The following is a 55,455-nucleotide window of genomic DNA, read 5'->3' as shown; positions in this document are numbered from 1 at the left end:
CAGGCTGGGAAAAACGGCGGTGCGGCCAAGCACCAGGCGGTCTTCACCCGGGCTGTCAATCCGCCGCACGTTGCGTTCGGCGCGCAGGCCCGGGGCGATGGTCAGCTTGCCCAGCGTCTGCTGCACGCTGGCATAGGCCGTCAGCGTGATACTGCGCCCGGCAAAGCGATCGTTGGCAAGGGGTGCCGGTGCGCCGTCGCTTGCCTCGCTGCTCAGGGAATAGGCCTGCGATGTGCTGTCGCGGTGCCAACTGGTGCCCAGCGAAAGCAACTGGTGCGCGCCGATCGGGTGCTTCCAGTCCACCTGCCCGTCGATCGTGGTGGTGGGAGTGCGCAAGACCGTGGCAAAGCCACCGCCGTTGCTGAACCGGGCCACGGTTTCATCCCGCACCATGGGGTTGGTATAGAGCTGCGCCGTGGCGGTCAGCGTTTCCCCCTCGCGCGTGCCGCGATGATCGACATCGAGTTCGCCGGTCAGGAAACTGGCCACGCTGCTCAACCGCCGGGTTTCGGCAAAGCTGTTGAAATCGGGGGTGAGGCCCTGATAGCTGGCGCGGGTGTGGGTGATATCGTGGCCGCCTCCACCGCCCAGGCCCAGCGACACGGTGGTCTTGGCGTCGATCTCATAGGTCGCCTTGCCGCTTAGCCGGCCGTCCGTGCCACCGCTATCGCTCTGTCCCGATCGCGTATAGGCCGTGGCCGCACCGCCACCATCGGACTCGACGTGGCGGCTGGCGGCATCGTGTGCGCGCACCATCGTGCCAATATTGCCGCCTGCTTTCAGTTCATAGCTCCACCGCCCGCGTCGGTAATGCAGCGTGGTATCGATCAGGCCATGGCCATAGCTGGAGGTTTCCACGCTGGCATTGCCCGACCAGCCCGCGTGCCGTGCCTGGCGCAGTACAAGATTGATCACGCCGCCCGTGCCTTCGGCGGAAAACTGCGCCGAAGGATTGGTGATCACTTCGATCCGCGCGATATCGCTGCCGTGCAGCGTGCGCAGATATTGCTGCGCATTGCCGGCGTAGGGATGCCCATCGACATAGATCCTGGCGTTCCCGGCGCCCAGCAACAGGATCTGGTCATCAGGGGTTACCGTCACGGCGGGCAGCCCGCGCAGCAATTGCAGCGTATCCTTCTGCGCCGATTGCGGGGTTTGCTGCACCTGGTAGGTGCGCCGGTCGATATGCAGGGTGGCGGGCGTGCGCGCGGCGGTCACCTCGATCACGTCGGCCGCTGGCGGCACCGGCACTGGCGTCGTGGCCGATACTGCCGGAACGGCCGGTTCGATCGTCGGTGGCAATGCGGCGATCATGCGGTCTCCGGCGGGCTGAGGCACCCAGCATAGGGGCCGCGCGCCAGTCATGAACAGCAAAAAACACAGCGAGGATCAAAGCCCTAGCACCACTTTGGCGCTAACCGCGATCTGATAGAGAATCTGCGTCATGTCTTTGAGGATCTGGCGCGATTTGGTGTCGATGCGCGGCAGCACGAGCAGATCATCGCCACTGCGCACCGCGCGGCTTTGCGCGGCCACTTCCTCGAAACTGCCATCGGCATGGGCCACCACGATCCGGCGGGCGGCGCTTTTCTGGGTAAAGCCGCCGGCCCGCTCGACATAGCTGGTGGCGTCGAGCCCGGCCTGCCAGGCCACGGCATTGGGGAACAGCACTTCCCCGCTCACCAGCACCAGCCCATCGCGCGTCGGCACGCGCAGCAGATCGCCGTTTTCCAGCAGCAGGTCATCGCGCGCGGGGCCTTGCCCGATCACCACCTGGCCCAGGGGCTGCACCTTCCGCGCGCGGTCGATCCATTGCAGGATCAGGTCAGCCTCGTTGTGGCGCAACTGGCTTTCATCATTGGTGCCCGATCGCGCGGTCAGCGCGGCCTGCTCCAGGCTGTGCAGGCTGGCGTCGAGCATGGTTTTCTGGCGGTCCTTCACGCTTTGCCGGAACAGTTGGATGCTGGTGGCATCCGATCGCTCGGAAAAGCGGATCTGGCGCAACAAGTCGCCCAGGCGCGCGCCATAGGGCAGCACATATTCCTGCCGGCTTTCATGCTCTCCCTCGATCCGCACGGTGATCGTGCCGTTTTTCTGGTCCGAGGTGAATTCGATGGTATCGCCATTGCCCACTGGCAAAGCGCCGGCCTCGCCCAGCGGGCGATAGTCGACATTGCGGATCGGCCCGGTGGCGCGGGTAATGCGCATGTGGGTGGCAACCGGCTGCGGCCCGGCGAGCAGGGCGACATCTGCCGTGGTGGGATGGGCATTGCGCGGAAATTCAAAGACATTGGCATTGTTGGCGAGGCCTAGCACCGTCACCGTCTGTTGGCGCGGGCCGACAAAGATCACGTCGCCATCGGCCAGCGGCAAGGGCGGCATCACCCCGCGAAACAGGAACTGGTAGAGGTTCACGTGCGCGCGCACCTGCTCCCCGCGCTTGACCTCCACATCGATGAACGTGCCGCGATCGGGATCGATGCCGCCGGCGGCATCGAGATAGTGCAGCAAGCCGTCCATGCTGGTGCCGTCATAGAGCCCCGGTCGCCGCACAAAGCCGCCGACGAACACGCGCACCGGTTGCGCCTCTGCCAGCGAGGCATAGACATAGACATTGCTGCGAAACGTGCCAGCCGCCGCCCCGGTGATCACGCGTTGCAGATCCTGGTTGCGCACCCCGGCCAGATGGATCGGGCCGATGTTGGGCAGGAAGACGTTGCCCTGCGGGTCCACCGTCTGGACCTGGGCATATTGGAATGCGCCCCACAGCCGCAGCACCACCTGATCGCCCGGGGTGATCACGTAATCCGGGTTGAAATGCGCTGCGCCCGCGCGGGCAAACGCGCCGGTGAACAGCTGCGCACCGAACACCGGGCTGATCGCGTTGGCAACATACTGCCCGGAAGCGGCCGCATTGCCCGGCGCCACGGAAGGAGCCGCGCCATCCACCGGCACCGGCTGCGCAGGATTGGGGCTGGCGGTCGGCACGGCCAGCGGCATGGCGGGCAGGCTGGTGCCGCTGCCGCCAGTATTGCCCATGGCATTGGCGATGGCAGCCAGCGTGGCCGGATCGGCGCTTTGCAGCATCTGGCCCATCACGCCAGGCGGCAATCCCTGCGCCGGTGCTGGCAAAGGCGCGGCCAGCGCGGCGAAGGCGAGCGAAAGGCCCAGCGCCAGCCGACCAGGGCTGGGCATGGGGCGGCAGGTGCGGCGCATGGGTAGGCGCTCCTTTTTGGCAAACCGAAGGGTGGGAAAGATCAGTCGACGTGGTCGCGCACCACCGACACCAGCAGCAGTGCAATGGCCGCAGCAAGAAACGCGGCGAGCGTGAAGACGAGAGCGTTGTACAGCCGGCGCGGGCGCGCGGGATATTCGGGCAGGGTTGGCGCCTGGACCACCGAGATCTGCTTCATCGCCTGCATCGCGGTGATTCGCCCCTTTTCCAGCGCGGCCAGCGTCGTCTGGTAGAGCGACTGGCTGAACTGCGCTTCCTGCTGCAACTGGCGGAACGCATCAGCGCGGCGGTTGAGCGCGCCCGGCTCGGGCGCGGCGGCGCGGGCGCGTTCGCGTGCCAGTTCGGCATCGATCGCGGCGATCTGCTGGCGCACGGCCACCACGTCGGGATGGGCCGAAACCAGGTAGGCTTCCAGCGTGCCCAACTGTGTTTGCAAGGCGCTTTTGCGGGATTCAAGTTGCGCGATCGTGCCGGCCACGGCGTCGAGCGTGCCATCGGGCGACACCATGCCTTCCCGGCTCTGGAAATCGAGCACGGCCTGGCGGGCCTGCTGGTTGCGCTTGCCCATCTGCGCTGCCTCGCTGGCCAGGAAATCCACCTGGGTCTGGGCCAGGCGGTGATCGTTGGCATTCATGAAAGCGGCGCCTTCGTGCAGCATGGCCGCCACGATTGCCTGCGCCGTGGCCGGGTCATAGGCGCTGGCCTCCACATGAAGCACGCCGGCATTGTCGTCATAATCGACGCGGACGCGCGCTTTCATGTAATCGCGAAAGCGCGCCATCGGCGCGTTGGCGGCGCTCAGGCGCGAAAGCCAGTCGTGGCGATGATCAGCATAGTGCGCGCGCAAGTGCAGCCGCGTGTCGAGCCGGGCGAGCATGTCTTGCGAAAGCAGGTGGTTGCGCAGCAGCATCTGGTCATTGCGATTGCCGCCGCCCGCGCCAGCCAGGCCCGACAGCAGGCCACCCAGCCCGCCCGGATCGATCGCGCCCATGTCGGCCCGCTGCACGACCACGTCGGTTTCGGAAACATAGAGGTCAGAGGCGATCAGGCACCAATAGGCGCTGGCGACAAGACTGGCAGCGCCGGCTAGGCCCAGCACCAGATGGCGAATCTGCGCCGCGCGCCAGCGCGGGCGTCGGGCGGGCGGCAGCGTGGTGGCGCCAGGGGCTTCGCGCGGGCCCGACAGCGGCAGGGCTGGCGCTTCTCCCGGCCCGGCGTCCTGCTCGGGCAGATCGGCCGGGGGGCGCCGCCGGCGCGCGATCGGCGCGGCAGGGGCCGGGGGGGCAGGCGGATAGGCAAGGTCGGTGCTCATGCGGGCAGGGTGTCCTTGTAGGCCGCGATGGCGTCTCCCAGCCGGTCGAACCAGGTCAGCCTGCCCTGGTGGAGCAGCATGCCGGCAGTACAGAACCGCTTGAGCGTGCCGGGATCGTGGCTGACCATGATCACGCTGGCCTGGTTGGCGCGGCGGCGGAACTCCTCGGCCGCGCGGGCGCGAAAGCTGGCATCGCCGGCAGAGGTCGCCTCATCGGAAATGTAGACGTCGAAATCGAACGCGAGCGAAATGGCAAAGCGCAGGCGCGCCGCCATGCCGGTGGAATAAGTGCGGATCGGCTGGTCGAAGCGGTCGCCCAGTGCGGCAAATTCGGCAATGCGCGCCAGGCGTTCGGGAATGTCATCCTCGTGCCCGTGGATGCGGCAGACAAAGCGCGCGTTCTGGCGCCCGGTCAGCGTGCCTTGCAACCCGCCGCCAAAGCCGAGCGGCCACGATACGCGGCAATGCCGCTCCACCGCGCCGCGCGTCGGCTTGTCCACCCCCGCCAGAATGCGCAGCAGCGTGGATTTGCCCGCGCCATTGGCGCCCAGGATACCCACGCTAACGCGTGGCGGGATCACGAAATTGACGTTGTCGAGCACCCAGGGACCGGCGCCATGGGCGGTCATGTAGCGCTTGGACAGGCCGCGCCCCACGATCATCGCGCACCCACCTTGTGCGCCAGGCGCAGTTGCAGCGCGAGGCCGAGCAGCAGCAGGCCCAGCACCCAGGCAAAGAGATAGCCGGCATCGGTTTCGGGCACGGCCTGATAGCTGTCTGACAAGGCCATGCGCACCAGTTCCACGCCATGGGCCAGGGGATTGAGCATCAGCAGTGCGCGCCAATCGGCCGGCAGCGAGCCAAGTGGAAACATTACCCCCGAAATCATGTAGAGCGGCCGCAGCACAATGTGCAGCACCTGTCGCGTTTCGCGCATCAAGGTGGTGCAGGCCGAAACCACCATGCCAAACGCCACGCCCAGCAGCCACATCGCTGCGCAGGCCCCCATCATCGCCAATGGAAACTGCGGGGCAAAAGGGTGGCCCCATAGCGCCAGGAGCGCGATCAGCAGCAGGGTGATCACCAGCCAGCTTGCTCCTTCCAGAAGGCCGCGCGCCACCAGCGTATCCACCGGCTTGACCTGGCGATAGGCAAACAGGGCGGAATTGTCGGCCGGGGCGCCGGCCACGTGGTCGGCGGTCTTGCGGAACAGGAAGAAGGTCTGGATGCCGACCATGATCCACACCGGTGTGTCGAGGTTGCCCACGCTGTGCACCCGCACGGCGGAATAGAGCACGAGCAGGTAGGCGACGTGGAACACCGGCTCGAACAGCACCCAGGCCCAGGAAATGCGTGTGGCGAACAGTCGGGTGAGTGCCTCACGCAGCATCAGCGCGCGCCAAACCGACCAGGTGACCGCCAGCGAGGAGCGCGCAGGAGCAGCCGGGCCGGCAAGATCAGGAGAAGGCGGCAAGACGGGGAAGGGCATCGCCGTTACGCCGACGCCGCCTGGGCCGGACGATCCCAGGCAAACAGCGCCTGAGGGTTCCGAGGGGGCGGAGGCACCGCTGCCGCGCTTTCGGGCGCCGGGCCAGCGGCGAGCGTGGCGCAGTCTGCCATGCGCACCACGCCGACGGGCAGCGGGGCGCCTGCGCCTTCCACCACGAACAGCGCGGTGACGTTGGCTTGCCTCATCACGGCCAGCGCGTCTGCGGCGCGGGCATCGGCGCGCACCGTGCGCGGGGCATGGGTCATCACGTCTTCGGCGCAGGAAGTCAGCAGGCCATGGACATGGCGGCGCAGATCGCCATCGCTGATCGCCCCTACCAGGCAGCCGGCGCGATCGACCACGCCGGCGATGCCCAGGCTCTTTTCGGTCATTTCCAGCAGCACGTCGCGCATCGGCATGGCCATGGGCACTAGGGGCACGGCATCGCCGCGATGCATGATGTCGGCCACCGTGGCCAGGCTGGTGCCGATGGCGCCGCCTGGATGAAGCTGGCGCAGCTGTGCATGCGTCGTGCCCCGCGCCGCCATGGTGGCAATCGCCAGCGCATCGCCCAGCGCCAGCATCAGCGTGGACGAGGTAGTGGGCGCGACATGGGCCGGGCACGCCTCGCGCGCCGGGGGTAGGACCAGGCCGATATCCGCGCTGCGCAGCAGGATCGAATCCGCCTGCGCACTGATGCCGATCACCGGGCAACCCAGCTGCGCGGCGTGGGCCAGGATCGGGCTGAGTTCGGGCGTGTTGCCCGAATTGGACAGCACCAGCAGCAGATCGTCAGGCGTGAGCATGCCCAGGTCACCATGCGCTGCCTCTGCCGGGTGGACGAAGAAGGCCGGCGTGCCGGTGGCGGCGAGCGTCGCCGCCAGCTTGCGCCCGACATGCCCCGATTTGCCCATGCCACTCACCACCACCCGTGACTTGGTGGCCAGGAGCAGGTTCACCGCATCAGCAAACCGGGCATCGAGCGTGCGCGCCAGGCGATCGAGCGCGTCGGCTTCCGTCTGGATCACCCGGCGCCCGCGCGCCAGCAGGTCTACCGCCGGCATCGCGCCCGGTGCGGGTTGTGCAACGATCTGGCCCTCTGGCTTCATGAAATCACCGTCCCCCTTGCGCCGGTCCCGAATGCCTGCCCCACGTGCGGGCGTCAGCGCGATCCGTGCCGCCGCCCATCGGGATGGCCCTTAGTAATCCCTACTGGATCGCCATGCGGCGCCTGTTCCCACGGAAATGAAGCGATAACCGCGTCGCCGCTGGCCCTGGCGGCGGCTTTGGGCCATGCCTACCCGTGCGTTTCGTGATAGAAACAGCCTCTCAATTTTCGAGGGAGTTTGCCCCGCTCATGCAGCTGCGCCACTTGCGCTATTTCGTGGCCCTGGCGCGTCAGCGCCATTTTGCCCGCGCTGCGGCGGAATGCGGCGTGTCGCAGCCCACGCTGTCGGCCGGGCTGGTGGCGTTGGAGCAGGATCTGGGCAAGCGCCTGGTAGAGCGCGACCGGCGTTTCATCGACCTGACGGCGCAGGGCCAGGCCATGCTGCCCTGGGCCGAACAGATCCTCGGCGCGATGGGCAGCATGGCCCAGGCCGTGGCGGCCACCGCCGCACCATTGGCGGGGCGGTTCCGCCTTGCCGCCATTCCCGCCGCGCTGCCGCTCGTCGGCCGCTTTGGCGATGCGCTGCTGGGCCGTTATCCCGGGCTGCACCTCGCCGTCCACCAGGCCACCAGCCGGGTGATCGAACAGGACCTCCAGGCGTTGTCGTGCGATGCCGGGTTGACCTATCTCGATCACGAGCCACCCGCCAACGTCATCGCCGTGCCGCTGGCGCAGGAACGCTATCTCTTTGTAACCCATGGCGATGCCGCGCGCGAAAGCGGCGCGGCGATGGATTGGGCAGAGGCGGCTGCCATGCCGCTATGCCTGCTGCACCAGGGCATGCAGTATCGCCGCATCCTCGACGCGCAGTTTGCCGCACGCGGCCTGGCCCTGGCGCCGCGCGCCGTAGCAGACAGCTATGTCGCGCTGCTGTCGCTGGTGCAGTCGGGCCGCTTTGCCACGATCATCCCCGATAGCTATGCCGCGCTGCTGACCGGGCTGGATTGGGCGGCGATCCAGCCGATGGAGGGCGTCGAAACCGCGCGGCGGCTGGGGCTGGTGGTGCTTGATCGCCAGCCGATGGGGCCATTGGCGCTGGCTGCGCTCGACGTGGCGCGCGCTCTGGCGGCGTGATAGAGAAATTCTATCAAACTTTGCGCAATTCGATTTGACCACGCGCGCCAACGGGGCGACATTTCGCGCCATGACCGAACCTGCCGAACTGGACCGGATCCTTGCCGCGCACGCCGGGCGCGAGGGATCCCTGCTGCCGATCCTGCATGATGTGCAGGCCGTCTTTGGCCATGTGAGCGAAGCGGCCGAGCGGGCGATCGCCCACGCGCTCAATCTCAGCCGCGCCGAAGTGCACGGTGTGGTCAGTTTCTATCACGATTTCCGCACCGCGCCCGAACCGCGCCCGGTGGTCAAGCTGTGCCGCGCGGAAAGCTGCCAGGCACGCGGCGTGGAAGCACTGGCCGCGCGCCTTCGCGCCGATGGGCTGGTGAAGGTGGAAACGGTCTATTGCCTGGGGCTGTGCAGCGTGGGGCCGAACGCGATGGTGGGCGACACGCTCCACGCCCGGCTTACGCCTGAAAAGCTCGATGTTCTGGTGGGAGGCCTGGCATGAAGGACGTGGGCATGAGCACGACCGTGCGCATTTCCGACGACGCACTGGCCCTCGCCTGTGGCGCCGATGCCGTGGCTGCTGCCTTTGAAGCGGCGGGCTGCACGGTGGAGCGGGTATCGAGCTGGGGCATGCACTGGCTCGAACCCCTGGCCGAGATCGACGGCGCCGGGTTCGGGCCGCTTGATGTGGCTGATGTGCCTGCCGTGCTGGCCGGCACCAGCGACAAGGGCATCGGCCCGATCGCCGATCACCCCTTCATCGCCAGCCAGCAGCGCTTTACCTTCGCGCGCGCCGGCAAGACCCGGCCATTGAGCCTTGAGGATTACGCGGCGCATGGCGGCTGGGCGGGCCTTGCCCGTTCGCGCGAAATGGGGCCGGAAGCGACGATTGCGGAAGTCATGGCCTCGGGCCTGCGCGGCCGGGGCGGGGCGGGCTTTCCCGCCGCGATCAAGTGGACCACTGTGGCCAAGGCGCCGGCCACGCCCAAATACATCGTCTGCAACGCCGACGAGGGTGACAGCGGCACCTTTGCCGATCGCATGGTGATGGAAGGCGATCCCTTCATGCTGATCGAAGGCATGGCGATTGCCGCCCATGCCGTCGGCGCGGCCAAGGGCTATGTCTATATCCGCAGCGAATATCCTCATGCCATCGCCAAGATGCAGGCCGCGGCCCAGGCTGCGCGTCCGCACATCGCCCCGTTCGAGGTGGAAGTGCGCGTGGGCGCGGGCGCCTATGTCTGTGGCGAGGAAACCTCGCTGCTCAACAGCCTGGAGGGCAAGCGCGGCGAAGTGCGGGCCAAGCCGCCACTGCCCGCGCTCGAAGGGCTGTTTGGCCAGCCCACCGTGGTCAACAACGTGCTGACTCTGGCGGCGGTGCCGTGGATTATGGCGAACGGCGGCGCGGCCTATGCCGATGTCGGCTTTGGCCGGTCCAAGGGTACGATGCCGATCCAGATCGCCGGCAACGTGAAGTATGGCGGGCTGTACGAGGTCGGCTTTGGCATCACGCTGGGCGAACTGGTCGAGGTGGTCGGTGGCGGCACTGCCTCGGGCCGGCCAGTGCGCGCGGTGCAAGTGGGCGGGCCATTGGGCGCCTATCACCCGCCGGCCGATTTCCACCTGCCGTTCGATTATGAAAGCTTTGCCGCTGCCGATGGCCTGATCGGCCACGCCGGGCTGACCGTGTTTGACGATAGCGTGGACATGAGCGCGCAGGCGCGCTTTGCCATGCAGTTCTGCGCCGCTGAATCCTGCGGCAAGTGCACGCCCTGCCGCCTGGGCTCCACGCGCGGCGTCGAAGTGATCGACCGCATCCGCGCCCGCCAGGGCCGCAGTGCCGATGCGGTGGAGAGCCTGCCGCAAATCCACAACGCGAAAAAGCGCGCGCGCGGCCTGGCCGACGAGATCGCCCTGCTCGAAGACCTGTGCGAAACGATGAAGTTCGGTTCGCTCTGCGCGCTGGGCGGGTTTACGCCCTATCCCGTGCTCTCGGCCCTGCGCCGGTTCCCCGAGGATTTCGGTGCGGTGTCTGCTGACGCGGAGGCAGCGGAGTGATGGCGCCTTGCCGCCAGGGGGCTTCGTCAAGCTCAGCCCGAACGGGTTTCAAGGGTGTGAAAGCCCAAATCCCGTTCGCCCTGAGCCTGTCGAAGGGCGCTGACGACAGCGCAGGGGTGCGCCCATGATCCTGGGCGCCGTCCTTGCCGGGGGCCAATCCACCCGCTTTGGCAGTGACAAGGCTGTGGCCGAACTGGCAGGGCAAAGCCTCCTCGCTCATGCCGTGAATACCCTGCAGCAGCAGTGCGACACGGTCGTGGTTGTGGGGCGGGACGATGCGCCGGCGCCCTGTCTGCCCGATCGCCCGCGTGCCGGCATGGGGCCGCTGGGTGGCATCGCCGCCGCGCTCCACCATGCCGCTGGCCACGGGTTTGATACGGTGCTCACGGTCCCGGTCGACAGTTTTGGCCTTGCCGCCGATACGGCCGCCCAGCTTTCCCCCGCGCCGGCTTATTGCGAAAGCCAGCCAGTGGTCGGGCTGTGGCCGGCCACCGCCGCGCCCGCGCTCGATGCCTTGCTGGCCAGCCCGGCCAAGCACAGCTTGCGCGCCTTTGCCCAAGCGATAGGCGCGCGCCCGGTTGCGCTCACCACTATTCCCCACAATATCAACACCCCGGCGGATCTCGCCGCCGTGCAGGAGCTTCCCCATGGGCTATGAACGCCAGGCCGATTTCGGCACCCCCGAGGTTCGTTCCGACAGCCAGGTGACGCTGGAAATCGATGGTCGCGCCGTAACCGTGCCGGCCGGCACCACCGTCATGCGCGCGGCGGCCGTATCGGGTGGGTCGATCCCCAAGCTGTGCGCCACCGACAACCTCAAGCAATTCGGCTCGTGCCGCCTGTGCCTGGTTGAAATCGACGGCATGCGCGGCACGCCGGCGTCGTGCACCACGCCGGTGGCCGATGGCATGAAGGTCCACACCCAAAGCGAAAAGCTGGCCAGGCTGCGGCGCGGGGTGATGGAGCTTTATATCTCCGACCACCCGCTCGATTGCCTGACCTGCAGCGCCAACAACGATTGCGAGTTGCAGGACCAGGCCGCTGCCGTGGGCCTGCGCGATGTGCGCTATGGCTACGAAGGGGCCAATCACCTGGAGGCGCAGACCGACGCCAGCAATCCCTATTTCGATTTTGACGCGACCAAGTGCATTGTCTGCTCGCGCTGCGTGCGCGCCTGCGATGAAGTGCAGGGCACCCTGGCGCTGACGGTGGAAAGCCGTGGCTTCGACTCGCAGATTTCGGCGGGCGTGAAGTCTGACGATTTCCTCTCGTCGGAATGCGTATCGTGCGGCGCCTGCGTGCAGGCCTGCCCGACGTCGGCGCTGATGGAAAAGGCCGTGACCGAAATCGGCAAGCCCGAGCGTGCCGTCGTCACTACCTGCGCCTATTGCGGCGTGGGCTGCACGTTCCGCGCCGAAATGCGCGGCGAACAGCTGGTGCGCATGGTGCCGTGGAAAGACGGCAAGGCCAACCGTGGCCATTCCTGCGTCAAGGGCCGCTTTGCCTGGGGTTATGCCCAGCACCAGGACCGCATCCTGAAACCCATGGTGCGTGACAGCATCGATCAGCCGTGGCGCGAGGTGAGCTGGGACGAGGCGCTGGGCTTTGCCGCCAGCCGCTTCAAGGCGATCGCCGCCAGCCATGGCAACAATGCGCTGGGCGGCATCGTATCGAGCCGCTGCACCAACGAGGAAGGCTTCCTGGTGCAGAAGCTGGTGCGCGCCGGCTTTGGCACCAACAACGTCGATACCTGCGCCCGCGTCTGCCATTCGCCCACCGGCTATGGCCTCAAGACCACGTTCGGCACGTCTGCCGGCACGCAGGATTTTGATTCGGTCGAAGACAGCGACGTGATCCTGGTGATCGGCGCCAATCCCACCGATGGCCATCCGGTGTTTGGCAGCCGGATGAAGCGCCGCCTGCGCCAGGGCGCCAGGCTGATCGTGATCGATCCGCGCCGCACCGATCTGGTGCGCAGCCCGCATGTGGAGGCAGACTATCACCTGCCGCTGCGCCCCGGCACCAATGTCGCGGTGCTCTCCGCGCTGGCGCACGTGATCGTGACCGAAGGCCTAGTCAATGAGGCGTTCGTGCGCGAACGCTGCGATTGGGACGAGTTCCAGCACTGGGCCGAATTCGTGGCGCAAGAGCGCAACAGCCCCGAATTCCTCGAACCCGTCACCGGCGTTCCCGCCGATCTCGTGCGCGGGGCGGCGCGGCTCTATGCCACGGGCGGCAACGGTGCGATCTATTATGGCCTGGGCGTGACCGAACACAGCCAGGGTTCCTCCACCGTGATGGCGATTGCCAACCTCGCCATGGCGACCGGCAACATCGGCCGGCGCGGCGTGGGGGTTAACCCCTTGCGCGGGCAGAACAACGTGCAGGGCGCCTGCGACATGGGCAGCTTCCCGCATGAGCTTTCGGGCTATCGCCATGTGTCTGATGCCGCCACGCGCGCGCTGTTCGAGGCGGAATGGGGTGTCAGGATCGATCCCGAACCGGGCCTGCGCATTCCCAACATGCTCGATGCGGCGACCGACGGCCTGTTCAAGGGCCTCTATATCCAGGGCGAAGACATTCTTCAGTCAGACCCGGATACCAAGCACGTTGCGGCGGGCCTGGCGGCGATGGACTGCGTCATCGTGCATGACCTGTTCCTCAACGAAACCGCCAACTATGCCCACGTCTTCCTGCCGGGCTCCTCGTTTCTGGAAAAGGATGGCACGTTCACCAATGCCGAACGCCGCATCCAGCCGGTGCGCAAGGTGATGGAGCCGCTCAACGGTTATCAGGACTGGGAAGTGACGCAGGAACTGGCGCGCGCCATGGGCCTCGATTGGAACTACACCCATCCCAGCGAGATCATGGACGAGATCGCGCGGCTCACCCCCAGCTTTGCCGGGGTAAACTATGCCCGCCTCGATGCCGAAGGCTCGTTGCAGTGGCCGGTCAACGATACCGCGCCCGATGGTTCGCCGATCATGCACGTCGATGGCTTCGTGCGCGGCAAGGGCAAGTTCGTGGTGACCGACTATGTGCCCACTGACGAGCGCACCGGGCCGCGTTTCCCGCTGCTGCTGACGACGGGGCGCATCCTCTCGCAATACAATGTCGGCGCGCAGACCCGGCGCACCGAAAACAGCGTGTGGCACGCCGAAGACGTGCTGGAAATTCACCCGACCGACGCGGAAAACCGCGGCATCAACAGCGGCGACTGGGTGCGCCTGGCCAGCCGGTCGGGCGAAACCACGCTGCGCGCCACGGTGACCGATCGGGTGGCGCCCGGCGTGGTCTATACCACGTTCCACCATCCCGCCACGCAGGCCAACGTGGTGACCACCGACTATTCCGACTGGGCCACTAATTGCCCGGAATACAAGGTGACCGCAGTGCAGATCACCCCGTCCAACGGGCCGAGCGAATGGCAGGAAGACTATGCCGCGCAGACCCGGCAGGCGCGGCGCATCGCCGGCAGCGCGATGGAGCCGGCCGAATGAGCGGGCAGACCGAAGCCAAGCTGGTCTATATGGCCAACCAGATCGCCCGCAACCTGGTGCACGAGCCGCACCCGGCGGCGGCTCTGGCCGATCACCTGCACGCGTTCTGGACGCCGGCGATGCTACGCCAAATCTTTGCCCACCTTGCCGCCCATGGCGAGGACGGGCTCGATCCGATCGCGCGCACGGCCCTGGCCGAACTGGCCGCCGGCCACGCCCCGCCACCGCAAACCAAGGCGACCGACCCCGCGCACCATGGCGCCGATGCCGGCTGACCTGCCGCCCGGCGCGGCCGACCACGCCTTTGTCGAACATTTCGCCGATGGCCGCCCGCCCGTGCCGCGCGCCCGCGCGCTGGCGCAGGAAGCGCCCGTGGCGATCGAGATCAATGGCCTGGGCTATGCCGTGATGATGGCCACGCCCACCGATCTTGAAGACTATGCGCTGGGCTTTTGCCTGTCGGAACAGTTGATCGCCGATCCTTCCGGGTTCGTGGCGGCGCAAGCAGCCGAGATCGAGGGGCGGGGCTGGATCTTGCGGATCACGCTGGCCATGGCCGATGCTGCCCCCTTGATGGAGCGGGCGCGGCTGCGCCTGTCCGAAGGTTCGTGCGGCCTGTGCGGGATCGAAAGCCTGGAGCAGGTCTTGCGCCCCTTGCCGCAGGTGGGCGCCGCACTGACCGTCAGCGATGCGGCAATCTTTCGCGCCACCGCAGCCATGGGCGATCACCAGACGCTGGGCCGTGCCACCCGCGCCGCCCATGCCGCCGCATTCTGCACGGGCGATGGCACGATCCAGGCGCTGCGCGAGGACGTGGGGCGCCACAATGCCTTCGACAAGCTGGTCGGCGCCCTGGCGCGGACGGGAATCGACCCGGCCAGCGGCTTTGTCGTCCTGACGGCGCGGTGCAGCTATGAACTGGTGCAGAAGGCCGTGATCGCCGGCGTGCCGCTACTCGTCACCGTGTCCGCAGCCTCGACCTTGGCGGCAGAGCGCGCGCAGGCGCACGGGCTGCGGCTGGTCAGCCTGGCGCGGGACGACAGTTTCCTGGAAAGTTGAGCGACCCGGCCCGGGAAAGTTGGCCTGCCCGCCGGGAATGGGCGGCTCAGCGCGCGTCAGCCAGCGTGGACAGCGCCTCGCGCAGCGCTTCGAGGCTGACCGGCTTGGGCAGCATCGGCGCTTCGGGCGCGCCGGCATCGGGATCGAACGAGGCATGCCCCGACAGATAAAAGAACGGCGTGCCTTCCTCGCGCAGGCGCAGCGCTACTGGCACCGAGGTGGTGTCGCTGCCCAGTGAAAAATCGAGCAGGGCGGCATCGACCGGGCCTTCGTCCAGCGCGGAGAGCGCCTGGTCCACCGTGGCCACTGCCGTTACCTTGTCATGGCCGAGGTCTGCCAGGTTTTCCTCCAGCAGCATTGCGAGCAGGGGCTCGTCCTCGACAACCAGAATTCTCATCATTGCAATCCTTGGTGGCGTTTGTTGGTGCCGGGCGCGAAGGCGCGGCACAACGCCAATTCCACAAAACCCTACCCCATCTGCGGCATACGCGAAACTGCCGATGATACGAATAGCGTTGCATCCAGGGGGTCTATCCCCTGATTGCAACGCTTTGGCCCGTTTTTCGCCCGGATCATGCCCTTGGGAACCAGCGCGATGCGCCAGGGATTATGGCTTGGCCATGGCCCCGCGCGCGATTCGTTTTCCTTACGAGACCTTCGGTCAGGATGTCCGCTGGCAGCGCCAGCTGTTGATCGGCGGCGTGGTTGCGCTGCTCCATGTCGGCCTGATTCTGGCGCTGGTGCACGGCCTGGCTGGGGGCATTGGCGCGCTGCGCCTGCCCGATCCGGCATTCGTGCTCTACGCTCCGCCCGAACCCACACCCACGCCCACCCCGCCGCCCAGCAGCAGCATGCGGCAAAGCCATGCCGCTTCGGGGGCTGCCGGGGCGATGGGGCGCAAGGCGCGGCCCAAAGAAATCATTGCCCCACCGCCCCGCATCGTTATCCCGGCCTTGCCGGCCGCCCCGGTGGCGGGGACTGGCGACGCGGCACGGTCCGGCGCCGGCCCCACTGGCACGGGCAACGGCGGCGCCGTCGCGGGCTCGGGAACGGGTAGCGGCGCTGCCGGCAATGGTGATGGCGGTGGCGCGGCACAGCGCGTGGCCAAGATCGCCGGAGACATCACCGCCGCGCGCGATTATCCCGCCGCCGGCCGCGCCGATCGTGCCGGCCGCCAGGTGGTGATCGTGCTGCGGGTGGATACGCAGGGCAATCCGGTGGGGTGCCGCGTGCAACAGGCCAGCGGCAACGACGAAGCTGATGCCATCACCTGCCGCCTGGCTATGCAGCGCTTCCGCTTCCGCCCGGCGCGCGATGCGCAAGGCCAGGCGATAGAAGCCGAATATGGCTGGCGCCAACGCTGGTGGGCGCCCTAACATGTGTTAGCGTGGCGCGGAAACCTTGTTGTTTTTGCAGCGCCGCACCTGTGAGTCGCCTTTTTTCAGCGACAAAATCAGCACGTAACGTGACGATGACGTTGCGGCGCAATGCAACTTTATCCCGGTTCCATCGTTGGTTCATCGAACAGACATATTCGGGGCGAGCCAGCCAGATGACACGTGACCTTTCCACTTCCTTGCGGCGCGCCACCCCTGTTGCAGGGGCCGTGCTTGATTTCTTCGGTACCGATGCAGCTTCCCGTGCACCCGCCCGCCGCGTGGCGCTGATTGGGGGCTTCGCGCCGCGCAAGTGCGGCATTGCCACGTTTACCACTGACGTGTTCGAGCAGCTGGGGCTGCATCACCCCGAGCTGTCGGTCGACCTGCATGTCATCGACAGCCCGACCGAGCCGCTGCCCTATCCCGATGCGCGCAGCGTGATCCGGGCCGATCAGCCCGAAGACTATCGCATTGCCGCGCGGCGCATCAACGAGGACGCCGTCGATGCGGTGTGGCTTCAGCATGAATATGGCATCTTTGGCGGCGAAGCTGGCGCCATGGTGCTCGAACTGCTCGATCGCGTGGCCGCGCCTCTGATCGTGACGCTGCACACCGTGCTGGCCAGCCCTTCTGCCGAGCAGCGCGCGGTGCTCGATCATATCCTCGATCGCGCCAGCGGCGTCATGGTCATGAGCGAACATGGCCGCGATGTTCTGGCCGCGGTCTATGGCGTCGATCCCAAGCGGGTTACCGTGATTGCCCACGGCGCACCCGATCGCCCGTTCGGGCGCCATGCCCAGTTCAAGGCCCGCGCTGGCCTTGAAGGTAAGAACGTGATCATGACCTTTGGCCTTTTGGGCCAAGGCAAGGGCCTGGAAACCGCGATCGAGGCCTTGCCGGCGATCGTCGCGGCACACCCCAACACGGTGTATCGCATTGTCGGCGCGACGCATCCCAACCTGGTTGCCGCAGAAGGCGAAGCCTATCGCGACAGCCTGATGGACCTGGCGCGCCAGCTGGGCGTGGCCGATCACGTGCTGTGGGAAAATCGCTTCCTCGAAACCGGCGAACTGCTTGACCAGCTTGAAGCCTGCGACATCTACCTCACGCCTTATCCCAACCTGCAGCAGTCCACCTCGGGCACGCTGAGCTATGCCGTGGCGCTGGGCAAGGCGGTGGTTTCCACGCCTTATCTTCACGCGCGTGAACTTCTCGCCGATGGCGTAGGCGCGCTGGTGCCGCCGCGCTCGGCGCAGGCGCTGGCGGATGCCGTCAACGCGTTGCTGGGTGATCCTGCGGCGCTCGATGCCATGCAGCGCCGCGCCTATGCGCGTGGCCGCGAAACGATCTGGCCGCGCTTTGCCGAAAGCTGCGCCCAGCTGGTCAACACCGTGGCCGCCACCGCGCCGCAGCTGCCGCCGTTGACCGCCACGCCGGGCACCAGCGGGGTCTGGGCGATGTGTGACAGCACCGGCATGTTGCAGCATGCAATCGGCGTGGTGCCCGATCGCCGCCATGGCTACTGCCTGGATGACAATGTCCGCGCGCTGATGCTGATGGGTGTGGCCGATAGCATTCCCCTGGCCGAGCGCCAGCGCTGGGCCACGGTCTTCGCCTCGTTCGTCCAGCACGCCTGGAATCCCGAGGCAGGCCGCTTCCGCAACTTCATGGCGTTCGACCGTTCCTGGTGCGAAGACGTCGGCTCGGAAGACAGCAATGGCCGCGCGCTGTGGGCCTTGGGCCATGCCGTGGCCCACGCGCCGGACGCAGGCCTGCGCGCATGGGCGCGGCAGTGGTATGACATCGTGCTCGATCCGCTGGGCAGCGTCGAATACCCGCGCAGTATTGCCTTTGCCGTTCTCGGCGCGGCGCAGGTTCTGGCGGTGGAGCCCGATCACCGTCCCAGCCGGGAGTTGGTCGAACGCGGCGGCGCGGTGCTTCATGCCTTGCTGGCCGAAGGGCGGCGCCCCGATTGGGCGTGGTTCGAAGCCATGCTGGGCTATGACAATCCGCGCCTGCCCGAAGCGCTGATTCGTGCAGGCCATCTCATGAACCGGGCAGACTGGCTGGAAAGCGGGCTGGAAGCCTTGCGGTTCATCGTGGCGCAACAGACCACTGCCACAGGTCAGTTTCGTGCGATTGGTTCGGAAACCTTCACCCCGCCTCATGCCGTATCTTATGAAGCCAAGCCATTCGACCAGCAGCCGCTGGAAGCCTGGGCCGCGGTGGAAGCATGCGCGGCAGCCTGGCAGGCCGAAGCCAGCCGGGACGAGCACGGTGCCCGCGGCGCGTCGCAAGCGCTGTGGCGCAGCCATGCCCAGGCCGCCTATCGCTGGTTCCTGGGCGCAAACGACCGTGCCCAGCCGCTCGGCGATCTGGCTAGCGGGCGGTGTCGCGATGGCATTACCCCGCGCGGCATCAATGCCAATTGCGGCGCCGAATCAATCCTGGCATTCCAGCTGGCACATTATGCGCTTGCCGAGTTGGAACGGGCCAGCGGCCCGCGCGTTGGCAGCGAAACCGCAGCCCTTGGCCAATCGTTTGGCCCATCCAGCAAGGTAAGGAGTGTCCTTGGCGACCGAGCCTACAAATCCCAGTCTCACGCCAGCTGACACGGTGGCGGCCAACCCTGTGGGAACGCGCCCCGATGGGGTGGGCAATGGCCTGCGCATTCTTGAGCAACGGCTTCATGCCGATCCGTCACGCGTCGTGCTGCGGCCCTTTCATCTGGGCTGGCAGGGCGGCGCGGGCGGCGGCTCGCGTGCGGCGCGCCTGGTAGAGGATGTCCTCTCGCTGGGCGAGGCCGAGGCGGCCGAGGAATATGCCCGCGTCCTCCACGATTTCGAGGAACGCCACTGGCAGACGGAGCAGCTGTTCGAGGAACGCTATGCCGAAGTGCGCCAGGCGCTCGACCTTGACGATGATGCCATTCCGCCCGTACGCCGGCGCCTGATCGGCGCCTATTTCTGCCACGAATATACTTATGCTGCGGCAGCCTTGATGAATCCGTCGATCGTGCCCCATCCCGATCAATCGGGCATGCTCGATGGTGCGGTGCGCTTTGTCATGAGCCTGCGGGCGGTGGGCGAAGGGCATATCAGCTCGATCGTGTTCCGTGAGGGCGTGGCCAATGCCGACGGCACGTTCCAGCTGTGGCCGCAAAGCGCGTTTGCCACGGCCATGCTGCCCGACGCCAGCACTCCGCCCGCCGGTGACCAGATCGTGGCCTTGCATCGCCATGCCGAAAGCACCCTGTCGAACAGCGTGATCTTCCCCGTGACCGAGCAGCAGCGCGGCGGGCTGGAAGACCTGCGGCTGGTGCGGTTCGATCACGGCGGCGGCGATTACGAATGGATCGGCACCTATACCGCCTATTCGGGCAGCTCGATCCGCTCGGAGCTGCTGCGCACGCGCGATTTTCGCCGCTTCGGGCTTGAGCCGATCCAGGGCCGCGCCGGGCGCAACAAGGGCATGGCGCTGTTTCCCCAGGCGATCGACGGGCGCTATGCCATGGTCGGGCGCCAGGATGGCAAGAACCTGTTCCTGCTCCGCTCAGACCGGCTGGATTGCTGGGACGATGATGGCGTCTTGCTGATGGAGCCGAAATTCCCGTGGGAATTCGTGCAGATCGGCAATTGCGGCAGCCCGATCCTCACCGATCAGGGCTGGCTTCTGCTTACCCATGGCGTAGGCGCCATGCGCAAGTATGCGCTGGGCTGCGCGTTGCTCGATCGCGATGACCCTTCGCGCGTGATCGCGCGCAGCAAGGTGCCGCTGCTCACCGCCATTGATGCCGATCGCTATGGCTACGTGCCCAACGTGGTCTATACCTGCGGCGCGCTGATGGTGGAGGATAACCTGCTGGTGCCCTACGGTATTTCCGATAGCGCGGTGGGTTTCGCCACGATCGGCGTGGATGATATCCTCGATCTGATGGAATGACCGTGCTTGCCAGTGCCGCGTTCTTGGCCGCAAGAGGGACGGCATGATCGCGCAAACCATCCAGCTGTCGCTCGCCCCGGTCTTCGTGCTGGTGGCGATCGGCAATATCATGAACATCCTCACCACGCGGCTGGGACGCATCGTCGATCGGTCACGCCACTTGCAGCAGCTGCATGCCGAAACCACCGGCGTGGCGCACGATGCCGTGGTGGTGGAAATGCGCTATGTCGATCGGCGCATCCAGCTGATCGGCCGCGCGCTCCTGCTGCTGGTGCTCTCGGGCCTGGGCATCGGGGTGACGGTGGGCTCGCTGTTCTTCAACCAGATCACCGGCATCGCGCATCTGGGCGATGTCACGGCGACCACGTTCTTCATCGCCATTGCGCTGTTGATGGTGGCGCTGATCTATCTGCTGCTGGAAACGCGGCTGGTCGCCAGCACCCTGCGCCTGCCGCCCGAGTTTCTCGAACTGGAACGCAAGGACCTGTGAACAATCGCTGCCGAACGCACGAGGTTCGGCAGCGATATGGCCCGGTATCAGGCCAGCAGCTTTTCGCCCTTTTCGCGGATCATCCCCTCGATCATGCCACGGGCAAAGCCAAGCCCGGCGGGAATGTCCACGTCAAACAGCACCTGGGTATCTTCCAGCGTCACCTGGCTGGGGATGGTAAAGCCCATGGCCGATACCGTCATGGTCAGGTGATCGGCATCGTTCCACTGCGTTTCGACCTGGGCCATGCCGCCGATCAATTCGCTGGCCTTGCCCGAGGCATCGCCCAGGCGGGCCTGCATGCGCGCGCGGACCTCGTCCTTGCCAAGGGAATGGGGCAGGGCAATTTGCATCATGTCTTCTCCACTGGCGGAACAAGGCGCACGGGGAGCGCGCCGTTGTCGGCCAAAGCATCGCCTTCCAGCGCATCGCCATAGCGATAGTCAAGATAGCGGCCGCGCACGGCCAGGGCATCGATGTCTCCGGCGGCAAGCTGGCGGGTGATCTGGTCGATCTCGCCACTGATGCGGGCCAGGCCATCGGCCAATTGCTGATCAGCATTGCGGCCGCCGCGCTCTTCCTGGCGCAGATGGGTCGGGATGCGCCGCCAGCTTTCGACCATGCCGGGCAGATGCTCCCCCACCAGGCTGCGCACTTCGGCCACGGCCGGCTGGCTGGCATCGATCCCTTCCAACTGCGCGCCCAGCCCATCGAGCTGTGCGCCGATCTGATCCACCAGCCGCACCGCCGGGGCGGGCAGGGCCGGTGCCTGCGCTTCCAGCCACAATTGCGTGCGGCCCACCATGGTGCGCACGTCACCGCGGTTGATCGTGGCAAGGTCCGGCACCTTGAGCCGGGGATAGGTGGCAAAGAAACCCACCACGCCGATCACCGCCAGCACCGTCAGCAACAGCCCTACCAGGCCGATCCCGTCGATCACCAGGCCCAGCGCCATCGCCGCGACCAGCACCACGCCCACCGCCATCGCGATGCGCGCGGCCTTCTTGGCCACATGCTGCCGCTTGAGTTCGGCCGAGCGCAAGCCGATCGACCGCCGCCGCCCGCCGGCGCGCTGATGCGCCAGGCTGGCGCGCGCGGCGCGCAGGATTTGGTCGGATTGCGATGCAGTCATGGTTTGGCCTGTCTTGAGGAAGTGTCGGTTCTGGGTTTCCACCACCCCCCGACCCCCTCCTCTGAAGAGGAGGGGGAGAAGAGTGGTAAAAGCCCCTCCTCTGACGAAGACGGGGAGAAAGGACGCAAAAGCCCCCTCCTCTTCAGAGGAGGGGGTTGGGGGTGGTGGAAACCTGAAGCTGCCATCACCCCTCCAGGCTCAACAGCGAGGGTGCGCTGGCCTGGGGGGTGTTCTTGGCCGCGCCTTCGGCCCGCGCGATATAGCCCTTGGACTTTTCCACTTCGCCCGAAAGTGTGTCCACCGTCTGCTTCATGGCGTCGAGCGCCTTGAGCTTGAAGGTGTCGATCGTGTCCATCGTGTCATAGATGTTCTGGAACGCGCGCTGCAGGGTTTCCAGGGGGATCGTGCTGGACGCCGCCATTTCGTGGATACGCCCGGTCTGCTCGCGCAGCAGCTTGCCGGTGGAATCGATGATATTGGCCGTGGTGGTGTTGAGCGCGGTGATCTGCTCCAGCACCAGGCGCTGATTGGTCATCGCCTGCGCCACGGTCACGGCGGTGCGCAGCGCGGCCACCGTGGTGGTGCTGGCGCGGTCCACGCCCTTGACCAGTTCGACATTGTTCTTCTTGACCAGGTCCAGCGCCAGATAGCCCTGCACGGTCACCGCCATCTGCGTCAGCAGATCCTGCAGACGCTGGCGGGTATAGAACAGCGCGCTTTCGCGGATCGCCTTGGCCTTGGCCGGGTCGGTATGATCGAGATCGGCGGCGGCATCTTCCAGCTTGGTATCGAGCAGGCGGGCGATGGTGATCATCTGCTCCAGCTGGCCCATCCCCTCCCACAGCTTCTGCCGCTCCACATCGATCGCGGCATTGTCCATCAACAGCTCGTCCTTGCCGGCGGCCAGCCGTTCCAGGATCGCCTTGATATGGCCTTGCGCGGAAACATAGCCGTCGAAATACTTCTTCATGCTGTTGCCAAAGGGGATGATGCCCAGGATCTTGCGCCCCGAAGACAGGTTGCCCTTGCGCGCCGGGTCCAGCTCTTCGATCGTTCGGCGCAGCTGCGCCAGGTCGGCACCGACCCCCGAATCCTTGTCCATCGCGCGGATCGGGCGATCGAGGAAGCGGTTGGACATGCCCGCCGCCTGGGCGATTTCCTTGCGGCCCATCGCCGTCAACTGGTCCACCCGCTTGCCGAATTCGGGGCTGGCCGCGTCCTGGGCCAGCAGTTCGGTGACAAAGGCGTCGGCCTTGGCCTCCAGCTTGCCGCGCGTTTCCTCGGCCACGGGCACCAGCCCGGCGGCCTGCTGCGGGGCCACGACCGGCACGGGATCGGGCGGGGTCAGCGTAATACCGGGCGCCTGCTCTGCGGTGGTGGTCGAAGGGGTCGATGCCATGACGCGGTCCTGTCTTTTCCTCTGCGGATCGGGAGCTTGCCCTCCGCGCGTGGAAGATGGCCCCGGCCCGCGCGCTGCGCAAGGCGCTATTCCGATGAACGGCCCATGCGTTTCGCCCGGCGGCGCAGGCGTGCCCTTTCTGCCCGCTCGACAGCCAGAGCCAGGGCGCGCAGGCTTTGCCCATGACAGTACACGATGAGCAAGCGCGGGGCCGCCATGTGGCAGTGTTCGGTGCATCGGGTGGCATCGGCGCCGCGCTGGTGGCGGCGCTGGCCGGGCAAGACGATGTGGCCGTGGTCCATGCCGGCGCCCGCCGCCCCGTTGCCGCCACTGCCAAGGTGCGGCCCTTCACCTTCGACTATGATGATGAAGCCAGCGTGGCGCAGGCTTGCACCGCGCTGGCGCAGCAAGGCCCGCTCGACATGGTGCTGGTCGCCACCGGGCAATTGACGCTGCCCGATGGCACACCGCCCGAGAAAAGCGTGCGGTCTCTGGGCCAGGCGGCGCTGGCCCAGCAGTTTGCCGTCAATGCCATCGGCCCGGCGCTGATCATGGCCCATGTCCCGGCCCTGCTGCCCCGCGATCGGCGCGGCGTGTTTGGCGTGCTTTCGGCGCGGGTCGGCTCGATCTCCGACAATCGCCTGGGCGGCTGGCACGGCTATCGCGCGGCCAAGGCGGCGCTCAACATGCTGCTGCGCGGGCTGGCGATCGAACTGGCCCGCAGCCATCCGCAGGCCGTGGCTGCCGCGCTTCATCCCGGCACGGTAGACACGGCGCTGTCTGCCCCGTTCCAGCGCGGGGTAAAGCCTGAAAAGCTGTTTAGCCCAGATTATTCGGCCGGTGCCCTGCTGCATGTGCTGGAGCGGCTCGGCCCGGCCGACAGCGGCAAGCTGTGGGCGTGGGATGGGGCGGAAATTCCGTTTTGAGCTGAGCTACAAGCCCTCCCCCCGACCCCCTCCCGCAAGCGGGAGGGGGAGAAGGTCTAGCTCCCCTCCCGCTTGCGGGAGGGGTTGGGGGAGGGCATGTTCCCCCCAAAAAAACGATCAGGCTGCCAGGCTATAGGGCTCGATCTCGCCCGACAGGTACAGCTTCTTGGCTTTGGCGCGGCTCAGCTTGCCCGAACTGGTGCGCGGCAGGGTGCGCGGCGGCACGAGTTCGACCACGCAGTTCATGCCGGTGATCGAGCGTACCTTGTCGCGGATCTGGTCGCGCAGCTTCACCCGTTCTTCCGGGTCCGAGACGCGGCAGTGCACCAGCACGGCCGGGGTTTCCTCGCCATTTTCGGTTTCCACCGAGAACGCGGCAATGTCACCCTGGTGGAAGCCGGGCAGCTGTTCCACTGCCCATTCGATATCCTGCGGCCAGTGGTTCTTGCCATTGATGATGATCATGTCCTTGGCGCGGCCAACGATGAACAGGTAGCCCTGCGCGTTGACGTAACCCATGTCGCCGGTGTCGAGCCAGCCGTCGACCATGCAGGCCGCGGTCGATTCGGGATCGCGGAAATAGGAGTGCATGACCGAGGAGCCGCGGCACCACACCTTGCCGATGTGGTGGTGGGCCAGTTCTTCGCCATTCTCGCCGCGAATCGCCACTTCCATGCCCAGCACGGGCACACCGCAGTTGACGATGGCGCGATAGCGGGCCGGGCGCGACAGATCGCGCGGGCTGCCCGACAGGCGCTCTTCTTCCACCAGTTCCACGCGGATGCCTTCGCCCGGCGGCATGACCGTGACGGCGAGCGTCGCTTCGGCCAGGCCATAGCTGGGCAGGAAGGCGCTGGCCTTGAACCCGGCATCAGCAAAGGCATTGACGAAGCCCTGCATCACGTCGGGGCGGATCATGTCGGCGCCGTTGCCGGCCACGCGCCAGCGCGACAGGTCGAACCGGTCGGCCACGCTGGTCTGGCTGGAAATGCGGCGGGCGCAGATGTCATAGCCAAAGGTCGGCGAATACGACAGCGTGGTGCCCTGGTTGCGGCTGATCAGGTCGAGCCAGGCGAGCGGGCGGCGCGCGAAATCCTCGGTCTTGAGATAATCGACCGAAACCTGGTTGGCGATCGGCGAGAGGAAGCAGCCGACCAGGCCCATGTCGTGATACCACGGCAGCCAGCTGACGCAGCGATCGCCGTCGCCAATGTCCATGCCATGCGAATGGCCGGCCAGGTTGGCGAGCAGCGCGCGGTGCGTAACGGCCACGCCATGGGGAAAGCGGGTGGAGCCGCTGGAATATTGCAGATAGCAGATCGCGTCGGGATCGGCCGTGGGCAGTTCGCCATCGGCCAGCGCGCCTTCGTCGAACGCAGCCCAGCTCAGCCCCGGGCAACCCTGGCGCGCGGCGGCCTGTCCGCACATCTCTGCCAGTTCGCCGGGATAGACCAGCAGGCACGGGTCCGAGCTGGCCAACTGCACAGCGAGCTGGTCGATATAGTTTTCCTTGCCGCCAAAGCTGGTCGGCAGCGGCAGCGGCACCGGCCAGGCACCGGCATAGACCGCGCCGCAGAACAGCGCGGCAAATTCCGGGCCGGTTTCGGCGATCAGCGCCAGCCGGTCACCCGGCTTGACCCCGCGCGCCACCAGGCGACGGGCCGCAACCAGCGCATCGCTGCGCAGCTGGGAAAACGGATAGACCTGCGTGAGCGTGCCGCGCGGATCGTGGAAGTTGAACCCGCGCTCGCCCTGGGCGGCATAGTCCAGCGCATCACAGAACGTGGCAAAATCCGCATAACGGCGCGGCTGCGCATCGTCGTTTGGCGTTGGAACAAGAGCCATCTTCTCTGCGACGGCGGCCGTAACGGTCATGCGGTACCCCAGGTATGGAACAAGATATCGGTCTTAAAACAGTCGGTCTGTGCCGCCACTTCCGCCCAAGGCAGTGAATGGTGGCTGACTGGCTGCGGCTCCTTGCGTGGGCAGCGCCTTGGCGCAAGCCCCCATGGTCAAGAAACCGTAACCCGAGGTTCTCATTTAGTCCGGAGTGTGGCACGAATATGGCGTGAACCGCCCTGATGTACCAGATCGTCGCACACGGCGGCCTCCTCGTCCGCTCGATGCGGCGCTGCTCGATGAACTGGCACTGGGTTACGTCGCCCGCTTTGCCACCAGTACCGGCAAGCTGTCGGCCTATCTCAACCGCAAGCTGCGCGAACGCGGCTGGGATGAAGATGCGCCCAGCCCGCCCGATGTGGCCGCGATCATCGCGCGCATGGCCGACGCGGGCTATGTCAGCGATGAAGGCTATGCGCGCATGCGCGGCGCCAGCTTGCGCCGGCGCGGGCTGGGGGCGCGGCGCATTGCCCAGGATCTGGGCCAGGCCGGCATCGCGCCGGATCTGCGCGAAGAGGCGATGGGTTCGGCCCAGCAGGCCCGCGCCGCCGCGCTGGCCCTGGCGCGCAAGCGGCGGCTTGGCCCGTTCGGCCCGCGCGATGACGATGGGCGGATCGACCCGGCCGTGCGGGAAAAGCAGGTGGCCGTGTTCCTCAGGGCAGGGCACCCCCTTGCCATGGCGCGCGCGCTGGTGAATGCAGCGGGCGAACGCGAAGCGGAAGATTGGGTTTATGACGCAGACGATTAAGACCGGGATGATGGGCGCGGCACTCGCCCTGGCACTGGGCATCATGGCCTGTTCCCCGGCCACGGCCGACGCCGGCCATCACAAGTCCGATGCCATGCCCGCGCCCACCGGCGCGGTCGGCGTCCATCCGATCTCGGGCCTCAAGGTCATTCCCCTGGCGATCGCCACCAAGGGCGGCACCCACCAGTTTCGCGTGGAAGTGGCCGTGACCGGCGAGGAGCAGGAAAAGGGCCTGATGTTCCGCACCGCGATGGGCGCGGACGAAGGCATGATCTTTCCGATGGACCCGCCGCGCATGGCCGCGTTCTGGATGAAGAACACGGTGATCCCGCTCGACATCATCTTCATCGGCCCCAACCACCGCGTGCTCAACGTGGCGGCCAACGCCGTGCCCTATGACCTGAGCCCGCTGCCCTCCACCGGGCCGGCGGCGGCCGTGCTCGAACTCAATGGCGGGCGCGCCGCGCAGATCGGGCTCAAGCCCGGTGACAAGATCGCCTGGTAAACGCCTGAAGGGATCGTCGGCAACGCAGGTGCAACAGCACCCTTGCCGACTCCCCCTTGCAGGGGCTAGGGGCAAGGAAACCCGCTGCGGCGGGCGGCAACTGGAACAAGAGCTTCATGAGCATTCTCGGCAAGATCTTCACCTGGTGGGACGGCGCCACCTTCGGCACCCTGCTCGACAGCGCCCGCAATGGCGAACTCGTGGGCCACGATGCCCAGGGCAACAAGTATTACCGGGCCAAGAAGCCGTATCCCAAGGGACATCCGTTCCAGGGCCGCGAGCGTCGCTGGGTGATCTACAACGGCGCCAACGACGCCAGCCGCGTGCCGGCCGAATGGCATGGCTGGCTGCATGGCACGCTCGATGGCGTGCCGGAAAGCAACCTGCCGCCGCCGCGCATCTGGGAAGTGGAATTCACCCCCAACGCCACGGGCACTGCCGCGGCCTATCGCCCGCAGGGCGCGCTGGAACGCGGTGGCCATCGCGCCGCTGCCACCGGCGATTACGAAGCCTGGTCGCCCGAAGGCTGATGCCTGCCCGCCGCGCGCTGTCGGTTGCGGTCCTGCTGGCCGGCGGCACGCTGTTGCTGGCCGGCTGCAACCACCGCGAGCCGGCCGAAACCGCCCCTCCGGGCGAGGCGACAGCCGCCGCGCCGATGCCGGCGGCCAGCGGCGCGGCCGAAAGCGATTACGGCACCCCGGTCAAGGACCGCGTCGCCACGCTGGGCTTCCTCAACAAGCGCAACAACATCACGCAGGACATCGTGCTGCGTTCGGGCGAGGCGCGGCGCATCGGCAATGCCATCGTGCGCCTGGGCACGTGCGAGCGCACCGCGCCGTGGGAAGACCCGGCCGAAACCGGCGCTTTCGTTCAGCTGTTTGTCGAAGAACGCGCCACCACCGAACAGAAGCTGACCTGGCACAAGGTCTTTTCCGGCTGGCTGTTCAAGAATTCGCCGTCGCTCAACGTCGTCGAGCATCCGGTCTATGATGTCTGGGTCAAGAACTGCGCGATGAAGTTCCCCGGCGAGGAAGACAGCCCAGCCTCGGCCGCTGCGGCCAAGAGCGCGGCAAAGCCTGCCGGCAAGCCCGCCGCCGCCCCTGCGGAAGAGCCCGATGACAACGCCCCGGCCGATGATGCCCCGGTGATGGAAGACGGCGGCACGCCTGCCGATTCGCCCACGCAGTAACGCCCCGCGTCGTCCAGCCGGGCAAGATAATCGGCCTGCGGGATTTCCACCGCCCCCAGCGAGGCCAGGTGCGGGGTGGAAAACTGGCAATCGAGCAAGACCACGCCGGCATGGCGCAGCGCCGCGACCAGCCAGGCCAGCGCCACTTTCGACGCATCGCTTTGCCGGCTGAACATGCTTTCGCCGCAGAATACGCGGGCAAAGCCCACGCCATAAAGCCCGCCCACCAAAGTGCGCCGGCCATCTGGCCCGGTTGCCCAGGTTTCGATCGAATGGGCATGGCCCAGGGTGTGGAGCGTGCGATAGCTTTCGCGGATACGCTGCGAAATCCAGCTGTCCTGCGCGCCATCGCGCGGGGCCGCGCACGAATCGATCACGGCATCGAACGCGGCGTTGCAGGTGACTGTAAAGCGCCCCCGGCGCAGCGTGCGTGCCAGCGAGTGCGAGCAATGAAAGCCATCGAGCGGCAGGATCGCGCGCAGGCGCGGCTCCACCCAATAGACATCGGGATCGTCGCGGCTATCGGCCATGGGAAATATCCCGGCGCGATAGGCCCTGAGCAGCAGATCGGGCGGAATGATGGAATTCACAGGTTGCAACATGATCGTTGAAAATCTTCATCCGCCGGTTGCGCTGCCCGCGTCAACCCATTAAGGGGCCGTCACGAGCACAGGAGCGTAGCTCAGTTGGTAGAGCATCGGTCTCCAAAACCGAGGGCCGTGGGTTCGAGTCCCCCCGCTCCTGCCATCACCACCGCGTGATGGCCATGTGTTGAAAAAGGCCGCAACCCGTTTGGGATGCGGCCTTTTTCATTGGTTCACCGTCGTTTCACAGCCCGCCCGTGGTGCCGCTGGCAGCACCACCCGTGGTGGTGCCCGCGTGGCCGGCCCGGCTTCCCGTGCTACCCGCCGCGCCGCCGCCCAGGGTCGATCCCCCGGTGGCGCCGGTCATCGCCCGGCCCATCGGATCGACCGGGCTGCGCAGCGTGCTGCCCAGCGCGCTTTGCGCTGTGCCGGTTGCGCCGCCCTGGCCGATCGTGGTGCGGCGGCTGGTGCCAAAGCCGCCGGCCATGCCCGTGCTGTTGAGGCTGGTGGCTGCCGGATCGGCAGGCGTGCCCGGCTGGGGGCGGCCCGTACCGTCGCCGCCGGGAGAGCGCACCGGGCCGATGGCGGGGCTCACCCCGGTCATCGGGCCGATGCCGGCGCCGATCGTCGCCCGGCTGCTGACCCCCGGCGGGGTGCCCGGCAGCGGCGTGCGCGAAGTGGTGTCGGTGGTGGCCTGCTGGCCCATGGCTGGCAGGCTGATGGCGGTGCCCAGGATCAGGGCAGCGGTTGCGGCAATGGCGCGCATGGTCGGGCACTCCTTGAGGATGCGTTTGCTCACCTTAACGGATCAATGCCCGCTCGTATCCGAGTCTTTTACGCTGGCGCGCAGCAGGCGCCTTGGGTGCTAGGCGGCGTGGACCAATTCCACAGCGCCACGGCTGGAGGCAAAAACCGCCAGTTCAAGGAGGCGAGGAGGCGGAATATCGGGAATATTGCGCGACGAGCCGACGCGGGAATGGCGGTTTTTGGTCCAGCCCCAAAGGGGTTGCCCTATAAAAGGCCCTGGCAGCGTTGCTCGGCCTTGCGAGAGGCCCACTCTTGCTTCGTCCTCACGCCTCGCCAGGGCCTTTTATAGGGCAACCGTGGCGTTGTGGAATTGGTCCACGCCGCCTAGCCAGCCTGCACCCTTGCCAAGCGGCGCGCTTGGCCCTAGATACGGCGAACTTTCCGACATCGGAGCCCTGACCTGCCCCTCCCGGACCTGTCCGGGGCGGCGATGGCCCCTAGGCGGAAGGGACGAGATTCATTCAGGCAGCGAAGGCAGCACGGCTATGGCCAAGACCAGCCCCGGCGAATTCTTCAATCAGGTGAAGGCAGAGGCGCGCAAGGTGGTGTGGCCCACGCGCCAGGAAACCACCACCACCGCGATTTTCGTGGGCATCATGATGCTGATCCTGGCGGTGTTCTTCCTGGGCATCGACAGCGTGTTCGGCATGATCGTGCAGTGGCTGCTCAAGCTGGCCTGATCCACAAACCTTCGTACAAGAGACCCACTTATGGCCCGCTGGTACATCATTCACGCCTATTCCGGCTTTGAAAGCAAGGTCCGCGAATCGATCATCTCCGAAGCCGAGCGCATCGGCCTGTCGCAGCTGGTCGAAGCGGTGGAAGTGCCCACCGAAACCGTGACCGAAGTGAAGCGCGGCAAGAAGATCTCGGTCGAGCGCAAGTTCATGCCCGGTTACGTTCTCGCCAAGCTGGCGATGAACGACGACATCTATCACCTGGTCAAGAACACGCCCAAGGTGACCGGTTTCCTCGGCCACAATGGCAAGCCGCAGCCGATTTCCGAAAAGGAAGCCGCACGCTATTTCGGCGCGCGCGAACAGGCCGCTGCCCAGCCCGCCCGCCAGGTTGCCGTCGATTACGAAATCGGCGATTCGGTCAAGGTCAACGCCGGTCCCTTCGCCACGTTCAACGGCGTGGTGGAAGAGCTGGATTTCGACAAGCACCGCGTCAAGGTGTCGGTGTCGATCTTCGGCCGCGCCACCCCGGTGGAACTCGGCTTCGACGAAGTCGAACTGGTCAAGTAAGCACCAGCTTTTGCCGGACGCGGCCGTTTCTGGTTGCGTTTCCGGCCTTGCCTGCTAAGGGCGCCCACTTCGCGGCGGGTTTCGTGCCCGCCCGATTCCGCGCGGTAGAGCAGTTTCGGCCGCTCGTTATCACCGCTTACTCTGCGGGGCACATGCCCCAACAGGATGAAAGGAGGCCATCATGGCCAAGAAGATCGAAGGCTATATCAAGCTGCAGATCAAGGCCGGCGAAGCAAAGCCTTCGCCGCCGATCGGGCCCGCGCTGGGTCAGCGCGGCGTCAACATCATGGGTTTCTGCAAGGAATTCAACGCCGCCACCCAGGAAGTGGAAAAGGGCACGCCGCTGCCGACCGTGATCACGGTCTATGCGGACCGCTCGTTCACCTTCGTGACCAAGACTCCGCCCGCCACCTTCTTCATCAAGCAGGCCGTGGGTATCAAGTCGGGTTCGAAGACCCCGGGCAAGGCTTCGGCCGGTACCATCAAGCGCTCGCAGCTGGAAGAAATCGCCCAGGCCAAGATGAAGGACCTGAACGCGAACAGCATCGAACAGGCCGCCAAGATCATCGAGGGCTCGGCCCGTTCGATGGGCCTGCAGGTTGTGGAGGGCTGATACCATGGCAAAGCAGACCAAGAAGCAGAAGGCCCTCGTCGAAAAGCTCGGCGACAACCAGAAGATCTACGGCGTGGATGAAGCCATCCAGCTGCTCAAGGATCTGAAGAGCGCCAAGTTCGACGAATCGCTCGAAGTGTCGCTGAACCTCGGCGTCGACCCGCGCCACGCCGACCAGATGGTCCGTGGCATGGTCAGCCTGCCCTCGGGCACCGGCAAGGACGTCAAGGTTGCCGTGTTCGCCCGTGGCGACAAGGCCGAAGCGGCTCTGGCCGCCGGCGCTGACCGCGTGGGCGCCGAAGACCTGCTGGAAGACATGCAGGCCGGCAACCTCGACTACGGTCGCGTGATCGCCACGCCCGACATGATGGGCCTGGTTGGCCGCCTCGGCAAGGTGCTGGGCCCCAAGGGCCTGATGCCGAACCCGAAGCTGGGCACCGTGACGCCGAACGTCGCTGACGCCGTGAAGTCGGCCAAGAGCGGCCAGATCGAATTCCGCGTCGAAAAGGCCGGGATCATCCATGGCGGCATCGGCAAGCTCTCGTTCTCGAACGAAGCGCTGCGCGCCAACTTCGACGCTTTCGTCGATGCGATCGTCAAGGCCAAGCCGTCGGGCGCCAAGGGCAAGTATGTCCGCAAGGTCGGCCTGTCCTCGTCGATGGGCCCCGGCCTGAAGATCGACGTTGCCCAGGTGCACGGCAGCTAAGCCGCACGCCGTCAAGGCAAACAGGATTTCGGGGCCGGGAGGGTTTGCCTTCCCGGCCCCTTTCCGTTGGGGCTAGAGCGCGATCGACTTTGACTGCGTCAAAGCCGGCGCTCTAGCCTTTTGATTTTCCGCATTTTCCGAGTCGGCAGGTGATTCCACCTGCCTTGAAAACGCTCTAGGCGCGCGTGCCTGGCTCGCCTAATCACAGGGCTGTGACCGTGTCTTCTGCCTCTCTCGCAGCGCCAGATCCCGATGCCGATCCTTTGGCCCCGCGCCTGGTGGACGAGGCGGAATGCGTTGCCTCAGTGCTTCTCGCGATCTTCGTGGCGCACCATATCGGTGCCACCCATGTCTCGTGGGCGGCATTCACCGGCTACATGGTCATGCGCGGCTATCCGCTGGAAACGCTGCGCCGTGCGCTGCTGCGCATCATCGGCACGGCGCTGGGCGCGCTGGCGTGCCTCGCCGTGCTGGAAAGCCCGCTGGGCGGCAACATGGTGGTGCTGGCCATGGCGATGGCGCTGGCCGGCACGGTCAGCCTCTATGGCGCGATCACCGGGCGCCATGCCTATGCCTGGCTGTTCCTGGGGCTGACCTTCGCGATGATGCTCTACGATCGCGTGGCCATGCCGCTGGCCGATCCCCGGGCCTTTGCGGTGATGCGCATGATCGAAACCCTGGCCGGCACGGCCGCCTGCATGGCCGTGAGCCTGGCGTCGGCATGGACGCTGCGCCGCCGCTGGCCGGCGATTCGCGCACCCAAGCCGCAGGGCGTGGGCTGGCGTCCCGATGCGCTGCTCCACGGCGCGCGGGGCGGCCTGGCCCTGGCCCTGCTGCTCGGCCTGGCCACGCTGTGGGATCTGCCCTCGCTGGTATCGGGCGCGATCACGATCATGGCGGTGATGCTGATTCCTGTGACGGCGGTGGACGGCCCCAATGGCCTGCGCCAGGTCAGCCGGCGGCTGTGGTATCGCCTGCTCGGCTGCCTGGCGGGTGGCGCCCTGGCGGCGCTGGTGCTGGGGCTGGCCGCGCTGCTGCATGGCCCGGCGCGGGCCGCGCTGATGCTGGCAGGCACCGCGATGGGCGTGGCGCTGGGCCGCCATCTGGAAAACGGCAACCACGGGCGCGGCTATGTCGGCACGCAGTTCACCCTGGCGGTGCTGGTCGTGCTGGTGCCCGATAGCTGGGAAGCGGCGCATATCGCCCCCGGCTTTGATCGCCTGGTCGGCATCCTGGTGGGTATGGCCGTGCTCGAACCGGTGCTGCTGCTGGGCGCAGCGCTTTCGCGGGTGCGCACGGCGGTCGTTCCGGCCAATCAGCGCAGCGAGGCAGGCGGGGTCTGAACGCTGGCGCGGGTATAGCATTCCACCACCAGGCTGATCGCTGCGCCATCGGGGCGGCGTAGCACGGCGCGGTGTGACAGCACGGTGCCGGCCGGGCATTCGGCCATGCGGCCGCGCTGCGCGGCCAGGCGCTGGCGCGTGAAATGCAGCGGGGCCACCACCGTGCCGAACGGGGTGTCGGTGCTGGCCAGGGTCTGGTTCATCGTCGGGGTCAGCCGGGCTGGCACGAACCAGTTCTGCGCGTCAGACAGCACGACATTGCCGCACGACAGGCGCACATGGCGATAGCCCAGCGGCGCATCCGCCCCCACCCCCAGCGCCGCGCGTACGGCCGCAGGCGCCGCGCGCGGCGTGCGATCGGCCGCGGCATGGATCGTGGCCGGATCAGCCAGGTGCTGCACCGCGCACCATTGCGCCAGGGCTGCCGTGGCGCTGGGCTGGGCGGCGAGCGTCGCCTCCAGCGCCGGCAGGCGCGCTGGCACGCAGCCCGCCAGCGTGGTGTCCAGTAGAGCGGCTACCGCGAAGGTGCGACCGACGATCATGGCGCGGTGCATGGCGTCTTGGCGGCCAGCCAGTCGGTATCGTCGGCAAACGGCGCGGCATCGTGGTTGGCCGGGGCCACGCCTTTCACCGCGGTCTGTTCGAACACTGATGACATGTCGTTGTCGAACTTTGGAATCTGGCGGTTGAGTTCGGCCGCCTGGGCCGCGCTGATTTCCGGCAGCAGCACGCGCCGGCTCATGACGGTGCGCATCACCGTGCCGGTCAGTCCGGCCTTGCGCCAATAGGCGACACCGCCCAGCGAACGGTCCACTGCCCCGGCGTGATAGCTCCAGTCGTGCGCGGCGGCCGGTGCGGGCAGGCGCACCGTGGTGGCCCAGCAGCGAAACGCCGGGTAATCGGTGGCATAGGGCAGCGTCTGGTCCTGGTCGGCGCGGCGGCGCAGGCGATCGGGCGGGCTGAAGCCGGCGCCCGGCAGGTAATAGCGATGCGCGCCATCGCCCATGTCTTCCCAATCCATGTCGCCCAGGCCTTGCGCGCTGAGTACCACGGCGCCATGCGCTTCGTCTGCTTCCCACGAAACCTTATCGGCAACCAGCCAGTTTTCCTGCGCTTCCCAATACTTGCGCAGCGCCCGTTCGGCGTCCACGGCGGGCAGGCTGCTCAGATAGCTGCGGATCACCAGCGCTTCGTCACCGCGCAGGATATGGCGCGCGCGCACTTTGGCACGGGTCGCCAACCCCGCGCTGGCATCGATATCGAGCACCGCCACCATGCGCGGCAGCACCGGTGGCGGCGTGGGCAGCGACAGGATCGGCGCGCCTTCGGCCGTGATCGGCAAGCCCTGGCGCCACGGCGGTGGCAGGATCATCGCCAGCGAGCGATCGCCCAGCCGCGTGCCGTCGAGCAGAATCGGCTTGCCGGCGATGGTCGCGCGCACCACGACATGATCGAACAGCGCGGCATTGGGCAGGCGATCGGCCAGGCCATCGCCCCCCTTGGTCTGGATCAGCAGCGGCTGCGCCTCGATATCCAGTTCGCGCAACAGCGCCAGCAGCAGGGCGGTCTTGCCCTTGCAATCGCCATAGCGGCGCTGCCACGTGGTATCGGCATCGGCCGGGGTCAGGTTGGCGCCATCCATGCCGACATAGACATAGCGCACCTGCTCTTCCACCAGGCGTAGCGCGGCTTCGGCGCGGCGGGCGGGGTCGGGCGATGCGGCCGCGATCCGCGCCACTTCGGCCTTGAGCGGGCTATTGGCGGCCAGCCGCGCCGCCTTGTCATAGAGAGGGAACAACCGGCGTGAAAAATCGGGCCAGCTGGCATAGTTGGTGAATTCCACCAGGCGGCGCCAGCCATAGCGTGCCGGCGCGCCCTGCGGCACGTCGGCCGGCGGATCAGGATCGTGCAGTTCCAGCGCGATGCCGCCAAGCTTGCCGCCGCTGGGCAGCGGGGTGGGGGCAAGATCGGGCGTTGTCTGCCAGCGCATCGCCTGGCCCTGCGGCCACGACACGCGCAGGCGGAACGTGCCCGTGGCACTGGCCTGCGGCATGATATAAAGATCGCCGCGCGCATCGCTCAGCGTCGGGTCGCGCGCGGTCAGCGTGGTGGCCAGTTCCACCTCGTCCCCCACTTCCAGTCCGGGGATCTGATAGGCGGCGGTCAGCCGGCCATCCAGCGTGGCCAGTTCCAGGTTCTGCTCGCGCTGCATCACCGAAAAGGTGGCGGTATGCGTCAGATCGCGCATCGCCCCGGCGTGGAACACGCGCAGGCGGTGCAGCACCATGCGCCCGGCATCGGGTGACCAGGTCAGCGTAAGGTTGCCGGCGGCCAACCCTTGCGGCTTGACGATGCGATAGCGCATCGCGTTGTAGACCTGCAGGCCATCGGGGCCGGCCATGTATTGCGTGTCGCTATAGATCGCGGCGAGCGCGGCATCGGTGGCAGGCGGCGTGGCGGTGGCCGGCTGTGGCGGGGGCAAGACCCAGGGCGCCGGATCGGCCACGATCACTTCGCGCGTGGTGCTGCGCGCGGCTGCGCAGGCGGGGCTTGCTGCCAGGACCATGGCAGACGCCGTTGACAGCCCGGCCGCAATGACCAAGCCCCTGGATATGTTCACGCCGTTCCCCCCATGCGGCGCGCCATGCGCCGCCCATCGGCGGGAATAATGCCCCAAGCGCCAGCCAAGTCTAGAGAGATTTCCGTCGCTTGCGGTCAGATCCCGCCGGTCACGCCCTGCCGGCCCAGTGCGGCTAGGCCGGCCATGAGATCGGCCATGCAGGCATCGATAATGCCTTGGTCGGTGGCGCGGATGACGAAGTTGGCGCCCACCTTGCCTTCGCGGAAAAACGGGTAGGAGCCGATCTGGCAGCCTTGGTGGGCCTGCTCGGTTTCGCGCAGCAGATCGGCCACTTCGCTTTCGGCCACCCAGCAGCCGATCGTGCCAGACAGCACCGGCAGCCCGCCTTGCAGCGTGCCGGTCAGTGCCGCCAGCATCTCTGCCGCAATGTGTGGCACGCCGGCCAGCAGGTGGATATTGGCCACGGCAATGCCCGGCGCGCCCGACAGCGCGTTTTCGATCAGCGTGGCGCCCGCCGGCACGCGCGCCATGCGCAGCCGCGCCTCGTTCACGCCGCCGCGCGGGCCGTAATAGTCTTCCAGCATAGCGCGGGCGGCCGGGTGGATCACCACCTCCACACCCAGCGCGGCGGCCACCGCGTCCACCGTGATGTCATCATGGGTGGGGCCGATGCCGCCGGTGGTGAACAGGTAGTCGTTGCGCGCGCGCAGCGCGTTCACCGCCTCGACGATCGCGGCCATGTCATCGGCCACCACGCGCACTTCTTTGAGGCGGATGCCCTGGACGTTGAGCCAGGTGGCAACCTGGGCGATGTTCTTGTCGTGGGTGCGGCCAGAGAGAATTTCATCGCCGATCACCAGCAGGGCTGCGGTCCAGATGCGGGCGGGGTCTATGCGGGATGCGTCGCTCATCGGGGCGTATCGATAACGCAATCGGGCGCGGGCGCAAGCGGCTGGGGCGCGCGGTCAAAGCGTAGTACGCCATCCTCCAGGGGGTCTTTGGCCAGAAACGCGCGATCGGCGAGGTAATCGTGATTGAGCCGCCAGCGCCGGTCGGTGCTGCTGCGCGGCAGCATGGCTTGCCCACGCAGCAGATAGCCCGAGGAAAACGCGGGCGTATCGTCCATTTCCAGGCCATGGTCTGCCGCCAGCACAGGGGTGGCCACGTGCGTGCCGGTGCGCGCCATGTGGGTCAGCACCCGCGTAGTGAACGCGGCCACCAGATCGGCACGCAGCGTCCACGAGGCGTTGAGATAGCCGAACACTTGCACCAGGTTGGGCAGGTTGGACAGCATGCAATCCTTGTAGTTGACGTGTTCGGCCAGGTTCACCGCCATGCCATCGCGGCTGAGCGCGATCTTGCCGGCCACGGCCAGTTTCAGGCCGGTGGCCTTGACGATCACGTCGGCCGGCACGCGCTGTCCATCGGCCAGCACCACGTCGCCGGCTTCGATCCGGGCGATGTGGCCAGTGACCACCCTGGCTTGCCCGGCGCGGATCGCGGCGAACAGATCGCCATCGGGCACCAGGCACAGCCGCTGCTGCCAGGGGCCATAGGGCGGGGTGAACGTCGCTTCGTTCCAGGCCGGGCCGAGCGCGCGGGCTGCCCGCCGCTTGAGCCAGGCGCCCACCTTGTCGGGCGCGCGGCGGGCGCGGTTGTAGAACCAGGCACCCAGGCGGATGTTGCGCGCCCGCACCAGCCGGGCGGCGAGGCGGGCTGGGAGCACGCGGTGCAGAAGCTGTGCGAGCCGGTCTTGCCGTGGGCTGGCAATGAACCAGGTGGGCGTGCGTTGCAGCATGGTGACCTGCGCGCCGCGCTGCGCCAGCGCCGGCACCAGCGTGGCGGCCGTCGCGCCAGAGCCGATCACCACCACCTGCCGGCCCGCCACGTCCAGATCCTGCGGCCAGAACTGCGGCAGCACGATCGGCCCGGCAAAGTCCTGCTCGCCAGCGAGCGGGGGATCATGCGCGGCATCGTGATCGTAATAGCCCGCGGCCAGCACCAGGAAGCGCGCCGTCAGGCGCTGCTCCGTCCCCGCCGCATCGATCAATACCAGGCGCCAGCAGGCGGCGGCACTGTCCCAATCGGCCGCCGTCACGCGGGTGTTGCGGCGGATGTGCCGGTCCAGATCGAACAATGAAACGGTTTCGTTCAGATAATCGCGGATCGCCGCGCCATCGGCAATGGCATCGGCGCCGCGCCACGGGGCAAAGCCGAAGCCCAGTGTGTGCATGTCGCTATCCGATCGCACGCCGGGATAGCGGAACAGGTCCCAGGTGCCGCCCAGGCTGGCGCGCCGCTCCAGCAGGGCAAAGCGGTGGCCGGGGCAATCGCGGGCGATGTGGGCGGCCATGCTGATGCCGCTGATGCCTGCGCCGATGATCGCCACATCCAGGTCGGGCGTGTGTATCGTCATGGCCATGGACGTAAGGCTTTGCCCGGCATTTGCCAGCACGATTGCGCTTTTCCCGCGCCATTGCCACATAGGCCGCCATGACGATCATTGCCGCGCGCCGCTATGTGCCCGATCCCACTGGCCGCTCGGCCGTCCGCATACCTGGCCCGCTTGCCCTGGACGACAGGTTCTCCGCCGTGCCCGACGGGGCATTCGACTGGATTGGCCTGTGCGAGCCCTCGCTCGAGGAGATGACGCAGGTCGCCAGCCACTATGGCCTGCATCCCCTGGCGGTGGAAGACGCCCTCAACCCCCAGCAGATGCCCAAGCTGGACCAGTACCAGAAGCACCTGTTCGTGGTGGCGCGCACCGCCACGCTGGAGCCGGGTGAGACGCTGGCCTATGGCCAGACGGCGTTTTTCCTGGGCGCCGACTTCATCATCTCGGTCCGGTTCGGCTCCAGCCGGGCGCATCTGGGCCTGCGGGACAAGCTCGAGGCCGATCCCGAGCGCCTGGCCGAAGGCGCCGACTATGTGCTGCATGCCGTGCTCGATTTCATCGTCGATGGCTATCTGCCGATCATGGAGCGCCTGGAAGCCGTGGCCCATGCCATGGAAGAATCGGCGATCGACGTCTTTCCCGAACAGCAGACGATCCGCCGCATCTTCCGCCTGCGCCGGCAATTGCGCCGGTTCGAGCGGATCATCGGCCCGATGGAGGAAGTGTGCCAGCGCCTGGCCGAATCCCACGTGGCGCTGATCGATCCCACCGCGCGCATCTGGTTTCGCGATGTGCTCGACCATGTTCGCCGCGCCATGGCGCGCCTGCGCGGGTTGAAGGAAACGCTGGCCGCGATCGTCGAAACCGCCAGCCTGCTCGAACAGCATCGCCAGGGGGAAATGACTCGCCAACTGGCCGCATGGGCGGGCCTGCTCGCCGTGCCGACCGCCGTTGCCGGCATCTATGGGATGAACTTCGAGTACATTCCTGAACTCAAATGGCACTACGGCTATTTCTTCGTCTGGGGCGTGATCCTGACGATATGCGGCGGGCTCTATTGGCGTTTTCGCCGGATCGGCTGGCTGTGACCGGCTGATTCCGGCCCGCATCGAATACCGCCCCCCTCTCGCATAATCCCCTATGCCGGCATCGGCGCAGGCTTAACGCGGCATGGTCCATGCACTGCGAAAGGCCGCGCCATGTGTCGCGCGGGATGATGCAAGGCAAGGGTGGCTCTCACATGTCTGTTTTCGGGTCTTTGCGAATTCGCACCATTTCCCTGCTGGGCACGCTGCTGCTGGCCCTGGCAGCCGTGGGCAGTGCGGCCATGGCCATTTCGGCCACGAGCAGCCTGGGCGGTCGGTTGACCGGAATGTCAACCGACACGGTTCCCACGCTCACCGCGCTGACGCAGTTGCGTGGCATGCTGGGCGATCTGCGGCTGACCATCGCCAAGCATATCCTGTCGAACGAACTGACCGAAACCCGCCGCCTCGATGCCGAGTTCGACCAGCGCGTGGCGGATTTCGACAAGGCCCTGAACGACTATCGCGCCTTGCAAGAGCCGACCGGCGATCAGGACGAACTGAACGCCGTGGGTGAACTGCAGCAGATCTTCCACACCTGGGTCAAGGAAGCCCGCCCGGTGCGCGACTATTCGCTGCAAAACCGCAACGACGAAGCCTATAACCAGTTTCGCGACCGGATGAATCCCCTGGGATTGACCATGGGCAAGCGCATTGCTGGCCTAGCCACGCGGAATGCCACGCTGGCCAAGGCAGACACCGCAGCGGGCGTGGCCCAGGCAGACCATCTGCGGTCCATGGCCGTGGGGGCGGGTGTGCTGGCCGTGATCGTTGCTCTGGGCGTCGCCCTGCTGTTCCGGTTGCGCGTGTCGAACCCGCTGATGCGCCTGTCCGAGGCGATGCAGGACATGGCATCGGGGCAGATCGATCGCAGCATCCCGGGGCACGAGCTGACCGATGAAGTGGGCGACATTGCCCGCGCGCTGGAAGGGATCAAGGATTTCGTGGCGCGGCGGGCTGCGCGTGCCGGTGAAGAGCGCATGGCGGTGCAGCAGCAGGTGGTGGGCGCGTTGGGCGCGGGGCTGGCCTCGCTGCGCGAAGGGCGCCTGCAGCACCGCATCACGGAGACGTTTCCAGGCGATTACGAGCAGCTGCGCGTCGATTTCAACCAGTCGATGGCGACGCTGGCCGATGCCTTGGGCCAGGTGACCCAGGCCGCGCAGGGCGTGCGGGTAGGCGCCAGCGAGATCGCATCGGCCAGCCATGACCTGTCGAGCCGCACCGAAAACCAGGCCGCCGCGCTGGAAGAATCCGCCGCTGCCGTGCGTCAGCTGAGCACCACCGTGGCGCAGACCGCGCAGACCGCTAAAGACGCCAGCGACACCGCGCGGCAGACCCGCCATGAGGCGCGTGCCAGCGGCGAGACGATGACCCAGGCCGTCTCGGCCATGGAAGACATCGCCAAGTCGAGCAACCGCATGCAGGAAATCGTCGCGCTGATCGAAGGCATCGCGTTCCAGACCAACCTGCTGGCGCTCAATGCCGGGGTGGAAGCGGCGCGCGCCGGGGACGCTGGCAAGGGCTTTGCCGTGGTCGCCAGCGAAGTGCGCAGCCTGGCGCAGCGATCGTCCGAAGCGGCCAAGGAAATCACCGCGATCATCCGCGAAAGCGATCGCGACGTGGGCAATGGCGTTCAGATGATCGGCGAAACGCAAAGCGCGCTGGGCCAGATCGTGGAGCGCACCTCGCGCCTGTCGGAAATGATCGAGGCGATCGCCCGCTCGGCCGAAGAGCAGGCCGGCGCGATCGGCCAGGTCGATACCGTGGTATCCGACATGGACCGCATCACCCAGGCCAACGCCGCGCTGGTGGAAGAAGCCACGGCCGCCTCGCGCAGCCTGTCGAACGAAGCCAATGCCCTGGGCCAGCTGGTCGGCCAGTTCGACCTGGGCACCGGCCATGCCCCCGCCGGCCATACCCGCCTGGCGGCCTGAGCGACCGGCGCAACTAATCGGGTGACATTCACCGTCCTTGCGCGTTAGCCCCGTGCTTCGTCACGACAACAGGGGAACTGACCGCGCATGGCCGGTGGATCGACACGCACCATTCTGATTGCCCTGGGGGCAAACCTGGGGATTGCCGTGGCCAAGTTCGTGGCCGCCGCCTTTACCGGCTCTTCCGCGATGCTGACCGAAGGCGTGCACAGCATGGTCGATTCGACCAACCAGCTGTTGCTGCTGCACGGCCGCTCGCGCGCGGTGAAGCCGGCCGATGCGCTGCATCCCTTCGGCTATGGCCGCGAGCTCTATTTCTGGAGCTTCATCGTCGCGATCCTGGTCTTTGCTCTGGGCGCGGGGGTTTCGGTTTTCGAAGGGGTGATGCACATCCTGCATCCCGAGCCGGCGGAAAGCCCGCTGATCGCCTTTGCCGTGCTGGGCGTGGCCTTTGGCCTGGAAGGCTGGTCGATCCTGGCGGCGCTGGGCGATTTCAACCGCGGGCGGCGCGGCACGGTCTGGGCTGCGATCCGCGATACCAAGGATGCGCCCACGCTGGTCATCCTGCTGGAGGATTCAGGCGCGCTGGTCGGCCTGGTCGTCGCCGCGCTGGGCCTTGGCCTCAGCCTGCTGACCGGCAATCCGCTGTGGGACGGGATGGCCTCGGTCGTGATCGGGCTGGTACTCGGCGCCTTGGCGCTGATCCTGCTCTATGAAGCCAAGGGCCTGCTGATCGGCGAAAGCGCCGATCCCCAGCTGGTCGCGGCGATCCGCGCCACCGCAGCTGCCCACACCGGGGTGGTGCGCGTGCACGAGGTGCTGACCGTGCACAGCGCGCCGACGATGGTGACCGTGATCATCAGCGCCGATTTCGACGACACGATCACCGCGCGCGACGTGGAACGCATCGTGCTGGCGATCGAGACCGATGTATCGAGCCGCTTTCCCCTGGTGGCGCGCGTCTATGTTCGCCCGCGCGACAGCGCGACCGAGGCCCTCGACGGCTGAACAGCGGGGCGCTCAGGTGGTCAGGCGATAACGCCATAGAGGTCGTGGGCATCGGCCTCTTCGACCACCACGTCGACGAAATCACCGGCCTTGAGGCTGGCTGGCACGTTGCGCAGATAGACCGCGCCGTCGATTTCCGGGGCATCGGCCTGGCTGCGACCGGTGGCGCCGATATCGCCGTCTTCGTCCGGCTCGCCGACGTCATCAATGATTACGCGGATCGTGCGGCCCACCTTGGCCGCCAGGCGCGCGGCGCTGATCGCCTCGGTCTTGGCCATGATCCGGACATAGCGCTCTTCCTTGACCGCTTCGGGCACGGCATCGGGCAGGCTGTTGGCCGCCGCGCCTTCGACCGGTTCGAACCGGAAAGCGCCGACGCGATCGAGCTGGGCTTCATCGAGCCAGTCGAGCAGGTATTGGAAATCCTCTTCGGTCTCGCCGGGGAAGCCGACGACGAAGCTGGAGCGGATAGCCAGGTCGGGGCAGATTGCGCGCCAGGCCTTGATACGGTCGAGCACCTTGGCTTCGTTGGCCGGGCGCTTCATCGCGCGCAGCACCTTGGGGCTGGCGTGCTGGAACGGGATATCCAGATAAGGCGTGAGCAGCCCTTGCGCCATCAGCGGGATGACCTGGTCGACGTGCGGATAGGGATAGACATAGTGCAGCCGCACCCACGGCACCTGGCCATCGGGCGTGCGCAGCTGGCCCAGCTCGCGTGCCAGGTCGGTCATGTGGGTGCGCACCTCGCGGCCTTTCCAGGTCCGTGTCTCGTGGCGCACGTCCACGCCATAGGCCGAGGTATCCTGGCTGATCACCAGAAGTTCGCGCGTGCCGGCGGCCACCAGCTTTTCCGCCTCGCGCAGCACGGCATCGATCCGCCGGCTGGCGAGCTTGCCGCGCAGGTCGGGAATGATGCAGAACGAGCAGGCGTGGTTGCAGCCCTCTGAAATCTTGAGATAGCTGTAATGGCGCGGGGTGAGCTTGACGCCGCCCATGTCGTCCAGCGCCTGGGGGATCAGGTCGAAATAGGGGCCCATGGCGGGGGGCGCGGCTTCGTGCACCGCTTCCACCACGGCTTCGTACTGATGCGCGCCGGTCACGGCCAGCACATCGGGGAAACGGGCGCGGATCACCTCGGCCTCGTTGCCCATGCACCCGGTCACGATCACGCGGCCGTTTTCGGCAATCGCCTCGCCGATCGCGGCCAGGCTTTCCTCCTTGGCCGAATCGAGGAACCCGCAGGTGTTGACCAGCACGACATCGGCCCCGGCATAGTCCGCGCTCATGGCATAGCCATCGGCGCGCAGGCGGGTGAGGATGCGTTCGGAATCGACCAGCGCCTTGGGGCAGCCCAGGCTGACCATGCCGATGCGCTTGGGCTCGGGGGCGGGGGTGGTGTCGCGGGAATCGGGGGGAAATGTGGCCATTGTGCGCGCGCCCATACGCGCAAAAGGCGCGCGCGTCACCTCATCATGGCTTTTCCCCGGCCTTGCTGGGCTTGGGCGCCGATCGCTGCGACGGAGCGTGGAAGGAAAACGATGATTTCCTGTCACATGTTTGCGCTTTGCGTGCGCTGGGTCTACGCACTGGCTCACACGGGGGCGTGGCACGGGAAAGAGGTGCAATGGGTCCGGTAAACTGGTTTGCAGTGATTTTGGCCGTTCTGGCGGCGCTGGCGGTGCAGGGCCTGTGGTATGGCCCGCTCTTTGGCCGGGCACGCCTGGCCGAAGTGGGGCCGGGCGGGCTGGGCCTGCGCATGGCGCCTTGGCGCACGCTGGCGATCACCGCGGGCCTGCTGCTGGTCAGTTCCACAATGATGGGCCACATGTTCGCCCGCGTCGGCGCGGCCACTCTGGCGGCAAAGCCCTGGCTGTTCTTCATGATGTCGGGCGGCCTGGCCGGTGCCTTTGTCATTCCCGGCCTGTGGATCGGCTATACCCAGCAGCGCACCTCCACGCGCCTGGCGATGATCGATGCCGGCTGCGTCATGCTGTGCTATCTGGCCATGGGCACGGTGTTCTGGCTGCTGGGCCGGTTCTGATATTCTAGAGTCGGCGTAAGGCCTCGCACCACCCCCCAACCCCCTCCTCTAAAGAGGATGGGGAGCGCAACTTTAAAGCCCCCTCCTCTTTAGAGGAGGGGGTTGGGGGTGGTGGAAACCTCCCGCAGCCTTTCCCGCTACAAACGCACCGGCAGATAGGGCGCCGGATCGCGCGGCACGTTGTCGCGGCGCAGTTCGAAATGCAGCGTCGGTTTCTGCGCTTCGCCGCTGCGGCCGATCCGCGCGATCGGCTGGCGGGCGGTCACGCGCTGGCCCTCCACCACGTCAACCCGGCCAAGATAGGCATAGGCGGTAACCCAGCCGCCGCCATGGTCGATCACGATCAACTGGCCAAAGCGCTGCGGCTCCGTGCCGGCGAACAGCACGCGACCAGCGGCGGCGGCATGGACCGACATACCGGTAAACGCGGCCAGATCGATGCCGTTGTTGGCCCGCCCCTGCGCCTGGCGCAAGCCAAAACGCGCCACGATCGTGCCTGATGTGGGCCAGGACAGGCGCGGGGCGCCAGTCTCGCGCTGGTGTGCCGGGGCCGTTTCGGGGGCCGGGCGCAGCGGTGGCGCGGGGCGTGCGACGGGCGCCGGGCGGGATGCCGGCCGAGGCACTGGCGCCGGGCGTGAAGCAGGGCGGGGTGCGGGCGGCACGGCGTCACCTGCTGGCGATGGCCGGCGCAGCACTTGCCCCTGGGTAATCAGATAGGGCAATGGCACACGGTTTTCCGCCGCGAGCGCCGCCATCGAAACGCCCATGCGGCGGGCAATCGCGGCAAAGGTATCGCCCGGTTGAACCACATAGGTCCAGGCGATGATCGGGCTTTCATAGGGCGGCGGCGGCGGCGGTGCGGGCGGGGCGGGCGGCGCAGCCAGCGATGCCGACGGCAGCAGCGCGAGCAGGAAGCCCAGGCCGCGCCGTTGCATCCGCCCCATGGCGCTCAGCCCTGCGGCACCAGGCGGGTGAGCCCGGCCATGTAAGGCGCCAGCGCTGCTGGCACCTCTACCGAGCCGTCTTCCTGCTGATAGTTTTCCAGCACGGCCACCAGCGTGCGGCCCACGGCCAGGCCCGAACCATTGAGCGTGTGAACGAATTCGGTGCCCTTGGCATTGTCTGGCCGATAGCGCGCGTTCATCCGCCGCGCCTGGAAATCGCCGCAGTTGGAGCACGAGGAAATCTCGCGATAGGCATCCTGCCCCGGCAGCCACACTTCCAGGTCATAGGTGATGCGGGCAGTCGCGCCCATGTCGCCGGCGCACAGCAGCATCTTGCGATAGGGCAGGTCCAGCGCCTGGAGCACCGATTCCGCCGCCGCCGTCATCCGTTCGTGCTCGGCGGCCGAATCCTCGGGCTTGCAGATCGTGACCAGTTCCACCTTGTCGAACTGGTGCTGGCGGATATAGCCGCGCGTGTCGCGACCGGCGGCACCGGCTTCGCTGCGGAAGCACGGGGTCAGCGCGGTCATGCGCAGGGGAAGCGCGCTTTCGGGCAGGATCTGTTCGCGCACGGCATTGGTCAGCGAGACTTCGGCCGTGGGGATCAGCCAGCGCCCGTCGGTGGTGCGGAACAGGTCTTCGGCAAACTTGGGCAACTGGCCCGTGCCGAACACCGCCTCGTCCTTGACCAGCAGCGGCGGGGCGCATTCGACATGGCCGTTCACGTCGGTCTGGTGATCGAGCATGAATTGCGCCAGCGCGCGTTGCAGGCGGGCCATCTGGCCGCGCAGGAAGGTAAAGCGTGCGCCCGAAATCAGCGCGCCGGTTTCAAAGTCCAGGCCGAGCGCCGGCCCCAGGTCGGCGTGTTCCTTGGGCGCAAAGGCAAAGCTGCGCGGGGTGCCCCAGCGGGCCACTTCCACGTTACCGGCTTCGTCTTCCCCCTCGGGCACGGCATCGGCGGGCAGGTTGGGCAGGGCGGCCAGCGCGGCCAGGCTTTGCGCGGAAAGCTGGCGTTCTTCCTCTTCCAGCGCGGGCAGCGTGGTTTTCAGCGTGGCGACTTCGGCCTTGAGCGCTTCGGCGGTGTCCTTATCACCCTTGGCCATGGCCGCGCCGATCAGCTTCGAGGCTTCGTTGCGGCGGCCCTGCGCCTCCTGCATCCGCGTGGCCACCTCGCGGCGGCGGGCGTCGAGCGCCAGGATGTCGGCAGAGACGGGGGCCACGCCACGGCGGGCGAGGGCGGCGTCGAAGGCTTGCGGGTTTTCGCGGATCAGGCGGATATCATGCATGGTTGCCGGGCTATGCCCGCAAGGCTGCGCGGATGCAATCGGCCCGATGCGATGAGACTTGCCGGAAAAGGGCAGATCAGGAACAAGGCGCGCATGACGCAGACCCCGCACCGCCTCGCTCTTCAGGTTGCCGATCATCTCGGCATCATCACGCTTGCCCATCCGCCGCTCAATTTCCTCTCGGTGGAATTGCTGCGCGAGATCGCCGATGCGGTGGAGGCCTGCGATGCCGATCCGCAGGTGCGCGCGATCGTGCTGCGCGCGCAAGGCAAGACGTTCTGCGCCGGGGCAGACCTGGTTGGCGGCGCAGCCGGGGAAAGCGGGCCCGATGGGCTGGCCGCGATCCGCCGGCTCTATGACCAGGCGCTGCGCCTGTTTGGCCGGCGCAAGCCGATGATCGCGGCAGTGGGCGGCGCGGCGGTGGGCGCAGGGCTGGGCCTGGCCCTGGCCGCCGATTTCCGCATTGCCAGCCCGGCAGCGCGCTTTTGCGCCAATTTCGTGGCGCTGGGCTTTCACCCCGGCTTTGCCATCAGCCACACCCTGCCGCGCGTGGTGGGGGAACAGCGCGCGGCGTGGATGATGCTCTCGGCCGAACGGGTAAAGGGAGAGCAGGCGCTGCAATGGGGCCTGGTCGATCGCCTGGTGCCAGCAGAGGAACTCGATACGGCGGCCCTGGCCATGGCCGGCACCGTGGCCGCGAACGGGCCGCTGGCCCTGGTCGACGTGCGGGCCACCCTGGCGCGCGGCCTGGCGCAGGAAGTTGCCGCCACGCTCGACCACGAACTGGCGCGGCAGGCGGCTTTGCGCGATACGGCCGACTATGCCGAAGGGGTGCAAGCGGTGTTCGAGCGGCGGCCGGCGCGCTTCACCGGGGCCTGACGCGGTCGCTCTGTCCGCCGGGCGGCGGGATCAGGCCTGGTGCAATTGCTGGCGCAGGTCCTGCAGCGTGCCGGTGATGTGCGCGGCGGCCAGTTCTTCGGCACGGGCGGCATCGCGTGCCAGCCAGGCCTGCAGCAGGCCGCTGTGTTCGTCATGGGCGCGGTCGCCGCGTCCGGCCGGGGCGAGGTGAGCCACGGTATAGCGTTCCGACAGGAACTGCAGCCGCTCGATCAGTTGCACGGTCAGCACGCGGCGGCAGGGCCGGGCCAGCGCAACGTGGAACTCGCGGTTGCGCATGGCCACCTGCTCGGCTTGGCCGGCAGCGGCCTTGTCCAGCGCGTCCATCGCGGCGGTGGCGGCGGCGCGTTCGGCGTCGGTGGCGGCCAGTGCCGCCAGGCCAACCGCCGCCGGTTCGATCGCTAGGCGCAGGGCATAGATTTCCTCGGCCTCGTCAGCGCTCATCGCGCGGACGAAGTAGCCACGGTTGGCATGGGAAACCAGCAGGTTCTCCTGCTCCAGCCGGGCCAGCGCCTCGCGCAGCGGGATCTTGCTCACGCCAAATTCGGCGGCCAGCGCATCCTGCCGGATCGGCTGGTCCTGCGCCAACTCGCCCGACACCACTTTCTCGCGCACGAGATCGAAAATCCGATCGGCCAGCGTGCGCACGACAAGGCTCATTCCCGCTTACTCCAGCAGCCGCGGCGATGGGGGCAATTCCTGTTCCGGCCGGGCGCGACCATATATGCCACGCGCCGGTAACCGCAATGCCTGCCGGCGCCCGATCAATGCGTGGTGCTGACCGTCCACGTGGCGCTGGTAATGGCAGCGTGGCGGCCAATGTGGGCCGTGATCGCATCGAGATCGGCCGGGTTAGCGGTGGTCGGCACCAGGATCGCGCCAAGTTCGACCTGGGTGTCGCCATCGGTCAGCGTCTCGATCTCGCGGATCGGATAGTGGTGCATGTCGAGTTCCTCGAACAGCAGATCGCGCGCGGTGGCGACGTTTTCCGCCGCGCAGACCACGTGCACGCGATAGAGCGCCTCGGTCTCGCCCGGCGTCAGCGGGCGGCGGTTGACGGCATCGACCAGCGGGCGCAGCAGCGTGTTGCCGGCCAGCACGAACACGGCAACCAGCACGGCTTCCGCTGGTTTGCGCGCCCCGGCAAAGCTGCCCACCGCCGCACTCGCCCAGAGCGTGGCCGCCGTGTTCAGCCCGCGCACTTGCGTGCCTTCCTTCATGATCACGCCGGCGCCGAGAAAGCCGATGCCCGATACGACATAGGAAATGACCCGCACCCCGCCATCCACCCCGGCAACCCGCAGGCCAAGATCGGTGAACGCGGCCGCGCCCACCGCCACCAGCACATTGGTGCGCAGCCCGGCGGTGCGCTGGCGCCATTGCCTCTCCAGCCCGATCAGCGTGCCCAGCACGAACGCGGTCGACAGGCAGATCAGGCTGGTGATCAGGCCGACCAGATCGACATCGAACAGCGCGGCGATCGAGGCCGGATCGGGCAGGTTGTGTGATGCAACGGACATGACCGGCACCTAGATCAGCCGGCCGGAGAATGCCACCCGCCGCCCAGCGCCTCATAGAAGGCGGCGGTATCGCTCAGCCGCGCGGCCTGCGCCTGGGCCAGGGCCTGGTCGGCCTGAAGCAGGGCGATGCGGGCCTGCAGTTCGGCCGTGGGCGCCACGGCGCCATCGCGGGCCTGGCGTGCGGTTGCTTCCAGGGTGTCACGTGCCGCCTCGCGCGTATCTTGCGCGGCGGCCAGGCCGGCGGCATCGGCTGCAAGCGCGGCTAGCGTATCGGCGACGTTCTGAAAGGCGGCGAGCACGGTGGAGCGGTATTGCGCGTCGGCCTGGTCATAGGCGGCGCGTGCCGCGCGCTGCCGGTGCAGCAGGGCGCCGCCGGCAAAGATCGGCTGGGTCAGGCCTGCCCCGGCCGACCAGAACGCATTGGCCGCCGACAGCAGGCTGGACCAGCCCCCGGAATTGCGGCCCGCGCTGGCGCCGATGGTGATCTGCGGCAGGCGATTGGCGGTCGCGATGCCCACCCCGGCGCTGGCGGCGTGCAGGTTGGCTTCGGCCGCGCGGATATCGGGCCGGTTGCGCACGAGCTGCGCCGGCAGGCTGAGCGGCAGGTCGCGCGGCAGCGTTACCTGCGCCAGAGCCAACGGCGGAAGGGAGCCATCGGCCGCGCCCTGTCCGGTGAGATAGGCGAGCAGGTCATGGCTTTGCGCCAGGGCATGTTCGAGCGGCGGCAGCGCGCCCTGTGCCTGTGCCAGCTGCGCCTCTTGCGCCATCAGGTCGACGCCGGCGGCCTGGCCCACGGCCAGCTGGTGGCGGGTGATCGCCAGCAGTTCCTGTTGCAGGGCGATCACCTGGCGCTGCCGATCGACCTGTTCCTGCAGGGCGGCGCGCTGAAACGCGGTGGCCGCCACGGTGTTGATCAGAGTGATCCGCGCGGCCTGCGCCTGATAGGCCTGGGCATCATATTGGGCGCGGGCCTGTTCCACGCTGCGGCGGTTGCCGCCGAACAGATCGAGCGTGTAGCCGACATTCACCTGCGCGGTCTGAAGACTGTAGGTGAAGCTTGAGTTGTTGGGCACCGGGGCAAGGTATTGCGATCCCTTGACGCGGTTGGTGGTGGCCCCGGCATCGACCGTGGGAAACAGCACCCCGCGCTGCGCCAGCCACAGCTCGCGCGCCTGCTTCAGCCCGGCGCGAGTGGCGGCGAGATCCGTATTGGCCGCCAGCGCCCGGTCGATCAGCGCATCGAGCGCGGGGGAGCCGAAGGCGTGCCACCATTCGCCCGCCACCTCGCCCGATGACAGCACCTGCGTGCCGCCAGCGACGCCTCCAGGCGCAGTGATCGCCGTGGGCGTGGCGGGGGCATAGGCGGTTTGCACAGGCGGCGCGGGAGCGTGGAAATCGGGCCCCACGGCACACCCGCTTGCCAGCACGCAGGCGGCCGCTGAAAGGACTTGCCGCGCGCTCATGCCGTGTGCTCCGGTTCCTGGGCCGGGCGGACCGGGCGGTTGGAAAACAGATCGATCATCACCGGCAACACGATCAGGATCAGCACCGGCGCCAGCAGGATGCCGCCCACCACCACCATGGCCAGCGGGCGCTGCACCTGGCTGCCGATGCCGGTCGATACCGCCGCCGGCAGCAAGCCGACACAGGCGGCGATGCAGGTCATCATCACCGGGCGGAAGCGGGTGCGTGCGGCATGCAGCACGGCCTGCGCCCGGTCCATGCCATTGCCGATCAACTGGTTGAAATAGGCCAGCACGAGAATGCCCTCCATCACCGAAATGCCGAACAGGCCAATGAACCCGATCGCCGCCGACACGCTGAACGGCGTTCCGGTCAGCGCCAGGATCAGCACGCCGCCGACCAGCGCCATGGGCATCACGCTGGCCGCCAGGGCGGTATCGCGCACCGACCCGAAATTGAGGAACAGCAGCATGACGATCAGCGCCAGGCTGATCGGCACGACCACTTCCAGCCGGGCGAGCGCAGCCTGGAGATCACCGAATTCGCCCACCCACTCGATGCGGCTGCCGGGCGGCAGCTTCACCTCGGCGGCGATCTTGTGCTGCGCTTCCAGCACCGCGCTGCCCAGGTCGCGCCCACGCACCGAGAACTTGATCGGGATGTAGCGCGACTGGTTTTCGCGATAGATGAACGAATAGCCCGAGACGAGGCTGACATCGGCCACGGTCGAGAGCGGAATCTGGCTGACACCGCCGGTGGCATTGGGCACCGCCACCGGGATGGCGCGGATCGCGGCCAGATCCTGGCGGAACTGCGGCGCCAGGCGGATCACGATCGGGAAATTGCGGTCAGAACCATATTCATAGAGGTTGCCCGCCGCCTGCCCGCCGATCGCGGCCTGGACCACGGCGTTGATGTCCCCAGGCGCAAGGCCATAGTGCGCGGCCTTGTCGCGATCGATCTTGATGTTCAGCGTGGGCTGGCCCAGCGCATCGAACACCGACAAGTCGGTAATGCCGGGGATCTTGGCCATGATGGCCTTGATCTGATAGGCGGTTTTTTCCAGCGCCTGCAGATCGTTGCCATAGAGCTTGATCGAATTGGCGCCCTTCACGCCGCTCGCGGCTTCCTCGACATTGTCTTCGATGTTCTGGCTGAAATTGAACTCCACGCCGGGGAAGGGTGCGGCGAGTTCGGCATTCACCTGGCGGGTCAGCGCTTCCTTGGTCACGCCCTTGAGCCATTGGCTGGCCGGCTTGAGCGGCACGTAGAATTCGGCATTGAAGAAGCCGGTGGTATCGGTGCCGTCGTCGGGGCGGCCAAGCTGGCTGATGACGGTCTTCACCTCGGGATACTTCATCAGCATGTGCCGCATGCGGTTCACCTGGCCCTGCGCCTCTTCCAGGCTGATCGAGGGCGGCAGGGTGGCGCGAATCCAGAAATTGCCCTCTTCCAGCTTGGGCAGGAATTCCAGGCCCAGCCCATGCATGGCGATGCCTGCTGCCAGCAACAGCGCCGCCATGGTGCCCAGCGCCACCACCCGATTGGCCAGGGCAAAGCGCAGCGCCGGATCATAGACGCGGCGCATCGCGCGCACGATCGGCGTCTCGCGCTCTTCCTCCTCGTCCTTGAGCAGGAAGGCCGAAAGCACCGGCGCCACGGTGAACGTGGCGATCAGCCCGCCGACGATGGCATAGGCATAAGTCTTGGCCATGGGTCCGAAGATGTGCCCTTCCACCCCGGTCAGCGTGAACAGCGGCAGGAAGCCGGCAATGATGATCGCCGCGGCAAAGAAGATCGCGCGGTTGACCTCGGTGGCCGACATTTCGATGATGCCCAGCTTGCCAAAGAAGCTGGCGATGCCGCCCTGGTGATCGAGCGCGCCAGTGGCGGCAAAGCGCGCGCGCGGTGGCTGGGCCAAATGGCGGAAGATGTTTTCCACCATGATCACCGTGGCATCGACGATCAGCCCGAAATCGATCGCGCCGACCGACAGCAGGTTGGCCGATTCCCCGCGCAGCACCATGATCAGGATCGAGAACGCCAGGGCAAAGGGAATCGTGGCCGCCACCACCAGCGCGCTGCGGAACGTGCCCAGGAATATCCACTGCACCGCAAAGATCAGCGCGATGCCGAACACCATGTTTTCCAGAACGGTATGCGTCGTCACGTCGATCAGGTCGGTGCGGTCATAGATCTTTTCGAGATGGACGCCGGGCGGCAGGATGCCCTCGGTGTTGATCTTGTCGACCTCGGCCTCCACCGCCTTGAGCGTGGGCAGGCTCTGTTCGCCGCGGCGCATCAGGATGATGCCCTGGACGATGTCGTCATCGTTGTCCTGGCCGACGATGCCCAAGCGCGGCTGGCTGCCCACCTGCACGGTGGCAATGTCCTTGACCTGCACTGGCTTGCCCGCCGCCGGGGTGGCCACCAGCGTATCGCGGATGTCATCCATCGAATGGATCAGGCCCACCCCGCGCACCACCGCCGATTGCGGGCCCAGGTTGATCGTCTGGCCACCGACATTGCCGTTGGCATTGTTGATGGCGTTGAGCACCTGGCCCAGCGACAGGCCATAGGCAACCAGCTTGCGCTGATCGATCGTGACCTCATAGGTCTTGCTCTTGCCGGCCCAACCGTTGACATCGATCACTCCGGGCACCGCCTTGAATCGGCGCTGCAGGATCCAGTCCTGGATCGTCTTGAGATCGGTGACGGAATAGTTCTTGGGCCCGACGATGCGATAGCGATAGATTTCGCCGATCGGGCTGGTGGGCGAAATGCCCGGCTGGGCGCCGCCGGGCAGGGGCGGCACTTGCGACAGGGCATTGATGACCTGCTGCTTGGCCTGGTCATAGTCATAATCGAACGTGAACTGCACGCGAACGTCCGACAGGCCGAACAGCGAGATCGTCTCCACCTTCTTGACGTTCTTGATCCCCGCCAGCTGGATCTCGATCGGCATGGTGACGGTGCGCTCGATCTCGCCGGCAGACTGGCCGGGGTTCTGCGTCACCACCTCCACCATCGGCGGCACGGGATCGGGATAGGCCTCGATATTGAGCAGGCGAAAGGCGATGCCGCCACCCACCAGGAACAGCGCCAGCAAGATGAGCACAAGCACGCGATGGCGCAGGGCCAGGGCAACGACAGGGTTCATGCGTCGCGCTCCCTCAATCCGCCTTGGCGCCACGGTCGATGAACAGGCTGCCTGCCGTCACCACCGTTTCACCCGGCTTGAGCCCGTTCGTCACCTCGACGATGCCGCCGCCCACCTGGCCCGTGCCGATCGGGCGCAGCATCAGGCGATGGCGGCGCATGTCGGCCACCCACACGCGGGCGGTATCGCCTTCGAAGATCACCGCCTCTTCCGGCACGATCAGCCCCTGGCGTGCGCCGCCCGTTTCCAGCGCAAAGCTGACATAGGTTTCGGGCTTGAGCCGTTCGTCGGGATTGGCGATCTGCGCGCGCACGGTCAGCCGGCGTGTGGCCGGATCGATCATCGGCGCCACATAGGTCAATGGCGCGCGCAAGGTGGTGCCATCGGGCAGCCGCACCAGTGCCATCTGGCCCAGGCGGGCCCGCCCGGCGTCTTCCTCGCGCAGGTTGCCGACCAGCCACACGCGCGAGAAATCGGAAATGGTGAAAGCCTGGGTGGCCGCGCCGCCGGTGGCACTGGCCACGTTCTGGCCCATGCCGATCAACCGCTGGGTAACCACGCCACCCACCGGCGCGCGGACGATGCCCTCGCCATGGCTGATGCTGCCCAGCGCGCGGCGGCGGCCCTGCGCAGCCAGCAGATTGCCTTGCGCGGCGGCAAGATCGGCATCGGCCTGCTGCGCATCCTTGAGCGCGGCGCCCTTGTTGGCGGCCAGATCGTGCAGGCGGGCGGCATTGGCCTGCGCCACCTTGACCGCGGCGGCGGCGGTCATGATGTCGGCGCCGCTTTGCGCGGCCTCGTTGGCGGCCACGGCAAACAGCGGCTGGCCGGCACGCACGCGGTCTCCGGCCTTGGCGAACACGCGCGTGACCTGCCCGGTGAACGGCGAAAAGACCGGCGTGGTGAGGTCATCATCCACCGCGATCTTGCCATCGCTTTGCGTCGCATCGCCCAGTGGGCCGGTCTGCACCGTGGCAAAGCGCAAGGTATCCCACTGCGCCTGCGTGGCTGAAAAGCTGCCGTCGCTGCTGGCCGGGGGCGGCGCGGGGGCAGGGTCGCCATCCAGCCCGAGCATGCGCGGCGCCAGCCAGCCCCCGGCAGCGACCAGCACGACCAGCGCAGCGGCCAATTGCCATTGCACGCGGCGCGACAGAACCGGCACGGGCCGTTCCGGCTCGTCGGCGGGAAGATGATCCATCATGGCAGGCCTCGATCTTGAAATCGGGCCGGGCCTAGGCAGGCTCGCTTACATCAACCTTACGGCAAAGCGTATTCTGCCAGCGACAGGGTGAAGCACGCCCCGCCGCTGGCGGCGCGGGAAATCAGCAGGCGACCATTATGGACG

At 67.1% G+C, this 55,455-nt stretch carries 51 protein-coding genes, 1 tRNA gene and 1 pseudogene (2 of these 53 only partly in view); 27 read left to right on the top strand and 26 right to left on the bottom strand.

From position 1 onward, the window contains the following. From SCA01S_RS17270 to SCA01S_RS17245, 6 genes are all read right to left on the bottom strand, one after another. A protein-coding gene (locus SCA01S_RS17270) for a TonB-dependent receptor (protein ID WP_062787806.1) crosses the window boundary here: on the bottom strand, positions 1–1,314 show its 5' portion. The gene continues 744 nt to the left of window position 1, outside the view; 1,314 of the gene's 2,058 nt are visible here — the first part of the coding sequence; it begins with the start codon at positions 1,312–1,314; the stop codon falls past the left edge of the window. A gap of 75 nt (positions 1,315–1,389) precedes the next feature. Beyond that, positions 1,390–3,216 (bottom strand): polysaccharide biosynthesis/export family protein, encoded by a 1,827-nt coding sequence (locus SCA01S_RS17265; RefSeq protein ID WP_218016416.1) that lies wholly within the window; start codon positions 3,214–3,216, stop codon positions 1,390–1,392. 41 nt (positions 3,217–3,257) lie between these two features. Further along, on the bottom strand, positions 3,258–4,547 hold the full coding sequence (locus SCA01S_RS17260; RefSeq protein ID WP_062787804.1) for a KpsE/RkpR family capsule polysaccharide export protein: 1,290 nt from the start codon (positions 4,545–4,547) through the stop codon (positions 3,258–3,260). Beyond that, positions 4,544–5,209, bottom strand: coding sequence for an ABC transporter ATP-binding protein (locus SCA01S_RS17255; protein WP_062787802.1), 666 nt, complete (start codon positions 5,207–5,209; stop codon positions 4,544–4,546). Before SCA01S_RS17255 ends, SCA01S_RS17260 begins: the two co-directional genes overlap by 4 nt. Continuing rightward, positions 5,206–6,036 carry an ABC transporter permease gene (locus SCA01S_RS17250; protein ID WP_051146424.1) on the bottom strand — a complete coding sequence of 277 codons (831 nt, stop codon included), beginning with the start codon at positions 6,034–6,036 and terminating at the stop codon, positions 5,206–5,208. Before SCA01S_RS17250 ends, SCA01S_RS17255 begins: the two co-directional genes overlap by 4 nt. A 5-nt stretch (positions 6,037–6,041) precedes the next feature. After that, positions 6,042–7,145: a KpsF/GutQ family sugar-phosphate isomerase gene (locus SCA01S_RS17245; RefSeq protein WP_231627711.1), complete on the bottom strand. Its 1,104-nt coding sequence runs from the start codon at positions 7,143–7,145 to the stop codon at positions 6,042–6,044. Positions 7,146–7,393: 248 nt separating this feature from the next. Between SCA01S_RS17245 and SCA01S_RS17240 the strand changes: the two genes are divergently transcribed. The 7 genes from SCA01S_RS17240 (at position 7,394) to fdhD (ending at position 14,886) form a co-directional block, all read left to right on the top strand. Then, the gene (locus SCA01S_RS17240; protein ID WP_062787798.1) at positions 7,394–8,278 is read left to right on the top strand and encodes a LysR family transcriptional regulator; all 885 of its coding nucleotides are present in this window, start codon (positions 7,394–7,396) and stop codon (positions 8,276–8,278) included. Positions 8,279–8,348: 70 nt separating this feature from the next. After that, a complete protein-coding gene (locus SCA01S_RS17235) occupies positions 8,349–8,771 on the top strand; it encodes an NAD(P)H-dependent oxidoreductase subunit E (protein WP_062787796.1) in 423 nt (140 codons plus the stop codon). Positions 8,772–8,782: 11 nt separating this feature from the next. Beyond that, on the top strand, positions 8,783–10,327 hold the full coding sequence (locus SCA01S_RS17230) for an NADH-ubiquinone oxidoreductase-F iron-sulfur binding region domain-containing protein (RefSeq protein WP_062787828.1): 1,545 nt from the start codon (positions 8,783–8,785) through the stop codon (positions 10,325–10,327). Between the two features lie 124 nt (positions 10,328–10,451). Next, on the top strand, positions 10,452–10,985 hold the full coding sequence (gene mobA, locus SCA01S_RS17225) for a molybdenum cofactor guanylyltransferase (protein ID WP_062787794.1): 534 nt from the start codon (positions 10,452–10,454) through the stop codon (positions 10,983–10,985). Further along, entirely contained in the window at positions 10,975–13,827 is a 2,853-nt protein-coding gene (gene fdhF / locus SCA01S_RS17220) for a formate dehydrogenase subunit alpha (RefSeq protein ID WP_062787792.1), read from the top strand. Before mobA ends, fdhF begins: the two co-directional genes overlap by 11 nt. Continuing rightward, positions 13,824–14,102, top strand: a complete 279-nt coding sequence (locus SCA01S_RS17215; RefSeq protein WP_084391101.1) for a formate dehydrogenase subunit delta — start codon at positions 13,824–13,826, stop codon at positions 14,100–14,102. The genes fdhF and SCA01S_RS17215 overlap by 4 nt, the downstream gene beginning before the upstream one ends. Beyond that, positions 14,083–14,886, top strand: coding sequence for a formate dehydrogenase accessory sulfurtransferase FdhD (gene fdhD / locus SCA01S_RS17210; protein WP_062787790.1), 804 nt, complete (start codon positions 14,083–14,085; stop codon positions 14,884–14,886). The genes SCA01S_RS17215 and fdhD overlap by 20 nt, the downstream gene beginning before the upstream one ends. Before the next feature lie 46 nt (positions 14,887–14,932). On the opposite strand, the gene SCA01S_RS17205 is transcribed toward fdhD, so the two are convergent. Continuing rightward, complete coding sequence (locus SCA01S_RS17205) at positions 14,933–15,283, bottom strand: response regulator (RefSeq protein WP_158271983.1); 351 nt, start codon at positions 15,281–15,283, stop codon at positions 14,933–14,935. Between the two features lie 223 nt (positions 15,284–15,506). Here SCA01S_RS17205 and SCA01S_RS17200 point away from each other — a divergent pair, with 223 nt between their 5' ends. The 4 genes from SCA01S_RS17200 to SCA01S_RS17185 all read left to right on the top strand — a co-directional run bounded on the left by SCA01S_RS17200 (position 15,507) and on the right by SCA01S_RS17185 (position 20,697). Further along, positions 15,507–16,262, top strand: coding sequence for a TonB family protein (locus tag SCA01S_RS17200; RefSeq protein WP_245652739.1), 756 nt, complete (start codon positions 15,507–15,509; stop codon positions 16,260–16,262). Positions 16,263–16,543: 281 nt separating this feature from the next. Continuing rightward, positions 16,544–18,877, top strand: coding sequence for a glycosyltransferase family 4 protein (locus SCA01S_RS17195; protein ID WP_369405415.1), 2,334 nt, complete (start codon positions 16,544–16,546; stop codon positions 18,875–18,877). A 52-nt stretch (positions 18,878–18,929) separates the two neighbouring features. Then, the gene (locus SCA01S_RS17190) at positions 18,930–20,207 is read left to right on the top strand and encodes a glycoside hydrolase family 130 protein (RefSeq protein ID WP_062787825.1); all 1,278 of its coding nucleotides are present in this window, start codon (positions 18,930–18,932) and stop codon (positions 20,205–20,207) included. Between the two features lie 43 nt (positions 20,208–20,250). Beyond that, positions 20,251–20,697, top strand: a complete 447-nt coding sequence (locus SCA01S_RS17185) for a DUF2721 domain-containing protein (RefSeq protein WP_022677479.1) — start codon at positions 20,251–20,253, stop codon at positions 20,695–20,697. A gap of 47 nt (positions 20,698–20,744) precedes the next feature. Here the strand turns inward: SCA01S_RS17185 and SCA01S_RS17180 are convergent, their stop codons facing one another. From SCA01S_RS17180 to SCA01S_RS17170, 3 genes are all read right to left on the bottom strand, one after another. Continuing rightward, positions 20,745–21,053, bottom strand: coding sequence for a polyhydroxyalkanoic acid system family protein (locus SCA01S_RS17180; protein ID WP_022677478.1), 309 nt, complete (start codon positions 21,051–21,053; stop codon positions 20,745–20,747). Then, positions 21,050–21,829: a hypothetical protein gene (locus SCA01S_RS17175; RefSeq protein ID WP_245652735.1), complete on the bottom strand. Its 780-nt coding sequence runs from the start codon at positions 21,827–21,829 to the stop codon at positions 21,050–21,052. The genes SCA01S_RS17180 and SCA01S_RS17175 overlap by 4 nt, the downstream gene beginning before the upstream one ends. 184 nt (positions 21,830–22,013) lie before the next feature. After that, positions 22,014–23,228 (bottom strand): toxic anion resistance protein, encoded by a 1,215-nt coding sequence (locus SCA01S_RS17170; RefSeq protein WP_062787788.1) that lies wholly within the window; start codon positions 23,226–23,228, stop codon positions 22,014–22,016. A gap of 182 nt (positions 23,229–23,410) precedes the next feature. Here SCA01S_RS17170 and SCA01S_RS17165 point away from each other — a divergent pair, with 182 nt between their 5' ends. Further along, the gene (locus SCA01S_RS17165) at positions 23,411–24,154 is read left to right on the top strand and encodes an SDR family NAD(P)-dependent oxidoreductase (RefSeq protein ID WP_062787786.1); all 744 of its coding nucleotides are present in this window, start codon (positions 23,411–23,413) and stop codon (positions 24,152–24,154) included. A 117-nt stretch (positions 24,155–24,271) separates the two neighbouring features. Here SCA01S_RS17165 and SCA01S_RS17160 read toward each other — a convergent pair whose 3' ends face one another. Further along, positions 24,272–26,029 (bottom strand): fatty acyl-AMP ligase, encoded by a 1,758-nt coding sequence (locus tag SCA01S_RS17160; RefSeq protein WP_054132069.1) that lies wholly within the window; start codon positions 26,027–26,029, stop codon positions 24,272–24,274. Between the two features lie 193 nt (positions 26,030–26,222). Here SCA01S_RS17160 and SCA01S_RS17155 point away from each other — a divergent pair, with 193 nt between their 5' ends. From SCA01S_RS17155 to SCA01S_RS22860, 4 genes and pseudogenes are all read left to right on the top strand, one after another. Next, positions 26,223–26,801 (top strand): RecX family transcriptional regulator, encoded by a 579-nt coding sequence (locus SCA01S_RS17155; protein WP_054132131.1) that lies wholly within the window; start codon positions 26,223–26,225, stop codon positions 26,799–26,801. Further along, entirely contained in the window at positions 26,785–27,306 is a 522-nt protein-coding gene (locus tag SCA01S_RS17150; RefSeq protein WP_028657556.1) for a DUF192 domain-containing protein, read from the top strand. The genes SCA01S_RS17155 and SCA01S_RS17150 overlap by 17 nt, the downstream gene beginning before the upstream one ends. 116 nt (positions 27,307–27,422) lie before the next feature. Next, entirely contained in the window at positions 27,423–27,836 is a 414-nt protein-coding gene (locus SCA01S_RS17145; protein ID WP_022675162.1) for an NADH:ubiquinone oxidoreductase subunit NDUFA12, read from the top strand. Continuing rightward, positions 27,836–28,255 (top strand): annotated as a pseudogene (locus tag SCA01S_RS22860) (DUF2155 domain-containing protein); the annotation flags it as partial. The gene SCA01S_RS17145 and the pseudogene SCA01S_RS22860, both read left to right, overlap by 1 nt. A 35-nt stretch (positions 28,256–28,290) precedes the next feature. Here SCA01S_RS22860 and aat read toward each other — a convergent pair. Then, positions 28,291–29,097, bottom strand: coding sequence for a leucyl/phenylalanyl-tRNA--protein transferase (gene aat, locus SCA01S_RS21900; RefSeq protein ID WP_171794976.1), 807 nt, complete (start codon positions 29,095–29,097; stop codon positions 28,291–28,293). A gap of 69 nt (positions 29,098–29,166) precedes the next feature. On the opposite strand from aat, the gene SCA01S_RS17135 reads away from it, so the two are divergent. After that, positions 29,167–29,242, top strand: a tRNA-Trp gene (locus tag SCA01S_RS17135). Positions 29,243–29,323: 81 nt separating this feature from the next. On the opposite strand, the gene SCA01S_RS17130 is transcribed toward SCA01S_RS17135, so the two are convergent. Next, a complete protein-coding gene (locus tag SCA01S_RS17130; protein ID WP_062787784.1) occupies positions 29,324–29,878 on the bottom strand; it encodes a hypothetical protein in 555 nt (184 codons plus the stop codon). 493 nt (positions 29,879–30,371) lie between these two features. On the opposite strand from SCA01S_RS17130, the gene secE reads away from it, so the two are divergent. The 5 genes from secE (at position 30,372) to SCA01S_RS17105 (ending at position 33,795) form a co-directional block, all read left to right on the top strand. After that, entirely contained in the window at positions 30,372–30,566 is a 195-nt protein-coding gene (secE, locus tag SCA01S_RS17125) for a preprotein translocase subunit SecE (protein WP_022675304.1), read from the top strand. 30 nt (positions 30,567–30,596) lie between these two features. After that, positions 30,597–31,133, top strand: coding sequence for a transcription termination/antitermination protein NusG (nusG, locus tag SCA01S_RS17120; RefSeq protein ID WP_022675305.1), 537 nt, complete (start codon positions 30,597–30,599; stop codon positions 31,131–31,133). Between the two features lie 181 nt (positions 31,134–31,314). Next, the gene (gene rplK / locus SCA01S_RS17115; RefSeq protein ID WP_022675306.1) at positions 31,315–31,746 is read left to right on the top strand and encodes a 50S ribosomal protein L11; all 432 of its coding nucleotides are present in this window, start codon (positions 31,315–31,317) and stop codon (positions 31,744–31,746) included. 4 nt (positions 31,747–31,750) lie between these two features. Continuing rightward, complete coding sequence (gene rplA, locus SCA01S_RS17110; protein ID WP_022675307.1) at positions 31,751–32,452, top strand: 50S ribosomal protein L1; 702 nt, start codon at positions 31,751–31,753, stop codon at positions 32,450–32,452. A 218-nt stretch (positions 32,453–32,670) separates the two neighbouring features. After that, complete coding sequence (locus SCA01S_RS17105) at positions 32,671–33,795, top strand: FUSC family protein (protein WP_054132133.1); 1,125 nt, start codon at positions 32,671–32,673, stop codon at positions 33,793–33,795. Here the strand turns inward: SCA01S_RS17105 and SCA01S_RS17100 are convergent. From SCA01S_RS17100 to SCA01S_RS17085, 4 genes are all read right to left on the bottom strand, one after another. Continuing rightward, on the bottom strand, positions 33,768–34,349 hold the full coding sequence (locus SCA01S_RS17100; RefSeq protein WP_062787782.1) for a hypothetical protein: 582 nt from the start codon (positions 34,347–34,349) through the stop codon (positions 33,768–33,770). The two genes, SCA01S_RS17105 and SCA01S_RS17100, sit on opposite strands and share 28 nt — an antisense overlap. After that, positions 34,334–36,361: a DUF3857 domain-containing protein gene (locus SCA01S_RS17095; RefSeq protein ID WP_062787780.1), complete on the bottom strand. Its 2,028-nt coding sequence runs from the start codon at positions 36,359–36,361 to the stop codon at positions 34,334–34,336. The genes SCA01S_RS17100 and SCA01S_RS17095 overlap by 16 nt, the downstream gene beginning before the upstream one ends. Before the next feature lie 149 nt (positions 36,362–36,510). Beyond that, positions 36,511–37,287 (bottom strand): competence/damage-inducible protein A, encoded by a 777-nt coding sequence (locus SCA01S_RS17090; RefSeq protein ID WP_062787778.1) that lies wholly within the window; start codon positions 37,285–37,287, stop codon positions 36,511–36,513. Further along, positions 37,284–38,792: a flavin-containing monooxygenase gene (locus SCA01S_RS17085; protein WP_062787824.1), complete on the bottom strand. Its 1,509-nt coding sequence runs from the start codon at positions 38,790–38,792 to the stop codon at positions 37,284–37,286. The genes SCA01S_RS17090 and SCA01S_RS17085 overlap by 4 nt, the downstream gene beginning before the upstream one ends. 77 nt (positions 38,793–38,869) lie before the next feature. Between SCA01S_RS17085 and SCA01S_RS17080 the strand changes: the two genes are divergently transcribed. The 3 genes from SCA01S_RS17080 to SCA01S_RS17070 all read left to right on the top strand — a co-directional run bounded on the left by SCA01S_RS17080 (position 38,870) and on the right by SCA01S_RS17070 (position 42,798). Continuing rightward, the gene (locus SCA01S_RS17080) at positions 38,870–39,859 is read left to right on the top strand and encodes a magnesium and cobalt transport protein CorA (RefSeq protein ID WP_062787776.1); all 990 of its coding nucleotides are present in this window, start codon (positions 38,870–38,872) and stop codon (positions 39,857–39,859) included. A 152-nt stretch (positions 39,860–40,011) separates the two neighbouring features. Next, positions 40,012–41,790: a HAMP domain-containing methyl-accepting chemotaxis protein gene (locus SCA01S_RS17075; protein WP_167542922.1), complete on the top strand. Its 1,779-nt coding sequence runs from the start codon at positions 40,012–40,014 to the stop codon at positions 41,788–41,790. Positions 41,791–41,877: 87 nt separating this feature from the next. Then, positions 41,878–42,798: a cation diffusion facilitator family transporter gene (locus SCA01S_RS17070; protein WP_054132074.1), complete on the top strand. Its 921-nt coding sequence runs from the start codon at positions 41,878–41,880 to the stop codon at positions 42,796–42,798. 20 nt (positions 42,799–42,818) lie between these two features. Here SCA01S_RS17070 and rimO read toward each other — a convergent pair whose 3' ends face one another. Beyond that, positions 42,819–44,225 carry a 30S ribosomal protein S12 methylthiotransferase RimO gene (rimO, locus tag SCA01S_RS17065; RefSeq protein WP_157089027.1) on the bottom strand — a complete coding sequence of 469 codons (1,407 nt, stop codon included), beginning with the start codon at positions 44,223–44,225 and terminating at the stop codon, positions 42,819–42,821. A 221-nt stretch (positions 44,226–44,446) separates the two neighbouring features. Here rimO and SCA01S_RS17060 point away from each other — a divergent pair, with 221 nt between their 5' ends. After that, the gene (locus tag SCA01S_RS17060) at positions 44,447–44,839 is read left to right on the top strand and encodes a DUF1761 domain-containing protein (RefSeq protein ID WP_054132076.1); all 393 of its coding nucleotides are present in this window, start codon (positions 44,447–44,449) and stop codon (positions 44,837–44,839) included. 137 nt (positions 44,840–44,976) lie between these two features. On the opposite strand, the gene SCA01S_RS17055 is transcribed toward SCA01S_RS17060, so the two are convergent. Together SCA01S_RS17055 and serS are read right to left on the bottom strand one after the other, a co-directional pair. Further along, a complete protein-coding gene (locus tag SCA01S_RS17055; protein WP_062787771.1) occupies positions 44,977–45,783 on the bottom strand; it encodes a M23 family metallopeptidase in 807 nt (268 codons plus the stop codon). Positions 45,784–45,788: 5 nt separating this feature from the next. Beyond that, positions 45,789–47,069: a serine--tRNA ligase gene (gene serS, locus SCA01S_RS17050; RefSeq protein ID WP_062787769.1), complete on the bottom strand. Its 1,281-nt coding sequence runs from the start codon at positions 47,067–47,069 to the stop codon at positions 45,789–45,791. A gap of 93 nt (positions 47,070–47,162) precedes the next feature. On the opposite strand from serS, the gene SCA01S_RS17045 reads away from it, so the two are divergent. After that, positions 47,163–47,948: an enoyl-CoA hydratase/isomerase family protein gene (locus tag SCA01S_RS17045; RefSeq protein WP_062787767.1), complete on the top strand. Its 786-nt coding sequence runs from the start codon at positions 47,163–47,165 to the stop codon at positions 47,946–47,948. 30 nt (positions 47,949–47,978) lie between these two features. Here SCA01S_RS17045 and SCA01S_RS17040 read toward each other — a convergent pair whose 3' ends face one another. From SCA01S_RS17040 to SCA01S_RS17015, 6 genes are all read right to left on the bottom strand, one after another. Further along, a complete protein-coding gene (locus SCA01S_RS17040) occupies positions 47,979–48,626 on the bottom strand; it encodes a GntR family transcriptional regulator (protein WP_062787765.1) in 648 nt (215 codons plus the stop codon). 104 nt (positions 48,627–48,730) lie between these two features. Further along, positions 48,731–49,486: an MgtC/SapB family protein gene (locus tag SCA01S_RS17035; protein WP_084391098.1), complete on the bottom strand. Its 756-nt coding sequence runs from the start codon at positions 49,484–49,486 to the stop codon at positions 48,731–48,733. 14 nt (positions 49,487–49,500) lie between these two features. Beyond that, positions 49,501–50,949 carry an efflux transporter outer membrane subunit gene (locus SCA01S_RS17030; RefSeq protein WP_062787763.1) on the bottom strand — a complete coding sequence of 483 codons (1,449 nt, stop codon included), beginning with the start codon at positions 50,947–50,949 and terminating at the stop codon, positions 49,501–49,503. Continuing rightward, positions 50,946–54,110, bottom strand: a complete 3,165-nt coding sequence (locus tag SCA01S_RS17025) for an efflux RND transporter permease subunit (RefSeq protein WP_062787761.1) — start codon at positions 54,108–54,110, stop codon at positions 50,946–50,948. Before SCA01S_RS17025 ends, SCA01S_RS17030 begins: the two co-directional genes overlap by 4 nt. A 13-nt stretch (positions 54,111–54,123) precedes the next feature. Then, positions 54,124–55,311, bottom strand: a complete 1,188-nt coding sequence (locus SCA01S_RS17020; protein WP_062787759.1) for an efflux RND transporter periplasmic adaptor subunit — start codon at positions 55,309–55,311, stop codon at positions 54,124–54,126. Positions 55,312–55,367: 56 nt separating this feature from the next. Beyond that, positions 55,368–55,455, bottom strand: the 3' end of a protein-coding gene (locus SCA01S_RS17015) for a sensor histidine kinase (RefSeq protein WP_062787757.1). 1,277 nt of this gene lie beyond the right edge of the window; only the last 88 of its 1,365 coding nucleotides appear in the window; its start codon lies beyond the right edge, outside the window; its stop codon occupies positions 55,368–55,370.

Origin of the sequence: Novosphingobium capsulatum NBRC 12533 (assembly GCF_001598375.1) — a bacterium.
Classification (GTDB): domain Bacteria; phylum Pseudomonadota; class Alphaproteobacteria; order Sphingomonadales; family Sphingomonadaceae; genus Novosphingobium; species Novosphingobium capsulatum.
This window is presented reverse-complemented; position numbering and strand designations above follow the sequence as displayed.

What these genes read in the sequence shown, in the direction of transcription:
- SCA01S_RS17265 (WP_218016416.1), bottom strand. Translation starts at nt 3,216, where the DNA reads ATGCGCCGCACCTGCCGCCCCATGCCCAGCCCTGGTCGGCTGGCGCTG.
- SCA01S_RS17260 (WP_062787804.1), bottom strand. Translation starts at nt 4,547, where the DNA reads ATGAGCACCGACCTTGCCTATCCGCCTGCCCCCCCGGCCCCTGCCGCG.
- SCA01S_RS17255 (WP_062787802.1), bottom strand. Translation starts at nt 5,209, where the DNA reads ATGATCGTGGGGCGCGGCCTGTCCAAGCGCTACATGACCGCCCATGGC.
- SCA01S_RS17250 (WP_051146424.1), bottom strand. Translation starts at nt 6,036, where the DNA reads ATGCCCTTCCCCGTCTTGCCGCCTTCTCCTGATCTTGCCGGCCCGGCT.
- SCA01S_RS17245 (WP_231627711.1), bottom strand. Translation starts at nt 7,145, where the DNA reads ATGAAGCCAGAGGGCCAGATCGTTGCACAACCCGCACCGGGCGCGATG.
- SCA01S_RS17240 (WP_062787798.1), top strand. Translation starts at nt 7,394, where the DNA reads ATGCAGCTGCGCCACTTGCGCTATTTCGTGGCCCTGGCGCGTCAGCGC.
- SCA01S_RS17235 (WP_062787796.1), top strand. Translation starts at nt 8,349, where the DNA reads ATGACCGAACCTGCCGAACTGGACCGGATCCTTGCCGCGCACGCCGGG.
- SCA01S_RS17230 (WP_062787828.1), top strand. Translation starts at nt 8,783, where the DNA reads ATGAGCACGACCGTGCGCATTTCCGACGACGCACTGGCCCTCGCCTGT.
- mobA (WP_062787794.1), top strand. Translation starts at nt 10,452, where the DNA reads ATGATCCTGGGCGCCGTCCTTGCCGGGGGCCAATCCACCCGCTTTGGC.
- fdhF (WP_062787792.1), top strand. Translation starts at nt 10,975, where the DNA reads ATGGGCTATGAACGCCAGGCCGATTTCGGCACCCCCGAGGTTCGTTCC.
- SCA01S_RS17215 (WP_084391101.1), top strand. Translation starts at nt 13,824, where the DNA reads ATGAGCGGGCAGACCGAAGCCAAGCTGGTCTATATGGCCAACCAGATC.
- fdhD (WP_062787790.1), top strand. Translation starts at nt 14,083, where the DNA reads ATGGCGCCGATGCCGGCTGACCTGCCGCCCGGCGCGGCCGACCACGCC.
- SCA01S_RS17205 (WP_158271983.1), bottom strand. Translation starts at nt 15,283, where the DNA reads ATGAGAATTCTGGTTGTCGAGGACGAGCCCCTGCTCGCAATGCTGCTG.
- SCA01S_RS17200 (WP_245652739.1), top strand. Translation starts at nt 15,507, where the DNA reads ATGGCCCCGCGCGCGATTCGTTTTCCTTACGAGACCTTCGGTCAGGAT.
- SCA01S_RS17185 (WP_022677479.1), top strand. Translation starts at nt 20,251, where the DNA reads ATGATCGCGCAAACCATCCAGCTGTCGCTCGCCCCGGTCTTCGTGCTG.
- SCA01S_RS17180 (WP_022677478.1), bottom strand. Translation starts at nt 21,053, where the DNA reads ATGATGCAAATTGCCCTGCCCCATTCCCTTGGCAAGGACGAGGTCCGC.
- SCA01S_RS17175 (WP_245652735.1), bottom strand. Translation starts at nt 21,829, where the DNA reads ATGACTGCATCGCAATCCGACCAAATCCTGCGCGCCGCGCGCGCCAGC.
- SCA01S_RS17170 (WP_062787788.1), bottom strand. Translation starts at nt 23,228, where the DNA reads ATGGCATCGACCCCTTCGACCACCACCGCAGAGCAGGCGCCCGGTATT.
- SCA01S_RS17165 (WP_062787786.1), top strand. Translation starts at nt 23,411, where the DNA reads ATGACAGTACACGATGAGCAAGCGCGGGGCCGCCATGTGGCAGTGTTC.
- SCA01S_RS17160 (WP_054132069.1), bottom strand. Translation starts at nt 26,029, where the DNA reads ATGACCGTTACGGCCGCCGTCGCAGAGAAGATGGCTCTTGTTCCAACG.
- SCA01S_RS17150 (WP_028657556.1), top strand. Translation starts at nt 26,785, where the DNA reads ATGACGCAGACGATTAAGACCGGGATGATGGGCGCGGCACTCGCCCTG.
- SCA01S_RS17145 (WP_022675162.1), top strand. Translation starts at nt 27,423, where the DNA reads ATGAGCATTCTCGGCAAGATCTTCACCTGGTGGGACGGCGCCACCTTC.
- aat (WP_171794976.1), bottom strand. Translation starts at nt 29,097, where the DNA reads ATGTTGCAACCTGTGAATTCCATCATTCCGCCCGATCTGCTGCTCAGG.
- secE (WP_022675304.1), top strand. Translation starts at nt 30,372, where the DNA reads ATGGCCAAGACCAGCCCCGGCGAATTCTTCAATCAGGTGAAGGCAGAG.
- nusG (WP_022675305.1), top strand. Translation starts at nt 30,597, where the DNA reads ATGGCCCGCTGGTACATCATTCACGCCTATTCCGGCTTTGAAAGCAAG.
- rplK (WP_022675306.1), top strand. Translation starts at nt 31,315, where the DNA reads ATGGCCAAGAAGATCGAAGGCTATATCAAGCTGCAGATCAAGGCCGGC.
- rplA (WP_022675307.1), top strand. Translation starts at nt 31,751, where the DNA reads ATGGCAAAGCAGACCAAGAAGCAGAAGGCCCTCGTCGAAAAGCTCGGC.
- SCA01S_RS17100 (WP_062787782.1), bottom strand. Translation starts at nt 34,349, where the DNA reads ATGCACCGCGCCATGATCGTCGGTCGCACCTTCGCGGTAGCCGCTCTA.
- SCA01S_RS17095 (WP_062787780.1), bottom strand. Translation starts at nt 36,361, where the DNA reads ATGGTCCTGGCAGCAAGCCCCGCCTGCGCAGCCGCGCGCAGCACCACG.
- SCA01S_RS17090 (WP_062787778.1), bottom strand. Translation starts at nt 37,287, where the DNA reads ATGAGCGACGCATCCCGCATAGACCCCGCCCGCATCTGGACCGCAGCC.
- SCA01S_RS17085 (WP_062787824.1), bottom strand. Translation starts at nt 38,792, where the DNA reads ATGACGATACACACGCCCGACCTGGATGTGGCGATCATCGGCGCAGGC.
- SCA01S_RS17080 (WP_062787776.1), top strand. Translation starts at nt 38,870, where the DNA reads ATGACGATCATTGCCGCGCGCCGCTATGTGCCCGATCCCACTGGCCGC.
- SCA01S_RS17075 (WP_167542922.1), top strand. Translation starts at nt 40,012, where the DNA reads ATGTCTGTTTTCGGGTCTTTGCGAATTCGCACCATTTCCCTGCTGGGC.
- SCA01S_RS17070 (WP_054132074.1), top strand. Translation starts at nt 41,878, where the DNA reads ATGGCCGGTGGATCGACACGCACCATTCTGATTGCCCTGGGGGCAAAC.
- rimO (WP_157089027.1), bottom strand. Translation starts at nt 44,225, where the DNA reads ATGGCCACATTTCCCCCCGATTCCCGCGACACCACCCCCGCCCCCGAG.
- SCA01S_RS17055 (WP_062787771.1), bottom strand. Translation starts at nt 45,783, where the DNA reads ATGGGGCGGATGCAACGGCGCGGCCTGGGCTTCCTGCTCGCGCTGCTG.
- serS (WP_062787769.1), bottom strand. Translation starts at nt 47,069, where the DNA reads ATGCATGATATCCGCCTGATCCGCGAAAACCCGCAAGCCTTCGACGCC.
- SCA01S_RS17045 (WP_062787767.1), top strand. Translation starts at nt 47,163, where the DNA reads ATGACGCAGACCCCGCACCGCCTCGCTCTTCAGGTTGCCGATCATCTC.
- SCA01S_RS17040 (WP_062787765.1), bottom strand. Translation starts at nt 48,626, where the DNA reads ATGAGCCTTGTCGTGCGCACGCTGGCCGATCGGATTTTCGATCTCGTG.
- SCA01S_RS17035 (WP_084391098.1), bottom strand. Translation starts at nt 49,486, where the DNA reads ATGTCCGTTGCATCACACAACCTGCCCGATCCGGCCTCGATCGCCGCG.
- SCA01S_RS17030 (WP_062787763.1), bottom strand. Translation starts at nt 50,949, where the DNA reads ATGAGCGCGCGGCAAGTCCTTTCAGCGGCCGCCTGCGTGCTGGCAAGC.
- SCA01S_RS17025 (WP_062787761.1), bottom strand. Translation starts at nt 54,110, where the DNA reads ATGAACCCTGTCGTTGCCCTGGCCCTGCGCCATCGCGTGCTTGTGCTC.
- SCA01S_RS17020 (WP_062787759.1), bottom strand. Translation starts at nt 55,311, where the DNA reads ATGATGGATCATCTTCCCGCCGACGAGCCGGAACGGCCCGTGCCGGTT.